Source organism: Citrobacter sp. TBCS-14, assembly GCF_005280805.1.
GTDB lineage: Bacteria > Pseudomonadota > Gammaproteobacteria > Enterobacterales > Enterobacteriaceae > Citrobacter > Citrobacter gillenii.
Genome location: NZ_SZWM01001345.1, coordinates 286,917 through 343,341, shown reverse-complemented (window position 1 = coordinate 343,341; position 56,425 = coordinate 286,917). Strand labels below are relative to the sequence as shown.

The following is a 56,425-nucleotide window of genomic DNA, read 5'->3' as shown; positions in this document are numbered from 1 at the left end:
TAATCCTGTAAACGTCCCTGGTTACCGGTGGCAAAATATTGATTATTTGGCAGCCGCTGTGCCATCCACTGGTGACCGCTACCGGTTTCCAGATACCAGATTTCTTTATCATCCACGACGGCAACGCCGAAACCTTCACCTGCGCCGACGGTTTCAACGATATGCCCCAGCAGGGCCACCGCGTCACGTGCGGTTTTGCTCTGTGACAGTAAGATGTCCGGGATATCGTCTTCGGTGATCCCTTTATCCTCAACGTACGGGTCAACGGCCAGCGCCTTCGGTGAAGCAAAAATAGATTCTGTCCCGCTGACGCCAACGCCCAGTTCGTTAAAACCGGTGGCTCCGTGTAGCTGGGTTTTCCAGTTAGGCACTGTAGTGTAACGCAGAGAGTTTTTCGGCAGCGGCCAGGTAAAATCATTCGCACCATTATGTGCTTTGGTGCTGTATACCCCGGTCTGGTTCTGTTTCGCCGGATGAATCAAAAAATGCTGTGCTTTCAGCGCGTCGCTGTCTGCGCTACGGGCCACCAACATTGAGCCGTCCGCCGAGGCTTCATTGCCGACCAGCAGGGTCGTACACGCAAAACCGGATGAAACAACCGCCAGGTTTACTGAAAGTGCAATCAGGCACTTTTTAAAACTAAACATTATGTATCCCTCATAAGTACGCCATAAGTACATCGGAAACACACCGTTTCCTTAATGCGATCACGCCTGTACTGTCAGGCATGGCTCGCCAGAGAGATAAACGCCCCTGCCCACGTTATCTCCGCATATCCATCCGTCGGTTAAAGTCTTCTGGACGCTCTAACACGTCCATTTCGCTTGATTTTTACGCAGTGGATATCGAGGTATTCAGGATGCTTCCTGATTCGGGGAGAAGAATAGCAATGGCTTATTACTGGATTCAGTGACCCATGTCGCGTAAGTCAATGATGATAAATGTGAATGCTGGATTTAAGTGAAATTACGATATTATCTTTTGCGGCAATACAGTGAGGGAACATTCGACGTCGCAAAAATCCACGCGCCTTTATACTCCTCCATAACCAGGCTCAGGCCTCGCCCGCTCTGGCGATAAAACCCTGGCAATGTGCTGTTAATATCATCTTCATCCGCTGTATCGGCGAAAGTTTTGACCACCTGCATCGTCTGCAGCACGCGGGCATCGCGCTGTTGGGTGTAGCTAAAATAAATGTTCCTGCTGACGTCCGTGGTGTGATGTCCATACAGCCTGCCGTTAATGGTCGCCAGCCCTTCATGCTGGTACATCCGGTACGACACCGTGCCGGTAAAGCGTTTGTCACCAATATTCCACTCTACGTTGCCGACGCAATTCAGTGGTTGTTCGGCATATCGCGAATGCCATAGCCAGGCACCTGAACCGAGAACCGTCGCCAGCCCAATACTGACCAGAATAATCGTGCAGGTTTTTTTCATTGCGCACGCGTCCAGTAATAATGGCTGGTACAAAACGCAGAAGCATCCGTTCGTGCGTCTTTATCACAGACAAAGGCGACCACTCTCTCGGCTTTGCGGTAACCGGCAAGGAACACATAATGGTTTTTTTCACAGAGAGAGGGATGCGATTGCATCAAATTGAAATAACCGTCCAGATTGTGTTCATTCGGTGAATAATAAATTTTGCAGTTTTGATTTGAGGGAATTCGCATGGAAATAGAGACGAAGGCGTTAAATGGCATCGCCGGGCGTTTCTGATACCACACCAGCCAGATAACCAGGGTAGCAATAAGCACGCTGAGGGTAAAAAGAATCCCCCATCGAGGGACCGGCGTTGTTTGTTTCGGTGAGGGAACTATTGTTGCGGGTGTTGTGTTTTCTTCAATCACTGGCGGCAAGGAAACATCACTTTGTGTGTGCGTTATGACTTCTACCTGCGTATTTTCCGTTAATCTCAGCCCTCGGCGAGAAATAGTTTTTACCGTGTCACGAGGCAACCCTACTTCCTCCAGCGCTTTACGCAGCGTCAGGATTGCCTGATAAAAGGTATTGGTCGTGGTGACATTATTGCGCTCCCCCCAACCCACTTTTAGCAGCGTGTTCTGAGAAACGATGTCATTTGGGTGCGTAATTAAATACAAAAAGCAGAGTGAGGCTGGCAGTTGCAGTTGAATCGACCGCCCGGTCTGCTGGTTAACCAGACTTCTGTTATCAGGATTAAATTCGACCAACTGATTGATAAGGTACAATGCCCGGCCCTCAGTAACAAAGACGTATCACGGAGTGCCGTTGACACCCCCTTTAATTCTACATACAAATCGCAAAGACGCCTCGGTCTTTGCACATCATCAGTGATAAAGTTCTTAGGTGACGAAATAAAATCATTAAAATACAAACGGATAGCATAGATAAATCTTAGGTGAGAATGAACTAAGGTTAAGTAATGAGAATTCATTACAGATTTATCAGAATTACCATTATATTTATTCACCACGCCGCCAGAGTGATTAAATTATCGGATTAATGTTACTGATAATTATCTCCTGTGTCGGTTTTTTAGCAAATAGTGCTATGTGAGTATTTATCCTGGTGCCGTGATTTATGTGCAAAATTCCTAATGTTATGGTTATTTGTCTGAGAAAAGATACGCATATACTGATTGGTATCAGGTTATTTACCATCCGTATTAATTTGCTGATAAGACTTTATAACATTTTTAATGACTGAATTTAATTGACTAACGGGGCGCGCGTAGCGTGTCGATTGACACATTTATTTACCAGTGAAATATTGAAGGAAAAAATTACAGGAGTTGTTTTTGATGAAGAGAAAACCGCCACCAAATGTTCGTTGCATAAGTTGTGAATTATCCTGCTCTTTATTTCCGCAGCCTGCGGTACGCGCACAGTATTGTCACCGTGCTACTTTTGCTATCTGGCCTGAGGGGAATCGTTTTTTGAAAGCAGGGATCGTTGAAAAACTTCTGCTTAATAATCAAAATCATTTGTCCCGGGGCTTTATTTTTGTCGACTTTTCGTTCCCGAATCTGCGCTTGTTCGCCGATCCGCAGTGGGTTGACCGTTTAGCTCGTAGCGGGATGCGTATTGTCCTGCTCTCTGACCGGAATCTGACACCGTTAGCCAATTACTGGTTGTCGAAAAGCAGTTATATACAAGGCATTATTTATTCTGACGATGACGATATTGTTCAGCATCAGAAGATTCACCGACTGTTCACAGGTCACCTGGCTAACAGCAAGCGTGGACGATCATTAAACTACACGGAAATGATATTGTTGAAGCGTTTTATGTCAGGGAAAAGTATTCAGCAAATCACCGTCACAGATAATATCGATATTAAGAAAATTTACGTCTATAAACTTCGGCTTGAAGAAAAGCTGGGACATAGTATTCATAAAATAATCTCGAATATTTTATAACTGTTTTTCATTTTTATTATTTCCACATTATTACGATGTGGTGGACTCTCTACGCCTAAATGTAGGAGGCAATTATGCCCAATCCTAAGTATTACTCACGTCTAGCCATAGCGGTGTCTGCCGCATTAGCTTCTATGGTATTTTCATCCCACGCGGCATGGGTGGATGTCGACAGTCTTCCCTCCAGCGGGCTGGTGAGCAGTTTGCCCCCGGAATTGCAGGCGTTAATTCCTGCTCAGGCGAATGCTCATTTCGCGAAAACCAGCGCGATGCCGAATTATGTTTATCAATGGAATGCGGGCACGATTCCCGTTTATGGCCACGGGGTGACGCTTAATGGACCTGGCGCAGAAGCCTTTGAACACTCCCTTACCGTTATTCAGAACAGCAACACGGGAAGCCCAGGGGTTATTTTCGGTGATGACCTGACGATTCGTACTCAGTCAAAGAATGCCGCTAACAACGGTAAAGATGTTGACGGTATCCGCACGCATGGGGCTAATACGCCGGATAACCCGGTCTTTATCATCACCGGGGATCGCACCAGTATTTATGTGGACGGTCAGGATGGTGACGGTATTAACGCTGGTTACAACTCCTTTAGCCAAGGTTGGAAAGGATCGGCCAGCATTTACGTCGGTGACGATCTGTATATTCAAACCACCGGTTACCAGGGGCGTGGTATCACTGCAAACGCAATGAAAGACGCTACGGAGGCCAAAAATACGATTGTCGTTGGCGACCGGGCACACATTGTGACGACCGGCGACGGCTCTGAAGGTCTTCGCACCGGGCGGAGTGGTTCCTCGATCCTGCTTGGCAATGACGCTACCATCGAGACGTCGGGTGCTTCCTCAACGGGGATTTATGCCGCCTCATCGTCCAAAACGGAACTGGGCAATAACGCCACGATTACGGTGAACGGTATCAGTGCACATGCGGTCTACTCCACGAACGCGACCGTGAACCTGGGCGACAAAGCGACCATTAGCGTGAACAGTGCTGGAAAAGCGACTTCATACAGCAAAGCCCCACGCGGTCTGTTTGCGCTTTCACACGGTGCGATAAACCTCGCCGGTGGTGCAGCCATTACCATGGCGGGCGATCACAGCAACGAAAGCTATGCCATCAGCACTGAAACGGGCGGTATCGTCGACGGCTCGGCGGGCGGTCGCTTCCTCATCGACGGTGATTTGCACGCCGCCAGCGGCACTGCGGCGATCAGCACGCTGGCGCAGCAAAACAGTACGATTAAGCTCAACATGACCGATAACTCGTTGTGGAATGGGGCGTCATATATCACCAGTGCCACGGCAGGGACGGGGGTTATCTCGCTGCAAATGCGCGATGCGACGTGGAATATGACCCACAGCTCAACGCTCACCGACCTGACGTTAAACAGCGGGGCAGTCGTTAACTTTGGCCACGGTGGCGACGAAGCGTGGCAGACGCTGACCATCAATGAGGATTTCACCGGCAACGGCGGCAAACTGGTTTTTAACACCGTGCTTCATGATGACGCCTCCGAAACCGATAAGCTGAAGGTACTTGGCAATACGGCGGGTAACACGTTCGTGGTGGTGAACAACATCGGCGGAACCGGGGCGCAAACCGTAGAAGGAATTGAAATCATTGAAGTGGCGGGCAATTCCGACGGTACCTTTGAAAAAGCGGGCCGTATTGTTGCCGGTGCGTATGATTACAACGTGGTACAGAAGGACAACAACTGGTATCTGACCAGTTTTATTCCGGTCACTCCACCTGGTCCGGTTGACCCCGATCCTGTCGACCCAACTGACCCTGAGCCGGTTGATCCAGACCCCATTGATCCCGTGGACCCCGTGATCCCTGAGCCAGAAGAGCCTGTTGTGCCGCCGGTAACTGAACAGCAGTACCGCCCGGAAGCGGGCAGCTATCTGGCTAACAACTTTGCCGCCAATACCTTGTTTATGACCCGACTGCACGATCGTCTGGGGGAAACGCAGTACACCGATATGCTGACGGGCGAGAAAAAAGTCACCAGCCTGTGGATGCGCAACGTCGGCGGCCATACCCGCTTTAAAGATGGCAGCGGGCAGTTGAAAACTCAAAGCAACAGCTATGTATTGCAGTTAGGCGGCGACCTGGCTCAGTGGAGTAGCGACGGTCTCGATCGCTGGCACATCGGCGCGATGGCAGGCTACGCCAACAGCCAGAACCGCACGCAGTCCAGTCTGACCGGTTACGCATCACGCGGTCAGGTTACCGGTTACAGCGTGGGTCTGTACGGTACCTGGTACGCGAATGACGCCGACAAGACCGGTACTTATGTGGATAGCTGGGTGCTGTACAACTGGTTTGATAACAAGGTGATGGGCCAGGAGCAGGCGGCGGAGAAGTATAAATCCAGCGGGGTAACCACCTCGGTGGAAGCCGGTTACAGCTTCAAACTGGGTGAAAGCGAGCGCAACAGCTACTGGCTGCAACCGAAAGCGCAGGTGGTGTGGATGGACGTGCAGGCCGACGATCACCGCGAAGCGAACGGCACCCGCGTGAAGGATGATACCGCAGGCAACCTGATGACCCGCCTGGGCGTGAAGGCCTTCATCAATGGCCACAACGCCATCGACGACGGTAAATCTCGCGAGTTCCAGCCGTTTGTCGAAGCCAACTGGATCCACAATACGCAGACCGCCCGCGTGAAAATGGACGATGTCAGCAACGACATGCGCGGCACAAAAAACATCGCCGAACTGAAAGTCGGCGTCGAAGGCCAAATCACTCCGCGTCTCAACGTGTGGAGCAACGTGGCTCAACAGGTCGGCGACAAAGGCTACAGCGATACCCGCGGTATGCTGGGTGTGAAATACAACTTCTGATATAAGTGAGTAATGGAAAAGCCGCTGATTAATGGGTCAGCGGCTTTATTTTTTTGGAAGCGGTATGTCGGATAAATGACATTCGTCAATAAGGCTCAGTCATAAAGCCATTTACCCGCTTTTGCTGACTCAGCCAGCATGCGGAGTGTTAATGGCTGTGGCTCATCGTCATCTCTGCTACAGGTAAAAATTGCATAAAGTATGAATGTCTCATTAGGCCAATATTTATAAAAATCGAAATTGGTGCAATCAACATTGAAAGTTGCAAAGTAAGCATCCATGATGTCTGCGCCCGTTTCACTGGCCCACACATAATCTCCCGTTGAAAGACTGGTATCGAGGGTGACTGGCCAACGCTTTTTAAATAATAAGCTGGGTTTATTAAATGTCTCATCGTACCAGGCGATGACATCATTATCACTTACCATAGCTTATCTTTACCTCTGGCTATGGTGTTGTATTTAATTGTGGCTTTGTATGAAATCGCACTCACGTCATAAGCCATTATGATAATCCCCAATATTGGAATCCATCTTCCAACAAAAGCGCCCAGATTTGTTACATATGCAAATTTTAATCGTCTTATACTTCCTGTAGTTAGGGTGGGTAAGCGTCTGGTTTCTATATTTAACCAGTGTCGTAGCTGAGAGCTCAGAGGTGATGTCCCTGCTGTTGCCCCTATCGGCTTACCTCTGGTTGCGATCGTAGGTTGACCAAGTAAAATTAGACCCAAGGTCATGTAATCATTTACGCCAAATTGTTCACTGGTTTCATCAAGGAAAATCCAGAAAAGAAGTTCTCCTGCTGAAAGATTAGCAAACCCTCTGTAGAAATATGTACCGTTAAGCTCTTCGATAGTGTCCATATGATTTCACTTATTCGGTTATGCGTTCATTCCAGGCATCCGAATACTGGATATTACCATCGAGATAATGCCAAGTGATTTTATCGTAACGCAGCTGTACTTGTTCTCTATGACCAACATTGATGACAGTTTTAGTGTCATGCATCATCGGTATTACGGATACAACTTTAACCCCTTCGAGGAGCATGTTGTAGTACTCTACTTCCTGACCTGCATTATTGATCTCGTACCACCTAAATTCTGCCGATTGCAAGCTTTGCCCTGTGGCAACGGCTTTAAAAAGATAAGGTGAAGCGCTATCGAATTCCTTCTCAAAAATCAGTGCGCCGTGCACACGTGTGCCAGTAAGCTTTCCTGTATTGCCATCCGTGGGGATGTAAAGGTTATGGCTAAACGATATCACCTCGATTGAGCGTTCGCGATTGGTTACATCAACAGATCCCTTTATAAGTGAGCCACCATCGTCTTTGAGCCAGAGATAAGCAGGAATTGCCATTTTAATAATCCATTTTGTTGAGAAAATAATATATGAGGCTTTTTACGGTTGGTTTGCAATAGTGAAGGTATTAATAATAGAGAAAAATAAATAAATTATTCTACGGCTGAATTTAAAATACTTATATATAAGTGGGGTGATTGGTTATGGAAGAATAATTGATTTTGAAAGTAGACCGGATAAGCGTCAGCGCCATCCGGCAAATAAGGTGGTGAGCTACAAACGTTGTCCCAGATGTTTTGTTGGTACTCGGCTTTGGTGTAAGACTGCCAATACAACAATATTTGTGTCTTGTGCACTATAGTAAATCGTATGGCTAACATAAGGAAAGCTGTAAACATCTTCACCAAAATCATCAATGCGATGTTGCCCCATGCCTGGCATTTCAGCTAATTGGGAGAGAACGACCTGTAATTTCCTAAGATAATCCCTAGACTGTTTAGCGCCCCAATTTCTTGATGTGTAATCACGGATTTCAATAATATCGCGCTGTGCTTCCCCAGTAAGTTTGTAACTCACTTTTTATCCTTTGTGTTGATCCATCAACTCATCAAAAAAAGCATCGCCGTCGACAGTATTGCCCGAATGAATATCGTTCTGAGCACGCTGAATTTTGGCCTTCAGTAACTGGAGCTTCATGGCTTCCATTTGTTCATAGTCCTCAATGGAAACGACGACTGCAACAGGCTTACCGTTACGGTTAATTTGCACAGGTTCTCGCTGTGCTTTAAGCAGCATATCGCCAAATTGTGTTTTGGCTTCATTTGCCGTAAGAGTATGCATATTGTCACCATTTCGCATGAATCGTTCGATTCGTTCATTATAGTCGATATCTTTCTGGTGGTCACTATGAAGAGGGGGCCAGAAAAGTAGGCCGGATAAGCGATAGCGCCATCCGGCACCTGGTGAACCTGTAAGTATGGCTTACAGGTTCAGCCGTACTTCACTGGAGAGTCGCCAGCGTACTCTCAATTCTTGCCAGCTTCTGCTGTACCTCTTTCAACTCATCCTGCAGCCGTTGCTCCTGCTCGCCATAGACCATCAGGACGATACAACCGTTCATCACTTTTACGGTAATCTGTTGTCCGGTATCAAACCCAGCCGTGCCTAACCACTTGCCGGGAAGGATAATTTTGGGCGTGGATATGTCGAAAACATTCGGGCGATATCCCACAATTAACGAACGCTCGGCTCCGGATTGGTCAGTGTCTGGGGTAGAATGCGAATCAGCCATAATCAACTCCTTGATAGTTGGTGAGGTTAGCACTCGTCAGGTACTGCGAATACCGGGTGGGAGCATTTATAGATCAGGTCGCCAAAGGAAAAGTACGTACCTGGTTGGTGATGTCTTGCTCTTATAGGTACGTACATGTCAACGGTTAAACGCGACCCAAACCAGTCCAAATCCGGAAAAGCACCGACCTTCCAGATTCGTATTACGCCTGAGTTAAAGGCGCAGTTCGAGGCAGCTGCAAAGGCAGAGGGGATGAGCTTGGGGAATTGGCTCAAAACCTTGGGGAGAAAGGAGTTGGTAAGGCTGCAGATTGAGCCTCAAGATAAATAGTGGGCCGATTAATTATCCTGCCTTCCTGGGATATTTATGATCTCCATTTTTAAGGCATCTTCTCCTGAAAATATTGCAGCTAAACCCTTCCTGATTTTTAATTGGTCGTTCTCTATTGCCCCATGAGCCACAGGGGAATATATGGCTGTTTGTAACTGCACTCGCTCAAAATTATAGCCAATATCTTTTGCGATCTCTGACAATAAGTCCAAGAAAAGATTGTTGCTTATTTGGTTCCATATGGTTCCTAAGGCGTTGTCGTTATCAGGGTATGATGTATTCAAATGTGCAAAATAAAGCTTCCAGGAAGATAATACATCACTTTCAGAAGCGCTTCTTCTGGCCTTTGCTCTTCTTATTTTTCCATAAAATGCTAAGTCGATCATATTTAATGCACGAACATGTTCGTTAGATAGTCGAGCATTCGGAGATCTGGTTGCCATGAGTTGTTTGAATATATCAATCTTTAATGATTTTATTTGTGAATGTTTTTCAATGAATTTTTGAGTTTGAATAGCTATTAATGGGCTAATCAAAGTGGCAGTAATGGCTATAATGGTAAGTGCAGTACTCATATATGATTCTCGTTATCAATAATTGAATTTAAACATTTGAACGAGGATCATAAATGAATTCGTGTACTGAGGAGATATGACAAATGGCTGGGATAAGAAAAGCATTTTGGCGGAAGATCACAGGAGTCAAAAAACACGCGTAACGTCATGTTTTTATTGCTTTAAAAATATATAACACATCAATAATATACACATCGCTATACACATGAGCGGATGTGCTCATTTTTCGCACAACCTCAAACTACGAAAAAAACTTTTTTTACGGAAAACTGTTCACACTGTTCACTCGCCATTATTTGTCTTTAATTTCAACGTGATACGCGGTGAATAGTCCGTGAACAGTGAACACTTTACTGTTCACTTTCCGGGATTTCAGGTAAAAAAAGACCGGCTGATGCCGGTCCGGGTAGGTTATGTCGCGGTGGTTTCATCGCACCGGGGCAGCCAGTCGGCGTTGCTTTCTTCCCTGAGCGCAAGGTTCGTCTGTATCCCCTGATTTGTTCGCCGCCTGGCGTAATTCAGCCCGTACTCTTTCAGCATCGATGACAGCCCTTTGCCGAACATGGTCAGGCTGAGTGTATTCTTGTAGCCGTGTGCCTCCATGTACACCAGATAGGCGTGATACAGATACAGGCGCGGCTGTCGCGGAATGATATTCGCATTCCCCATATACATACCGTCAGGCTCGGGCAGTGCCTCCAGATAGCCACAAAAATCAAACGTCGGATCGGCATCGCGCTTGATGCTGAGTGCCTCGTCGGAGTTCTGCTGCGACTGGAGCAGTGTGCGCGCGGTCATCGGGTCGCTGAACGTCTGCATAAGCTGGCGCACGATGACGGCCAGCTCCCGGGCGATTTTATCTTTCAGCTTCGGGTCACGCTCTTCCGGGGCAATCTGTTCCGGGAAGTGCATAATCACCCGGCGACGCGACACCCCGCCGCTGCGGTCGGTGAAACGCATCGGATTGTTGTTTACGGCCAGTATCACCGCCGGAATATGGGTGGAGTACGCATCGCGGTATTTCGGGTCGACGGAGACCGCATCCCCGCCGGTGATGGCCTTGAGTCCTGCCCCGTCACCGCTCCATTTCTCCTGGTCAGGCAGACGTATCAGCGAGAAACCAATCAGCGCCGCGCGCTCGCGGGGGGATTCCAGCGTTTCGATAGTCGCCGACGTGGCGTTATCTTCCCCGGCGAGCATGGTCGCTATTTCGGCCAGAATACTTTTCCCGCTGCCGCCGGGACCGGTCACTTCGAGGAAGAGCTGCCAGTCGTAGCGGTTCGCCAGCACCATAAACAGCGCAGCCAGAATCACGTCACGTTTATCGGCACGCGAACCGGCGGCGCGGTCGAGCCAGCGCCAGAAATTCGGCGCGTGCGTCTCCAGCGTTTCCCCCTCCACCGGCGGGGTGAAATCCACGTCGCACAGGGTGCGCAGCCAGTGCGATTTGCTGTGCGGGCTGAATATACCGGTACTGGTATCAAGCACGCCGTTGCGAAAGCCAATCAGCCGCCGTGCCGGGGCGTCCTGCTGCGGAATAATCAGTTTCAGGGTGTCGACCACCGAGGCAATTTTCCCCGATGAGAACGGGGCGCGCAGACGCTGGAACAGCCCGGCCACGTCGCGTGCAAAGTCCGATGGCGGAATGATTTTCCATATGCCCGCCTCATAGCGGGACAGGAGCTGCCCGTTCGCATCCACCGCCAGCGCTTCGCCGTAATGCTCATGCACCCGCATGGCTTTCTCACTGGTGCTCATGGCGGTAAATTCCGCCTCGCTCATGGTAGAGAAAGGGCTGTCAGCCGGTGGCCGGATGGCGTCATACATGGCTTTACGCGTGGCCTCCCCGCCGTGCTGTGTATACGCATCATTCCAGTCACCGAACACCGGCGGCAGGGCGACCACGCCCTCACAGGCTTCTGCGGCCGCAGAAGCTTTGGTCTGGCCGTCGCCGCTGAGGTCACGGTCGGCGGCCAGCACAATCCGGCAGGCCGGGTATGTGTGACGGGCAAGGCTCGCCAGAGAAAGGAGGTTCACCGACGACAGCGCCACCATGACGGTTTCGCCGGTCAGGTGATGCACGGTGAGCGCGGTCGCGTAGCCCTCCGCTATCCACAGCCGCTTTCCCGCCTCTTTTTTCCCGTCGAGAATATGACACGCCCCTTTGACCTGACCGCCTTTCAGGGTGCGTTTGAGGCCGTCAGCGTTAATGAGCTGGACGTTAACCAGTGCGCCGCTATCATCATAAAGCGGGACAACCACATCCCCGGCGCGGTACGTCACACCGCCGGTTTTGTGCAGGGCGGTGAGCGTCAGGCATTCCCGGCCGGGGAAGCCCTTGCGGGTGAGGTAGGCGTTGCCGGTGACCGGTCGGGCTTTCTCCGTCAGTTTTACGGCCAGCGCGGCCGCCGCTTTGCGGTCTGCCTCTGTTTCAGCGTCTGCGGCCGCAGTCACCGCCGGGGAAACCGGCGGCAGGTTGCCGGTCACGGCGTTCACCTTCCCGGCGGCCTCTGACGGGGTCACGCCGAACACTTTTTCTACCAGCTTAAGCCCGTCACCCGCGCCGCACTGATTGCAGAACCACGTCCCGCGTCCCTCTTTATCATCAAAGCGAAAGCGGTCGGAGCCGCCACACACCGGACAGGCCTGATGGCGGTTTTTGATGACCGTTACACCCAGCGCCGGGAGAATGCGCGGCCAGTGGCCGCACGCCTGTTTTACGGTGTCCGTTACGTTCATTTTCATCGTTATTTTCTCCCTCAGTGCAGTACCGGTGCGGTGATATGGCGGGCGCAGAGTTCATCCATCACGGCCAGCCCGAGAAAGGACAGCGACGGGGCGGCCTTGAGTGGTCCGGCTTCCATTAAATCTTCGAGCAGGGCACAGGCAATCTGGCGGCCTTTTTCCTCGCCGTGCTGGCGCAGATAGAAGCCCTCCAGCTCGGTCGCAATGGCGCTTTCCAGCGTACTGAGCGTGAGCTGCGGGTAGCGGTGCTGACGTTCGCACAGGGTCAGCCAGGCACAGGCGACCGCCCGGCGATAGAGCGCGGCGCGTAAGACGGGCGTTAATGGCTTTTTCATACACTGCCCTCCCCGGTCAGCCAGCGCTGATTGCAGCGGTCGACCACGCCGTCGAGCCGGGCAGTCATGAGGTAAATCACCGAGGTTAGCTGTAGCTGCTGCGCCGGATTGTGGCGCACGGTGGTGCAGTCCTGCACCTGCATCAGGTCGCCGACAAGCTGGCCGACGTTGCGAAGATGTTCGAGACATTCAAGGTCTGCCCGGCTGATAGTGGGCTGGTTTATATTCTGCGGCCGTTCCGTACTGTTAACAGGCATTATTTCGTCTCCTGAGGACGTGCGTATCCCTGCGCAGATACGCACATTTTATTTTTGGGTGTCGTTTTTAATTACAGATAATGGCGGTAGCTGTTATCCGGTTTTATTTCCGTTTCCGGCCTGAAATTATTCCGCCATTTATGCGCCACCGGCGCCGGGCGTTTAACCGGGGGAATATCATCAGGATAGTTATCGATATTCCGCGCCCGGTATTGCTGTAATGCCGGGTCGGCCGCTATTTCGCGTAATACGGCATGGCGGTTTTCAGGGTTGCGCTTAAATACATCGGGATGCGCACAGGTAAAGTCCCGCAAAAAACGACTGAGCGGAATTTCTGCCATACGGCCACCGGCAATAATACGAATGAGGATGGTGTAGGTGCGCCGGTAAGGGTTCCAGACCAGCCCCGGACAGCGGTACGGCATATCCCACGGAATACCGTCGGCCAGCACGCCTGACACCACCACATCAGGAAATCCTGTACAGCGATATATTTCGCCCGGCTGAGGGAAATCAAACATGGTGCTCCCCTCCGTTTCCCGACGTCGTGGCGAGAAAGTCACGGCACAGGCCTTTGGCTTTCAGCTCTTCCAGGACGTAGCTGACGTCCTCATGGATATAACTAAAAATCTGCGGCAGGTATAGCTGGTGTAAACCGTTCAGCTCACGGCGCAGCAAATCTCCACCGATGAACTGCGAGACGGCGCTGGCGCGATTGAGTTTATGGTACGCCTCTATGCTGAGGTGTTCCTTCATGGGGTTAAGGTCATCACGACGCGCTGAGACGGTCTGAGGGGTGTTTTTATTAGGCATGTGACACCTCCACAACCGGCAGACGGGCGGCAAGGGAAAGCACATATTCCCGGACAAGGGTGCGGCGGGCGGCCAGCTCGTCACCGGCCACGGTGCGGAGCATACAGATACGGGGCTTACGGTCTGCGCGACGGACGGCGGCAAACACAAAGACAAACTGCGGGTGAGACGGAGTGAGGGTCGTAGCCATAAGGCAACCTCCTTCGAGTAGCAAATTATTGCTATCGCCGGAGTTTCCACGCTCAGTGGCGATAGCCCAGACGGGGGTGGAAATACCGGCCTCGAAGAATACCGGCCAGCCCGAGGGCTGCCCCGCCTGAGCTACCATTGACATGACAGCATGATATGCGATTGCGGACAGGAGACACAAAGTGACGTCTGCACGACGATCCGCACACCACGCCATTATCTGGCGCTCTGTGGCGTTAGTTGCGACACAAAAAAAGACGCATGGCGCGTCTGGTGTCGCCTTCGAGTTGCTCGGGTTTCCACGCCCGGCTGTCGATTTTGCGACAGCGACAAAACTGTACCAGGAAACACACAACGGATGCAAGCCAGAAAAAGGGGCTTTGTGAAATCGGCTCTGATTCATGCGTCGTATTTCCGGTTGCGGTGCGCGACACGTTCTGCCATCCACGCTGTGATTTCAGACTGCAGCCAGGCGACATTTTTACCCCCGAGGGAAACCTGCGCCGGGAAAGCATTGCGGGCAATTAAATCGTAGAGCGTGGAGCGGGACAGACCGCACTGATGAATGACTTCCGGGAGACGTAAAAAACGTTCCTGAGCCGGGGCTGAAACCGGCATCAGGTGCGCGGTTGTGGGGGACGATGGTACTGATGAAACTGTGTGCATAACGCTACCTCGTTAATATCCGCAGAGATCCGGACGTGTCCGTCCGGTATCAGGTAGCGCTCTATTTTGTGAATATTTTTTCTCAATGCAACAGGGGGAAATTGTACAAAGCACGGGACAACGGGTGCTGTTTTTTTACTCATGACCATTTAAAGGTGCTGGAAGCAGTTATAAGGCGCTGGAGATTTCAAAAGTGAAATGCAAATTGATTAAATCACCCTAACAGCATGAATTAATAGGATATACCGCATAAAATTTACATTCGGGATGTTCAGACCAGTGAACACTAGTGAACAGTTGGTGAACACTTCTCTCTCAACTGTTCACTCTTTAATTTATTGTTTTACTTATATTTTTATACTGAGTGAACAGTAGTGAATAGTTATATGTAAAAAAACAAACAGAGAGAGGGGGTTTCCTGCGACCTTTCTCTGGCCAGCCGGGTTTTTAAGTCCTGTTTGTGCCATGTCTGCTACAACGGCAATGAATCGAGTTGTTGTCTGAGGGACGGCAGAATGGCGTCAGGTTGAAAACACAGAGAGAACCCGACGATGAAACCAGATTTGTTTACCGCGGTAATGAAAACCATCGGCAGCACGCAGGATGAGAACATCCGCACGGCCATTGACAGCGCACTGGACAGCCTTAACGAGAAAGCAAACCAGAACGCAGAGGCCACGATAAATAATGCGCTTGAGGCATTCAGCAAGGCCAAATCCGCGCACACGGAAAACATGCTGAAACTGAATGATATTGATGCGGCCATTACCCGCAGTGAGAAAGAGCGTCAGAACGCCCTGAATGAAAGTGCCGAAGCCGAACAGAACTGGCGTACCCGTTTTCGCGAACTGCGCGGCATGATGACCCCGGAACTGAAAGCCGAACACAGTCAGCGAGTGGCCGGTCGGGAGCTGGCGGAGGAATTCACCGCCCTGATTGATGAACTCAACGATGATAAGGCCAGTACCATGCTGTCCGCCTGTACATCAGGAGATAAGTACGTCGGCACGCATTTTACGGTGTTCTCTGCCTACTCCCGGAATGAGTGGGCGACCGTGATGAAAGACATCCCTCCCTCACTGGTGCGCGCATTTGCGTTACGTCTGCGTGAACTCGAAATGAAGGGGGAAGAACACCCTCACAACGTTCTCATTCAGGAGCTGGGGGAGAATGTACTGGCGCAAAGCAGGTACTACACATTCAACATGGCGCAGGAGCCGGTAATTTCAAAAATTGGGCTTCACCGTCCGGCACTCACCGGCGTGGACATGAAACTCTATAAAAGCCCTGTTCTCAGAATGGCGCGGGCTAAGGAGCTGGTACAGAAGAAAAAATCGCGGGGGGTTAAGCCATGATGCGCTGCCCGTACTGCAAACAGGCTGCCCATGTCCGTACCAGTCGTTACCTGTCGGATAACGTCAAACAGAGCTACCTCCAGTGCGTGAATGTCTTTTGCTCCGCAACCTTTCGCACCACCGAGTCTATCGACGAGGTAATACGGCCACCGGCAGAAGAAAAGCCCGAACCGCCGCAGACAGTACCAGAAACACCGCCCCGAATTCTGGACTGCGCCCGCTCATCGCTGCGCCACTGATTCAGGAGAAAAGACAATGGCACGAGCACTACTGGAACAGGCCTTTGAAACCTGTCAGAAGAATAAATCGGACTGGATGAGCAGCAAGTCAGCACTGGCGCGGGCTGAAATGGCGCTGAAAGAGCTGGAGCTGACCTGCACCCGTTATGAACCGGAGGCAGCACAGGCGCTGCGGGATGATATTGACCTGAAAAAATGGGCGGTAAATCAGTCGGCCGGGCAGTACATCCGGTCACATGAGGCCGTGCAGCGTATCAGTATCCGGCGTCAGCTCCACGCTTTTATGCAGGTAAGCGGCGACGCGCTGGCCGCCGCACTGGCACCGGAATTACTGCATCTCAGCGAACAACCTGACATCGTCAGAGAACGGGCTCTCGACCGGGCGGCCGCCAGTGTTCGCGAAGCGCTGTCCGTTCATGTAACCCGCGGAGGAAATATTGATTACGCAGAGGAAGATCGCGACATTCTGACAACCATCGGTTTCCGGCCTGACAGAGCATCGAGAGACGACAACCGGGCAAAATATACGCCTGAACAGAGTCAGATTTTCATGCGCCGACAGGCCGCGCAGCCCCGCAAAAAATCCGCATAAAACGCCCCGAAAATACCCGTCTTTTTAATAAAAATAGCCATGCATGCCTACGCTGCATGGCTTTGCATGCAAAAACCTGAATTTTCCACACCCTGTCGCACCAGCACTGTCGCGGCCTGAGTCCCTTCATGCACCTGCATTAAAAGCGCCCCGGGAAGCGGGCAGGCGTGGCGGGGAGAGCATTGCGCGCCAGAACTGACTAAAGTAATTGATTCAACGGCCAAAAACGCGTAGAAAAAGGTATGAAAATTTTAACCCCTCTCAGTGCTCCCCTTAAAGGATAAATAAAAAATGAGCATTATTCACGTAAATCAAATTGGAAGCAAAATTAATGCGTTATTCGCTGATAAAATTGATAGCAGTGATCTCAATCCTATAGATAAAGAAATACAAACTAAAATATTAACCCGTTGTCTTTCTGCCTACGCCGTTTATTGTATTGGAGATACATCGATAGATGAAGCTGCGTCAGCAGTTGTTGATGGTGCCGATGATAATGGTATTGATGCAATTCATTATTCTCCTTCAAGTAAAAGAATGATCATTGTTCAATCTAAATGGAAAAAAGATGGAACTGGAGAGCCTGATAACGGTGATTTAAGAAAGTTTAAAGATGGTGTATTGGATCTCATTAATCTTGAACTTGATAAATTTAACAATAAAGTTAATCTTAAAAAGCAGATGATTGAAACTGCTTTAGGTGAATTTGATACGAAGTTCGATCTTGTTTTAATTCATACTGGTTCAAATACTCTAAGTAAACATAACCAGCAAGTAATGGACTCAATACTTAATGAGTTAAACGATGCTGGTGATGGTACTAGTGAGGATGTTGTTAGTTTCCACCATCTAAATCAGGCGATAATACATAGTGGGCTTGCATCTGGTATGGATGGTGAACCAATCGATCTTGAGATTGGTCTCTCTCAATGGGGAAAAATTGAAGAACCACATCAAGGTTTCTTCGGGATTGTAGCTGGCGAAGAAGTTGCAAATTGGTGGATGAAAAAAGGGAAAAGACTATTTGCCAAAAATATTAGACAAATGTTAGGTGCCACTGAAGTAAATGATGAAGTTAAGAGAACAATTGAAGAACAACCTGAGAATTTTTGGTATTACAATAACGGTGTAACAATTGTTGCCGAATCCATAAAGAAATCAATGGTTGGTGGAAATAGTAGAGATATTGGTTCGTTTAAAGCGAATAATATTAGTATTGTTAATGGTGCACAAACTGTAAGCGTAATTGGTAAATATGCGCAGGATGGCGGGGCGAACCTTAATAAATTACGTTTACCTATCCGGTTAATTTCACTAGAAGGAGCGCCTGAGGACTTTGGTGCTAGTGTGACAAAAACCAACAACCGTCAAAATAGGATCGAGAGTAGAGACTTTGTCTCCTTAGATGACGAACAAATACGGTTGAAAAAAGAACTGTCACTGGAAGGTATTGAGTATAATATAGTCAGAAGTGAGAACGTTAAAACTTCTACCGCCATAATTGATTTATCTGAGGCGACCATTGCATTGGCTTGCGCATCTGCGCAAGTTGGTCTGGCAGTTCAGGCAAAAAGAGAAATTGGTCGTTTTTATGACAATCTTAAGAAAGCACCATATAAAACCATTTTCAACCCACAAACTAATGGTATTTACTTGCGGAATACTGTTTTCGCCTTGCGAAAAATAGATGAAATTATTGGCTCAATGATTGCAAATCTACCTAAAAAATCGGGTAAGGAATATGGAGTTCTTGTTCATGGCAATAGAATGTTAGCATTTCTAGTTTTTAGAACACTGGCAATCCAAAAAATTGCAAATAACTTTGATTTTGATATTAATACTATTGACTGGCAGAAAAGCACAGCATGTATGCTTGAGAAGTTAATGTTAGAAATTGAAGAGAACTACAAAGATAAATTCCTTGCTACTTTATTTAAAAACGCAAGTATCTGTAAGGCTATATCTGAGAAAATTTAATCATTTTACACTGTGTTATTAAAAATGCCGCTTATGCGGCATTTGGCTATTTTGAATATTAAACTCGGCCATCTAGTTGAATCAGTTATTACTAATTTTGCAGAGTTTATGTATTTTACCGTATAGTATAATCAAATGGTGATGAGTGTATTAAGTTATTTTTTATAATAATTAACCCTTGTCGCCCCCTAAATGTAAGAGGGCGAAAACTATGTTTAAAAGACGGCACTAATTATCTTTATCTTTATCTTTAATTGTTGAATCTATCTTTCGCCGTTCCATTGTTTTGGATATGTTCATAACTAACACACCTTTATTTTGCCTTGATGATGTCCTAATGCCCATTTTAGTTGCTATTTCTTTTAACTCGGCGAGAGATAAATTACTTAATGATTCACTAGTTTTATCGTCTGGTTTCGAGTTTCCTCCAAAGACATATTGTAGTGAAATGCTGTCTTTTATAGATTTAGATAATCTATTATTTATTTGTGTTTGCGTTTTTGGTTCTTTTTTATTGGTGAGCGATGTTTCGCTGTTGCGTGTTTCTAGCAAATTTAATATATCATCCAGTGCATACTCTACACTTTTGTTTGGATAGTGAGACATTATCTTAGATATATAATCAAATAACGAGATTAACTCATGAGTTTTCATTATACAATCTCCAGCTTTTCGTAAAGCTCTTTAATTACTTTAGTCAAATATTGGCTTTGTTTTTCTGCATTCGGTTTAGAGCGAGGCAAAGAGCTGTGGCTAAAGACAGTCAGGTTATTTTCAGATGCGACAGATATTCCATCCCCATCTGTAACATAATTCTCAAATACCATGTTGGGATGCTGTTTTTTTACATCTTCTATTGTTTCTTCGTGAGTTGATTTTGGCTTCTCGGCATACTCATCTACCATATTAAATATGATTCCAAGCATTTCAGTATCATTAAATTCAATGTTTGAATTTGAATATTGAATCATTCCTCTAAAATTATTATTTAGCTTGTCCATTTCAGATTTTATTAGAGAAATACCTACAGTGGAAAGAAAATCTGGAATTGCAGGTATTAGATATAACTCGCTTGCAAAGAAGGCATTTTGTGTGACGAGATTAATATTTGGTGGACAGTCAAGAATAATATAATCATAGTCAGCTGCAACTTGATCTATGGCCTTTTTAATAATTGCCATTTTATCAAGTTCAAGCTCGGTTTCCTTTTGATGAGATGATGCACTTTTCTTTTCCCTTGCTAACATCATGTCAACAAGAACTAGTTCATGATGAGAGGGTAATAGATCAACGTTGAGCCAAACTTTTCCAGGACTGGCGGTTATGGGGGTTTCTATTATAGCATCACGAGTATTGAATGTTTTACCTTCAAAATAATCATCAAATATGTTTTTTAATGTTGGTTTTTTTTGAGTGTATACGTGTCGTACATATTTTTCTACTCCGAGAGCTAAATATGATAAATTTGATTGAGGGTCTAAATCAATAAGTAATACTTTTGGCCTTTTTTCAGAGCCAAGCATCAGTCCAACGCCAAGATGCAAAGATAATGTAGATTTTCCGACACCACCTTTCCAGTTAATCATGCTTATTATTTTTGCCATGTGAACTCCTTGTTTAAATAAATATTATCACTGTACCATTGCATCATAGCGCTTCTTTTTTCTAAATATTGAGCATGGTTATATGTTCCACGAATACTATTTTTATCTACATGAGCCAACTGCATCTCAATCCATGAGCTATCAAACCCTTGCTCGTGCAGAATTGTCGACATTGTATGCCTAAAACCGTGACCGGTAGCACGTCCTTTGTAACCAAGTAACTCAATCACTTGCGATACGCTTTCTTTCGAGATCGGCTTGCTGCGGTTGTTCCTGCCAATAAAGATGTAAGGGTATAGGCCGGTAATAGGTTTAAGCTGTTTAAAAAGGTCAACTACCTGAGTAGATAAAGGAACAATGTGAGGCCTACGCATTTTCATACGTTCTGCTGGTATCTCCCATATACCTTTTTCGAGATCTACTTCTTCCCACGTAGCAAAGCGCATCTCCTGCGTTCTTACACCAGTCAGCATGACTATCTTCGTAGCATTTTTGGTGATGATGCTACCGGTATACGCTTCGAGATCCCGAATAAAATGAGGCAATTCTTCGGCAGATAGAAATGGATGATGTTTTTGCTTAGGAACGGCCAGAGCGATGGCTAAATCAGGTGCAGGATTGTATTCAGCGCGGCCAGTTATGATTGCATAGCGATAGACCTCGCCGCATCTTTGGCGCACTTTTCTGGTCTTCTCTAGTGCTCCACGCTTCTCTATTCGTCGTAATACTTCAAGCAGTTCTAATGGTTTGATTTCACTGATAGGGCGTTTACCAATGAACGGGAACACATCTTGTTCAAATGTCTTAATGATTTCTTCGCGATAGGCTACTGTCCAGCGGTCAGCTTTATTGGTGTGCCATTCTCGACATATGGCTTCGAATGAGTTCTCTGTTGAGATTTGCTGTGCCAGCTTTTGGGCTTTACGTTCTTCTACTGGGTCTATGCCGTTTGCTACCTGCTTACGAGCTGTATCGCGTTTCTCACGTGCTTCTGCGAGGCTCACAAGGTCGTAGCTGCCAAATGACATTAGCCGTGCTTTACCGGCAAAGCGAAAGCGGAAGCGCCAGCCCTTTGAGCCGTCTGGATTGATGAGTAATGACAGGCCTTGTCCATCGTTCAATGTGTAGGGCTTGTCTTGGGGCTTTGCTCGTTTAATTTGTATGTCTGTAAGTGGCATGTGTATAAGTCAAAAATGTGTATAAAAAATCTATACACATCACTATACATATTTTTCACGGATTCAGGGAGATCTTGTCGGACGGTTACGGATGAGTTATTCACTATCTATAATGAAAATAAAGGATTTTTAGACTTTCTTGGACGGCTGCGGAGGAATTTTGGCGGAAGATCACAGGAGTCGAACCTGCCCGGGACCGCTGGCGGCCCCAACTGGATTTGAAGTCCAGCCACCTCACCGGAGATGACGATCTTCCGCGCCTCGATTGCTACATGGAGGCGGGGCGCATTATAGCTACTTCCTTGGGTTTCCACACCCCCTGACTCACTTTTTTAACTTCCGTTTCGCTATAACATGATCGGTTTCATATAAATCCCCACAAAATCCATAAGTTACAGTGATGTTTATTTTTTGACGCTACCCCGATCACAGAAAACAAGAATCGTAATTTGATAACGAGATATCGGAATACCCATGTCACGCGTGATGATTTACAAAAACTGTAACCGGTACCAGTATGCCTGTGTACGCCTTATGCCCCGTATCTGACCGACGCAATCAACAGGACGTTACGGCGAAAGCATTTCAGAACTAAAGGAACAGACGATGAAAATTAGTGACGGAAACTGGATGACCCAGCCAGGTCTGAATGTAATAAACCCCGTTCAGGTGTTCGATGTTGAACAACAGGGTAATGAGATGGTGGTCTACGTTGCGCCGCGCGACGTGCGTGAGCGAACCTGGCAGTTGGACACCCCGATGTTTACGCTGCGCTTCTTCTCGCCGCAGGAAGGCGTGGTGGGCGTGCGTATGGAGCACTTTCAGGGAGCGCTGGATAACGGCCCGCATTATCCGCTGAACGTGCTGCAGGACGTGAAGGTTGAGATGTGCGATAACGCCGACTTTGCCGAATTGAAGAGCGGTAATTTAAGTGTGCGCGTAACCAAAGGCGAATTCTGGGCCCTCGATTTTTTACGCAACGGGGAGCGCATTACCGGTAGCCAGTTGAAAAATAATGGCTACGTGCAGGATGCTAACAGCGATCGCAACTATATGTTCGAGCGCCTGGATCTGGGCGTCGGCGAAACGGTGTACGGACTTGGCGAACGCTTTACGTCGCTGGTGCGTAATGGTCAGACGGTCGAGACCTGGAACTGCGATGGCGGCACCAGTACCGAGCAGTCTTACAAGAACATCCCGTTCTATGTCACCAATCGTGGTTACGGCGTGCTGGTGAACCATCCGCAGTGTGTGTCGTTTGAAATTGGCTCCGAGAAGGTGTCAAAGGTGCAGTTCAGCGTGGAAAGCGAGTATCTGGAATACTTCGTGATCGACGGCCCGACCCCGAAAGCGGTGCTGGATCGCTATACCCAGTTTACCGGTCGCCCTGCACTGCCGCCTGCGTGGTCGTTCGGTCTGTGGCTCACCACCTCGTTCACCACCAACTACGATGAAGCGACGGTGAACAGCTTTATCGACGGCATGGCCGAGCGCAACCTGCCGCTGCACGTTTTCCATTTCGACTGCTTCTGGATGAAGGCCTTCCAGTGGTGTGATTTTGAGTGGGACCCGGTGACGTTCCCGGACCCGGAAGGCATGCTCCGTCGCCTGAAGGAGAAAGGCCTGAAGGTCTGCGTGTGGATCAACCCGTACATCGGGCAGAAATCGCCGCTGTTCAACGAACTGAAAGAAAAAGGCTATCTGCTTAAGCGGCCGGACGGCTCAGTGTGGCAGTGGGATAAATGGCAGCCGGGGCTGGCGATTTATGACTTTACCAATCCAGAGGCCTGCGAGTGGTATGCCAACAAGCTGAAAGGCCTGGTAGATATCGGCGTGGACTGCTTCAAGACCGATTTTGGCGAGCGTATCCCGACGGATGTGCAGTGGTTTGACGGCGCTGACCCGCAGAAAATGCACAACCATTATGCGTTCATCTACAACGAACTAGTGTGGAACGTGCTGAAAGAGACCGTGGGGGAAGAAGAGGCGGTGCTGTTCGCCCGTTCTGCTTCCGTGGGCGCGCAGCAGTTTCCGGTGCACTGGGGCGGCGACTGCTACGCCAACTACGAATCAATGGCGGAAAGCTTGCGCGGTGGCTTATCCATCGGCTTGTCCGGCTTTGGCTTCTGGAGTCACGACATCGGCGGCTTCGAGAATACCGCCCCGGCGCACGTCTACAAACGCTGGTGTGCGTTTGGGCTGCTCTCCAGCCACAGTCGTCTGCACGGCAGCAAATCCTACCGCGTACCATGGGCGTACGACGACGAATCCTGCGATGTGGTGCGTTACTTCACCGAGCAGAAATGCCGCATGATGCCGTATCTGTATCGCGAAGCTGTGCGCGCCAGCGAGTATGGCACGCCGATGATGCGTGCGATGATGCTCGAATTCCCGGACGATCCGGCGTGTGATTACCTTGACCGTCAGTACATGCTGGGCGACAGCGTGATGGTGGCCCCGGTGTTCTCTGAAGCGGGAGATGTGCAGTTCTACCTACCGGAAGGTCGCTGGACGCACCTGTGGCGTAACGACGAGATTGTGGGCAGTCGCTGGCATAAACAGCAGCATGACTTCCTGAGCCTGCCGGTCTACGTGCGTGACAACACCCTGCTGGCGCTGGGCAGCAATAACCAGAAGCCGGATTACGCCTGGCATGAAGGCACTGCGTTCCAGCTGTTCCATCTGGAGGAGGGGCGTGAAGCCGTCTGTGACGTGCCGGCCGCTGACGGCTCGGTTATCTTCACGCTGAGGGCGAAACGTGTGGATAACACCATCACCGTGACGGGGGAGGGCGAGGCGCGCAACTGGACGCTGTGTCTGCGTAACATCCCGCAAATTGGCGGCGTGAAGGGCGGTTCATCTACAGGGAGCGAGTGGGGTGTGGTGATTGCGGCAGAAGGCAATGCGTTGACCATTACCCTGTAAGTGCATGTGAACGTGGTGCCGGTTCTCTTATCCGGCACCACGGTGTGCGCAACTTCTTGGCTCGGTAGTATTTGCTCTACCGGCGATACCTTACTGCGCAGGCTCGGTCGACATCACTTCGCCGCCCGAAATCTCACCTGCACTCATCGTCTGTGTCACTTGCTGCTTGTCGGCATTCACCGCATGCAGTTGACCGTTCACCGTGGGCTTCAGCGGCGTATCTGCCTGCATAGTGCCGCTGGCAGTCAGTTGGATGTTACCGTCGCCGGAAATCGGCAGCGCAGGCCATCCCCACTGTTGTAGGATAGTCATTGGCACACCGCGCCCGTTCAGGCTGACCTGCGTCTGGCGCTGCGGAAGTTGTGAGATGCTGGCGGTAGCCTCCAGCAACCCTTTCTCGGTATACGCGCTCAGTTCGCTGATATTGATCGTGCTGCTGTTGGCCGTAAGCGTCAGCGAAGGGCGGCGTACGTCGGTGCGGTTAAACGTGGCGGCCGCGGCGTTGAGCGTGGTGCTGCCGCTCCAGATCCCCCACTGGTGATTTTGCACCAGTCCGAGGTTGGTGCCGTAACCGTCCAGCGCGGTGAGCTGCCACGGGAAGGCTGGGTCGATATCAATCACCAGATTGCGGCTGGCGCTGAATTTCTTCAACGTCAGGCTGTCGAGCCAGGTGGGCAAGGGCTTCACCCACAGCGGTTTCCAGTTTTCCGGTAGTGTGTATTCCAGCCCGGCAACTGCGGCATCGTCGAGAACAAGCGCTTTGCTATTGCGCAACCAGTTGCCGGAGGTTCTGACCATACCGCCTTCCCAGCGGGTGGTGAACTGGCGCAGCGCAATGCCCTGCGGCGAGAACTCAGCGTTGAGAATAGGATCGAAGAAGTGCAGCGAGCCGTAGATAAATTCGCTGGCGTTCATCGACAACTTACCTTCCTGGGTTTGCCAGTCGTCCTTACTGAAGGTCATGTTGCGCAAGCTGAGATCGAGATCCGTTACCGCCCAGTCAGGGCCTTGTAGACGGGCATCTGTCACCTCAAGACGACCAATTTGCAGCGAGGGAATGGTGGTGAGCGGCGCAAAAAAGTCGGTCAGCGATTTATCGCTTTGCAACCGAATGTCGTTTAGCCGCAGATTCTCCACCATCCAACTGCCGTCGGGGTTTCGCTGCGCCACGCCGGTCAATGCGCCGCGCGCCACATCGGCGCCAATATTGCTTAACGTGACGCGATCGTTATCGATACTGCCTTCAATCAGCACGTTAGTCGTAGGAACATCGTTCAGCGTTAACGAGCTGGCGCTGAGCTGGATCTGCGCTTTACTGCCGAGTATTTTTCCGGCTTCAGGGCTCCAGGGGATCACGCCGCCGTTCACGCGCTGCGCACTGAGGTTCCACTCGCTTCCGGGGCTGTTGAGTGCCATATCCTGTAGCTGCAGGCGATCGGCCTGGAACGGCAGCGGTGCAGTTTGTGGAGAAAGATTCAGCGTACCGTTTTGCAACAGGATGGTGTCGACGTGCAGCGGGTCGGTGATTTGGCGACTGCTCAGCCCAATATCAACGTTTTTTGCTACCAGGGTGGCAGGCTGGCCATCCCGACCAAAGGTGACGTTCTCCAGCAGAATGTGGGAGGGTGAAGAAAACCGATGATCGATGGCATCAAACGTCAGGTGGTAGCTGCTGTTCTCTGACACCCAGGCGCTGACATGCTCGGCGCCCCAGCGGGTTTGCAGTAGAAAATAGAGACCGAGGATCGCCACTGCAAGGGCGATCAGCACGTAAAGAAGCAGCTTTCCAATAAATTTCATGGTCTTCCATCCCGCAAAGTACACGTAGTCAAGTTATGCACGATTTACGCGCAATCCTCAAGGCGGGAATGGTGAAAGAGCGTAACAGCGGCGTTGATTCTGAATCAACGCCGCATGTCGCTTACTGTTTCTCTGGCGGGAAAACGAGGTTCAGAACGATAGCGGTAATACCGCCTGCGGCAATCCCTGAGGAGAGCAGGTTTTTCACCCAGTCCGGGGCAAACTGCAGGATCAGCGGCTGCTGGGAGACGCCCAGGCCAACGGCCAGCGACAGTGCAATAATCAGAATAGCGCGGCGATTCAGCGGCTCGCGAGAAACAATGCGCACCCCGGAGGCGGCGATGGTACCGAACATCACCAGCGTAGCGCCGCCGAGAACCGGCTCAGGGATGTGCTGTACAAACCCACTGACCGCCGGGAACAGACCCAGCGCGATCAGCATCAGCGCGACTACAAAGCCAACATAGCGGCTGGCTACGCCAGTCAACTGAATCACCCCGTTGTTCTGCCCGAAGCAGGAGTTCGGAAAGGTATTGAACACGGCGGAAACAAACGAGTTCAGGCCATTTGCCAGAACGCCGCCTTTCAGACGCTTCATGTACAGCGGGCCGGAGACCGGTTGTTCGGAGACATCGGAGGTGGCCGTAATATCGCCGATGGTTTCCAGAGAGGTGATCATAAAGACCAGCATCAGTGGCAGCAGTAAGCTCCAGTCGATGCCCAGGCCATAATATAGCGGCGTTGGTACCATGATGAAGTCCTGGCTCACCGGTGCGGTGTTTTGCGGCAACATGTCCATAAACCAGGCCAGCAGATAGCCTGCGGCCATGGCAATCACCAGTGATGCCACGCGCAGGTACGGGTTACGCTGGCGGTTAAGAAGAATAATGAGCGCCAGTACAACGCCGGCCAGCATCAGATTCTTCGGTGCGCCGAAGGTGTTGTCGCTCATTGCGGCATAGCCGCCACCGATTGACGTCAGGCCTACCTGAATCAGCGACAGGCCGATAATCATCACCACCACACCTGAGACCAGCGGGGTAATAATACGGCGCGCCAGATGCAGTACGCGCGAGATAACCATTTCCGTGCAGCTCGCCAGCATCAGCGTACCGAACAGTGCCGCCATCATGGTCGGGACATCTGCACCGCCGGTTTTCAGCGCCGTGCCGCCCATAATCAGCGGTGCTACAAAGTTAAAGCTGGTGCCCTGAATGGATAACAGCCCTGAGCCGACCGGCCCCCAGGCTTTAATCTGAATGATGGAGGCTACGCCGGAAGCGAACAGCGACATACTGATAATGTGTTGAGTATCCTGAGCCGGTAAACCGAGCGCCTGACAGATAAGCAGGGCTGGCGTGATCACCGCGACGAACATCGCCAGCAGGTGCTGGCAGGCGGCAAACAGGGTCTGGGCTAACGGGGGGCGATCTTCAAGACGGTAAATCAGTTCACTGTTGTGAGCCTGCGCAACCGGTTGCGCATTTGTTGGCTCTACGGCGTTAACGGACATCAGAGGCAATCCCATGGTGGAAAAGCGGTGATTTTATCTGACCAGAACAGAAAAGCAAACGTTTGCTAGCAGGTATTCTTAATATTTAAAACCGATGAACTCACCTTTTTATATAACTTTTTGTCATTTTCTGCTTAAAATCCACCCCGAAAACCTAAAAAGACCTAAAAATCGATCTGGAATACATCGTGCGTGATTGTGCTAAACGCACTAATGGAGCTGTCTATGTTTTACCTCGATACGTTATCTACATTGGTTGCGGCAACGCTGGTGTTGCTGCTGGGACGTAAGCTCGTCCAGTCTGTTCCCTTCCTGAAGAAATACACGATACCTGAGCCCGTTGCGGGTGGTTTACTGGTGGCGATCGCACTGCTGGTACTGAAAAAGAGCATGGGCTGGGAAGTTAATTTCGATATGACGCTGCGTGACCCGCTGATGCTGGCGTTCTTTGCCACTATCGGCCTGAACGCCAACATCGCCAGCCTGCGCGCCGGTGGCCGCGTGGTGGGCATTTTTCTGATTGTGGTGGTGGGGTTGCTGTTGATGCAGAACGCCATTGGGATCGGGATGGCGAGCCTGCTGGGTCTTGACCCGTTGATGGGGCTGATTGCCGGTTCGATTACGCTTTCCGGTGGACACGGTACGGGTGCGGCGTGGAGTAAGCTGTTTATTGAGCGCTACGGTTTTACCAATGCCACCGAAGTGGCGATGGCGTGCGCAACATTTGGCCTGGTGCTGGGTGGACTGATTGGCGGCCCGGTCGCGCGCTATCTGGTGAAGCACTCCACTACGCCTGACGGTATGCCGGACGATCAGGCCGTGCCGACTGCGTTTGAAAAACCGGATGTCGGGCGCATCATCACCTCTCTGGTGCTGATTGAAACCATCGCGCTGATCGCTATCTGTCTGACGGTGGGCAAAATCGTTGCGCAATTGCTGGTGGGTACCGTGCTGGAATTGCCGACCTTCGTCTGCGTGCTGTTTGTTGGGGTGATCCTCAGCAATGGCCTGGCGTTAATGGGTTTTTATCGGGTGTTCGAACGCGCGGTTTCCGTGCTGGGCAACGTGAGTCTGTCGCTGTTCCTGGCGATGGCGTTGATGAGCTTGAAGCTGTGGGAACTGGCTTCGCTGGCGCTGCCGATGCTGGCGATTCTGGTGGTGCAGACGATCTTCATGGCGCTGTACGCCATATTTGTCACCTGGCGCATGATGGGCAAGAACTACGATGCCGCTGTGCTGGCAGCCGGGCACTGTGGTTTTGGTCTCGGCGCAACGCCGACGGCGATTGCCAACATGCAGGCGATTACCGAGCGTTTTGGTCCATCGCATACTGCATTTTTAGTCGTGCCGATGGTAGGGGCGTTCTTTATCGACATCGTTAACGCGTTGGTGATTAAGCTGTATTTGCTGTTGCCAATTTTTGCGCAATAAAGGCCGTGCGGCGGTGTGACAACCGCCGCCGCTATTTATCGATTACGCGTTGGAATAGCGTTCGGTTTCCGGCATCCAGCGCTCAATCAGCGCCACCGCCTGTTGTGGGTAACGTTCGTGAATATGACGGGCAATGCGCTGAACTTCCGGAATAATTGCCTGATCGCGTAGTAAATCCGCTACTTTGAATTCCGCCGTCCCCGTCTGACGTGTCCCCAGTAATTCTCCGGGGCCGCGAATCTCCAAATCCTTTTGCGCAATCACAAATCCGTCGTTACTGTCTCGCAGGACCTGCAGGCGTTTCTGCGCGGTTTTTGACAGCGGTGATTTGTAGAGCAGCACGCAGTGGGAGGCCACCGCGCCACGACCGACGCGGCCGCGTAGCTGATGCAGCTGGGCCAGACCTAAACGTTCCGGGTTTTCGATAATCATCAGGCTGGCGTTGGGGACGTCCACGCCGACTTCAATCACCGTGGTGGCGATCAACAGATGCAGTTCTCCCTGCTTGAAGGCAGCCATCACCGACTGCTTCTCGGCGGGCTTCATGCGTCCGTGCACCAGACCAATATTGAGTTCCGGTAGGGCAATTTTCAGCTCTTCCCACGTGGCTTCTGCCGCCTGGGCTTCTAACAATTCAGACTCTTCAATCAGCGTGCAGACCCAGTAAGCCTGACGTCCTTCATGGGTACAGGCGTTGCGCACGCGATCAATAATATCGCTGCGACGGGTATCCGGGATGGCGACCGTGGTGACCGGCGTACGACCCGGCGGGAGTTCGTCTATCACTGAGGTGTCGAGATCGGCGTAGGCGGTCATTGCCAGCGTACGCGGGATCGGCGTGGCAGTCATGATCAGCTGATGCGGATGGAAACCCTGCTGCTGACCTTTTTCCCATAGAGCCAGACGTTGATGAACGCCAAAGCGGTGCTGTTCGTCGATAATCACCAGCGCCAGACCATTGAACTGAACCTGCTCCTGAAAAATGGCGTGTGTACCGACAATCATCTGTACCTGCCCGCTGGCAATGGCTTCCTGTTGGGCAAGACGCGCTTTACCTTTCTGCTTACCGGCCAACCAGCCGACTTCAATGCCAAGTGGTGCAAACCAGCTACGGAAGTTATTCGCATGCTGTTCGGCCAGTAGTTCGGTTGGTGCCATCAGCGCTACCTGCTGACCGTGGGCAATAGCCCGTAGGGCAGCGAGCGCGGCGACCAAGGTTTTACCAGATCCGACATCACCCTGTACCAGGCGCATCATCGGGACATCCAGCGCCATGTCGCGTTCGATCTCAGCGGTCACCCGCGCCTGTGCGGCTGTGGGTTTGAAGGGTAACGCGGCCAGCAGCTGGTTTTTCAGCGTATCGTTGGCACTCAGCGACTGGGCATGAAAACGCTGCGCCCCGGCGCGCAATGCCAGCATACTGAGGTTATGGGCTAAGAGCTCTTCGAGGATCAGGCGCCGCTGCGCCGGATGTTGTCCGGTTTCTAGATCGCTGAGCTGTAAAGATGGCGGTGGACGATGCAGCGTGCGCAGCGCTTCCGGTAGGCTCATCATGCCCTGTAACAGTTCGGGCGGCAGCAGTTCGGCAATGGCGCAGGTATCGAGCAAATCCAGCGCCTGATCGGTAAGTTTACGCAGCGTAGCCTGCTTAACCCCTTCCGTAGTCGGGTAAACTGGTGTGAGCGTTTCCTGCAGTTCCGGGGTGCTGAGATCGCCCTGTACGCGGTATTCCGGGTGGATCATCTCTGCCCCGTATTTCCCGCGCTTGGCTTCACCGTAGGCCAGCACTCGCCGACCTGTCGCCAGGCTATTTTTCATTGCCGCGCTGAAGTTGAAAAAACGCATCGTCAGGATGCCAGAACCGTCGCTTATCTGGCAGGTCATCATTCTCCGACCACCGAAGGTGACAGTGCAGTTCAGCACTTCTCCTTCTACAGTGGCGTAGACGCCCGGCAAAAGCTCGCCAATTGGGTACAGATGCGTGCGGTCTTCATAACGCAGAGGAAGGTGTAACAGGAGATCCTGTACGGTGTGCAGGCCGATTTTAGCCAGTTTACTGCTTTGCGCTGCGCCAACGCCCGTCAGGGAATTAAGTGGAATGGCATCCAGTAAACGGCCTTTCATCGGATTTATCTCGCTGACTGCATAGTGGCCCACCACGCGGCATCGGCTTCAATTTCGCCCTGCGTATTGACGTGGGGGTAAGGGAGACCTTTGCGCTTTGCGACGTTGGCCAGCACCGGATAACCCCCTTCGAAAAGCAGGCGCTGCTGCTCGTCTTCCGGCAGCATGCTGTTATCTCGCTGGTACATGCCGGCGTTTTGCCGCTGGCGCTGTGCTTCATACAGAATGAGTGCGGAGGCAACCGAGACATTCAATGACTGCACCATGCCGGTCATAGGAATGATGATATCCCGATCCGCAAGGTCTAACGCTTCCTGGGTGATGCCGGTTTTTTCCTGACCCATCAGGATGCAGGTGGGGCGCGTGTAATCAATTTCGCGAAAATCGACAGCCTTATCAGAGAGATGCGTCGCCAGAATCTGCATGCCCTGATTTTTTAAATGGGTGACCGCATCGCCAATAGTCGGGTGGGTCTTGACTTGCACCCAGCTGTTACTGCCTGCGGCAGAAGAGAGCATGGTGCGCATGCGGCTACCCGGCCAGACGGCGTGGACTTCGTGCACACCGACCGCATCTGCGGTACGAACGATCGCAGAAACATTATGAGGTTTATGGACCTGCTCCATGCAGACGGTCAGATCGGGCTGACGCCTGGCGAGCATTTCACAAATACGCGCATAACGGTTTGAGTTCATTACACTTCATCCTTCGAACTGCCTCGGCGTTGGCTGCACTCACTTACCCCAGTCACGTACTTCTATACGCTACTGGGGATTCATTCGCTTGCCGCCTTGATGCAATTCGAATGATTTTGTGTAAGCGCTAATTTCTATTACGTGTGACTTTAATAACGTCCGGCATTACGCGGATTTTGCGCATGATATTCGCCAGATGCACGCGATCGCGAGCGGTCAGGCGGATAAAGGCGCTGTAGACGCGACCGTCTTTTTCTTCCGTATTCAGGCTTTGAATATTGGAAGTAGTGGTGTTGATTGCCGCCGTCAGGTTAGCCAAAGCACCCTGGTGGTTAAACATCTCCACCTTGATTTCGGTGATGAATTCCTGCTCCGTTTCTTTGTCCCATTCCACCGCCATAAACTTCTCTGGCTCTTTCTGGTAACCACGGATGTTACGACAGGATTCATGGTGAATGACCAGACCTTTCCCCGGGCTGACGTGGGCGATAATCGGGTCACCTGGGATGGGACGACAGCATTTCGCGAAGGTGATCAGCACACCATCAGCGCCTTTGATCGGCAGATGGCCGTGGCCGGATTGCGCAGGAACATTCGCAGATGCGTCACCCTGCTGGAGGTTCTTCGCTACCACCACGCTCATGGCATTCCCCAGGCCGATTTCCGCGAGCAGATCGTCAAGCGTGGCGAGCTTCATGCGCTCAAGCTCACGCTGGATGCTCTCCTGCGGGATCTCAGCCAGTTTACGGCTGCCGCCTAAGGCATGGTTAAGCAGACGGCGACCCAGGCTAACGGAATCATCGCGCTTGAGGTTTTTCAACAGCTGGCGAATTTTGGCGCGGGCTTTCGAGCTAACGACAAAGTTGAGCCACGCCGCATTCGGACGCGCGCCCGGAGCGGTAATGATCTCAACAGTTTGGCCGCTGGAAAGCGACTGCGAAAGCGGGTAAGGCTGTCTGTCGACGCGTGCACCGACGCAGGCATGACCGATGTCGGTATGCACGGCATAAGCGAAATCGACAGGTGTTGCACCGGCAGGCAGTTCAACAATGCGCCCTTCCGGTGTGAAAACATAAATCTCATCCGGGAAGAGATCAGATTTGACGCTTTCAATAAATTCAAATGAGCTACCGGCACTCTGCTGCAGTTCCAGCAGGCTTTGCATCCAGCGCTGCGCGCGGATTTGCGCTGTGGTGCTGCTTTCACCGCCGTGCTCTTTATATGCCCAGTGCGCAGCAACCCCCATCTCCGCCATTTGGTCCATGTCTTCAGTACGAATTTGTACTTCAACCGGAACCCCGTGTGGACCGATCATCGAGGTGTGCAAAGACTGATATCCGTTCGCTTTCGGAATGGCGATATAGTCTTTCACGCGACCAGGACGGGGTTTGTACAGGCTGTGCATTTGACCAAGTACGCGATAACAGGTGTCGGCGTCGTGGACGATAACGCGAAACGCGTAGATGTCCATGATCGAGTGAAAACGCTGCTCTTTGAGCACCATTTTGCAGTAGATCGAGTACAGGTGTTTCTCGCGACCGCTTACGCGACACGGAATGCCTGCCTCCTGCAAACGCCCTTCGATTTCCGAGAGGATTTTTTGAATCATCTCTTTGCGGTTGCCGCGTGCGGCTTTAACCACTTCTTTAATCACGCGATAGCGGTTCGGGTACAGCGCTTCAAAACCCAACTCTTCCAGCTCGGTTTTAATGTGATGTATACCTAAACGGTGCGCCAGCGGACTGTAGATTTCGAGGGTTTCGCGGGCAATACGGCGACGTTTGTCCGGGCGTAATGAGCCCAGCGTGCGCATATTGTGGGTACGGTCGGCAAGTTTGATGAGAATGACGCGGATATCCTGCACCATCGCCATAATCATCTTGCGAAAGTTTTCGGCCTGCGCCTCTTTCTTATCGCGGAACTTAAGCTTATCAAGCTTCGATACCCCTTCAACCAGTTCTGCAACGCTTTTACCAAAAAGCTGTTCCATGTCCTGGTAGGTAGCGGGGGTATCTTCAATCACGTCATGCAGCAGCGCAGCCATTAGCGTTTCATAGTCGAGTTTCATCTCGGCCAGAATGCAGGCTACTGCTACCGGGTGCGTGATATAGGGTTCACCGCTTGAACGTGTCTGGCCCTCGTGAGCGTCACGTGCAACGAGATACGCCTGCCGAAGACGCTTAATCTGGTCTTCCGGCAGGTAGTTTTGAATCAGTTGATTCAGGCTTTCAAACAGATACAAGGGCGACCCGCTTTGTGATTAACGACGACCTTCAGCAATAGCGGTAACGGCTTGTAATTCAGCGGCTTCCTGCTCTTGCTGTTCCTGGCGCTCACGCACGTCGAGGATCTGGTTGTTGATCAGACCTTCTTCGATTTCGCGCAGCGCGATTACGGTAGTTTTATCGTTTTCTTCTGGTACAAGCGGATCCTTTCCGCCTGTCTGCATCTGACGAGCGCGACGCGCGGCGACCAGTACCAGGTCAAAACGGTTACCAATTTTCTCTACAGCGTCCTGAACAGTTACGCGTGCCATACTTAAAATGCTCCACAGGTGAAGAAATGACTGGGCATGATACTGAATGTGGGTTCAGTCTGCCAACAGTTTGCTGATTAAAGCGTCATGGCGCTGCTTTTGGCGGCTCATGCGCAGACGTTCGGCGCGAATGATCGTTTTCAAATCGCCCAGGGCAGTATCAAAATCATCATTCACAATCAGATAATCATATTCGGCGTAATGGCTCATTTCTGCAACAGCTTGTGCCATACGTTTTGCGATCACTTCTTCGCTATCCTGACCACGCCCACGCAGGCGACGGTCCAGTTCAATCTTAGAAGGCGGCAAAATAAAAATACTGCGTGCATGCGGCATTTTTTCACGAATTTGCTGCGCACCTTGCCAGTCGATATCTAAAAAGACATCTACGCCCGATGCCAGTACTTGCTCAATTGCCTCACGCGAGGTGCCGTAGTAATTGCCGAATACCTCTGCGTGTTCCAGAAACGCATCTCTGCCAATCATGGTCCTGAATTCATCATGGTTCACAAAGAAATAGTGTTCACCATGCACTTCCCCCGGGCGCGGTGCGCGCGTGGTGTGCGAAACAGAAACCTGGGTGTCATACAACGGTTGGGTCTTTAATAAAGCCTGAATCAGGCTGGATTTACCCGCGCCACTGGGGGCAGAAACAATATAAAGCGTGCCTTGAGCCATGAGTATCTTATGTATGTGATTGTCGAAAGAGAGCCTACATACGGGCTTATTATACACGTAGCCGCTATACGACGTAGTCTTTGTCACACTTTTTGCGCAGGATTATTGCGTTTTGCGTATCTTTTTCCTGTTTTATCGCAGAGTTGCTGCAACAAGTAAAAATGACCGGAAAGCACCTTGCAGGATGGCTTTTTACCACTCGGATTCTCTGCCGCTTCGCGCTATACCTGCCGCGTAATACAACCTACAGCGGAGGTAGTGATGGCAATAAGGAAATACATGGTGCTGATTTTGCTGCTAGGGCACTTACCCGTATGGGCTGTGTGCCCGGTCTGGTCGCCAGCCAGGGCTCATGAGGAAATTTCACAGCTACAACAGCAGATAACCCAGTGGGATGCCAGCTACTGGCAGCAGGGCGTCAGTGCTGTAGACGATGGCGTTTATGACCAACTCAATGCGCAATTACGGCAGTGGCAGCGCTGTTTTGATGAGGAGCCTCAAGCCGAGGTGCCTGCCCCACCGATTAGCGGGACGATATCGCATCCCATTCCCCATACCGGTGTCCGTAAACTTGCAGATAAACCCGCGATACAGCAATGGTTACGTAACCGCAGCGATGTATGGGTACAACCGAAGGTCGATGGGGTTGCGGTGACGCTGGTTTATAAGGATGGCAGTCTTGTCAGGGCGATTAGTCGCGGAAATGGACTTAAAGGGGAAGACTGGACTCAGAAGGTTCGTCGGATCCCTTCCATACCGCAGACAACTAAAGGTCTGCTGGCGAACAGCACCTTACAGGGTGAAATATTTCTACAGCAGGAGGGGCATATCCAGCAAAAGAGAGGCGGAATGAACGCCCGCTCGAAGGTGGCAGGAATGCTGATGCGTCAGGATAATTCAGAGTCACTACACTCCCTGGCTGTTTTCATCTGGGCCTGGCCTGATGGCCCAGAGGCGATGCAGGAAAGACTCACGCTGCTCGCTGATGCGGGGTTCGGTTTTACGCAACACTATACTCAGCCCGTGAATAATGCAGATGAGGTGGAGCGCGCCCGTACACATTGGTGGACTTCCACATTGCCTTTCGTGACGGATGGTGTGGTGGTGCGCATGGCAAAAGAGCCGCCAGCACGAAACTGGTTACCCGGACAGGGCGATTGGGTGGTGGCCTGGAAATATTCTCCGGTCGCTCGCGTGTCCGAGGTCATGGATATTCAGTTTTCTGTTGGTAAAAGTGGGAAAATTGCCGTGGTCGCAATACTGGCACCTGTCATGCTGGATGATAAACGGGTGCAGCGTGTCAATGTCGGCTCTGTAAGGCGCTGGAATGAATGGGATATTGCCCCAGGAGATCACCTCCTGATAAGCCTGGCCGGACAGGGCATTCCTCGCATCGATGAAGTTGTCTGGCGCGGCACTCAACGTACTAAACCTACGCCCCCAGAGGGGCACTTCAATTCATTGACCTGTTTTTATGCCACGCCTGAGTGTCAGCAACAGTTTGTTGCTCGACTGGTCTGGCTGAGTGCAAAAGAGGTGCTGGATCTTGAGGGTATCGGCGAGGCGGGGTGGCGGGAACTCCATCAGGCGTATCGCTTTGAACATATCTTTTCCTGGCTGGCATTAACCCCAGAGCAATTACAGTCCGCGCTTGGGGTAAGCAAGGGAGAGAAGCTGTGGCATCAATTCAATCTGTCACGGCAGCGTCCTTTTACTCGCTGGCTAATCGCCATGGGCATACCGTTAACACAGGTAACACTTAACGCCAGTCACGAGAGTTCCTGGCGGCAATTACAGGCGTGCGATGAGAGCCATTGGCGCCAGCTTCCCTCCACGGGGGAGCGTCGTGCCAGGCAGGTGATTCAATGGCGGGATAATCGGCAAGTCAACGCACTAAGTAACTGGTTAGCCGCTCAGCGCGTTACCGGATTTATGCCTTAATGACCTTCATGGTGATAATAGAACACCGGCAGCCCTAGCTTCAGGCGCAGCGCCAATAATCGCGCAGTAAAGCCGAATAGCAGGGTGGAGATAACGACCACATCGTGATTGGAAACATAATGTTGTAGCACGATGTACAGTACGGCAGCGGCAAATGACACCCCGGCATACAGTTCTTTCTGGAACACCAGCGGAATGCGTTTGCAGAACATATCGCGCAATACGCCACCAAAGACACCGGTGGTGACTGCTGCTACAACGGCAATGATTGGTCCATGTCCCATATCAAGTGCAACCTGTGCGCCGATAATCGAGAACACCACCAGGCCTAGTGCATCCAGTACGAGGAAAATCTTGCGCAGGTAGGGCATGACGGGAGCAATAATTGTGGTTAGCACCGCGGCGGTCGCCACAATAATGACGTACTCAGGATGTTTCACCCAGCCGAGAGGATAATGGCCGAGAAGAATATCACGGACGGACCCGCCGCCAATGGCTGTCGCGGTGGCAATAATAATAACGCCAAATGTATCCATGCGACGACGGCCTGCCGCCAGTGCACCCGTCATGGCTTCAGCAGTGATGCCAATTAAGTATAAAACGTGTAACAGCATGTATTCCCCCTGATTTCCTGGGGGCTAAGGTTAGCGATTTGTGCTCGTTGTCACGATTGAGATTTTCTAAGGTGAAGTAGTTTTAATAACTACAGCTAATGCGAATTTACTAAGCATGCCAGATGGTATGCACTTTAAGCTTTATAAACTGAGCATAGATGATGAGAAAATATAATTCGAAGTGGCGATAAAATAAGCGGATAGTTGAAAAGCAGGCGTAGCGCCGCCATTTTATCGACGGGCTACGTGAGGAGATGACCTATTCGATGTTCTGAATCTGCTCGCGCATTTGCTCGATCAATACCTTCAGCTCAATGGCTGAGTTAGTCACTTCGGCATTGATGGATTTAGAGGCGAGGGTGTTCGATTCACGGTTGAATTCCTGCATCATAAAGTCCAGACGACGGCCGACCGCCTCTTTTTTCTTCAGGATGTTGTAGGTTTCTTTAACGTGAGCTTCCAGACGATCTAATTCTTCCGCCACATCGATACGCTGCGCCATCAGCACCAGCTCTTGTTCAAGACGGTTATTTTCCAGCTGAACCTGTGCGTCTTCGAGTTTGGCAACCAGACGTTCACGCTGCCACTGCAGGATTTCCGGCATATGCGCGCGGACTTTCGCCACTTCGGTGCTGACGCCTTCCAGACGTTGTTCGATTAACGCTTTTAGCGCCTGGCCTTCGGTTTCACGTGCGACAATAAAGTCGTCCAGCGTGCCATCGAGCGCGGCAAGGATCTCTGCGGCAATAGCGTCCAGGTCTTGTTCCTGGGCCGCCATGACACCCGGCCAGCGCAGGATATCAACCGGATTAATTTCGCCTTCATCGCTCTGCATCTTGACCCAATTTGCGGCGGTGACGAGCTGTTTAGCGAGTTTTTCATTCAGGAGCAACTCACCTTGCGCGCTGGCATCAGGCTCAAAACGCAGCGTACACTCGATTTTACCGCGTGTCAGACGCGTGCGGATGCGCTCGCGTACAACAGGCTCAAGACTACGGAACTGTTCCGGCAGGCGAAAATAGGTTTCCAGATAACGCTGGTTTACCGAGCGCATTTCCCAGGTAGCGCTACCCCATTCACCCTTGATTTCACGCCGGGCGTAGGCGGTCATGCTGCGGATCATAGACGTTCCTGTTTTTGAAGATGAGATGGGAGGATTATAGCCATCCATGTCTTGTCAGGATAGGAATAACCGTCGGAACTCCGTATAATGCGCAGCCACATTCGTTTCAAGCCGGAGATTTTATCATGCGTCCAGCAGGTCGTAGTGCCAACCAGGTGCGTCCCGTCACCCTGACCCGTAATTATACAAAACACGCTGAAGGCTCCGTGCTGGTCGAATTTGGTGATACCAAAGTACTGTGCACCGCTTCGATTGATGAAGGCGTGCCGCGCTTTCTGAAGGGCCAGGGGCAAGGCTGGATCACCGCAGAATATGGCATGTTACCGCGTGCGACTCATACCCGTAACGCACGTGAAGCGGCGAAAGGTAAGCAGGGCGGCCGTACCATGGAAATTCAGCGTCTGATCGCGCGTGCGCTGCGCGCCGCCGTTGACCTGAAAACGCTTGGCGAATTCACCATCACCCTGGACTGCGACGTGATTCAGGCGGACGGCGGTACCCGTACTGCATCCATTACCGGTGCTTGTGTTGCGCTGGCTGATGCGCTGAACAAACTGGTTGCCAGCGGTAAGCTGAAAACCAACCCAATGAAAGGGATGGTTGCTGCGGTGTCCGTGGGTATTGTGAATGGCGAAGCGCTCTGCGATTTAGAGTACGTTGAAGACTCTGCGGCAGAAACCGACATGAACGTGGTGATGACCGAAGACGGTCGCATTATTGAAGTGCAGGGCACGGCGGAAGGCGAACCGTTCAGCCATGAAGAACTTCTCACCCTACTGGCACTGGCCCGAGGGGGAATTGAATCCATCATAACGACGCAGAAGGCGGCGTTAGAAAATTAATTTTAAAGGCGACTGATGAGTCGCCTTTTTTTTGTCTGTTATAAAGTGAGATGAGGAGCGAATCCATGAAACCGTATCAGCGCCAGTTTATTGAGTTTGCGCTTAGCAAGCAGGTACTAAAGTTCGGCGAGTTTACGCTGAAATCCGGGCGTAAGAGCCCCTATTTCTTCAACGCTGGACTGTTTAATACCGGGCGTGACCTGGCACTGTTAGGCCGTTTTTATGCCGAAGCGCTAGTGGATTCCGGTATTGATTTCGATTTGCTATTTGGCCCGGCGTACAAAGGTATTCCTATTGCCACAACGACCGCCGTTGCGCTGGCAGAACACCACGATAAAGATTTGCCGTACTGCTTTAACCGTAAAGAGGCGAAAACCCACGGCGAAGGCGGTAACCTGGTCGGCAGCGCATTGCAGGGCCGTGTGATGCTGGTGGATGATGTGATCACCGCCGGTACGGCGATTCGTGAGTCGATGGAGATAATCCAGGCGAATGGTGCGATGTTAGCTGGGGTTCTGATTTCTCTCGATCGTCAGGAACGGGGTCGTGGTGAGATTTCCGCTATCCAGGAGGTGGAGCGTGATTATGGGTGCAAGGTCATTTCAATCATTACCCTGAAAGACCTGATTGCGTATCTGGAAGAGAAGCCGGAGATGGCGGAACATCTGGCCGCAGTGCGGGCGTATCGCGAAACGTACGGCGTATAATCAGAACTGCCGGATGGCGCTACGCTTATCCGGCCTACGCACTTTCTGTAGACCCGGTAAGCGTAGTAGCGCCACCGGGCAATCAGCGATTACTGCAATTGTGCGACTATCAGCGGCCAGCGGATGTCAAAATCGTCCGTTGGACGGTATTTAAATTCGCTGCGCACAAAACGAGACAGCATACCTTCACAGAAAGCCAGTAACTGGCTGGCCAGCAGCGTTTCATCCATGGCGTAACCTTCACCTTCACGCATCCGTTTTTCTCGCAGAACCTGGCGCAGCTGGGCCTCGATGCGTTCAAACAACTGATTAATGCGGCCCTGCAGACGATCTTGCTCAAACATCAGTGCGTGACCGGTCAGAATACGCGTCAGGCCTGGGTTACGTTCACCGAACCCTAAAATCAGCAACACGATCAGACGCAGGCGTGCGCCGGTGTCTTTTTCATCTTTCAAAATCAGGTTGATACGGGTAATCAGACTATCTTCGATAAACTCAATCAGGCTATCGAACATGCGGGTCTTGCTGGGAAAATGGCGATACAATGCCGCTTCGGAAACGCCAACAGAGGCTGCCAGTTTTGCTGTCGTAATGCGTTGGCTTCCATCGCTGGATTCCAGCATCAGCGCCAGAGACTGAAGTATTTCTTCGCGACGATTCCTTTTCGCAGTTTGCTTTTCTACCATGTTACAAAATACCCCTGAAAATAAGCACTTGCCAGGCAGGCATCCACACAGCGACCGCAAACGACGGTTTGCGGTATGTTATTGCGTTATTACGCTGTGGGATACTTCTCTACGGGTTACTTGCGCCCGGAATGGCCGAAGCCGCCTTCGCCACGATCGGTGGCTTCAAATTCTTCCACCAGATTAAATTCAGCCTGCACGACCGGCACAAAGACCATCTGTGCAATACGCTCACCCGGCTCGATAGTGAAGCTGCCCTGGCCACGGTTCCAGACAGATACCATCAGTTGGCCCTGATAATCGGAGTCAATCAAGCCGACCAGGTTGCCGAGGACGATACCGTGCTTATGGCCCAACCCGGAGCGTGGAAGCATTACCGCCGCCAGCGAAGGGTCGGCGATATGAATGGCTAACCCGGTTGGCACCAGCGTCGTCGCGCCCGGAGCCAGTTCTACGGCGTCATCAAGACAGGCGCGCAGGTCAAGTCCGGCAGAGCCAGAGGTGGCGTACGTCGGGAGCGGAAATTGTTGCCCTACGCGTGGGTCCAGAATCTTAACGTCGATTTTTTTCATCATAACGGGTCACGATCTCGTCGAGTAATAATTGGCCCAGGAGTTCTTTACGCTCAAGCGGTAAGACTTTATCTCCATCCTGCCAGAAAAGGTGTAATGCGTTGCTGTCGCTGTTAAATCCTTGAGTAGATAGTGAAACATCGTTTGCACAAATCACATCAAGGTTTTTGCGGATACGTTTTTGCCGGGCATATTCTTCCACATTATTTGTTTCGGCGGCAAACCCAACGACAAAAGGACGATTAGCATTGAGTGCGGCAACCCCGGCGATAATATCCGGGTTTTTGACCATTTTTACTGTGAATTCATCACCCTGCGTCGCCTGCTTTTTGATTTTTTCATGGGCTACGGTTTCTGCGCGATAATCAGCGACGGCGGCACAGCCGATAAAAATATGCTGTTGCTGTACGACTGATTGCACGGCAGCTTCCATTTCGAGCGCCGTAACGACATCAATACGCTGCACCAAAGGCGGCGTGGCTAATGACACGGGACCTGACACCAGCGTGACATTAGCGCCGCGCTTTGCTGCCGCAGCGGCGATGGCGAAACCCATCTTTCCGGAACTGTGGTTAGAAATGTAGCGCACCGGATCAAGCGGCTCGCGTGTTGGGCCAGCCGTAATCATGATGTTGAGATGTTGCAGGGAATTGACAGGTGAAAAATGTTCCGCCGCCATATCCACAATGGTTAACGGATCCAGCATACGGCCAGGGCCAACATCGCCACAGGCCTGGCTGCCGCTGTCGGGTCCCCAGATGAGCAAGCCACGTGACGCGAGAACGCCGAGATTGTGCTGTGTTGCGGCGGCTCGGTACATCTGCTGGTTCATGGCCGGTAAGACGGCAACAGGCGCAGGCGTTGCCAGGCAGATCGTTGACACCAGATCGTTGGCCATGCCAGCGGCAACGCGCGCAATCAAATCAGCCGTGGCGGGGGCCAGGATAACTAAATCGGCCCATTTCCCGAGTTCAATATGACCCATCGCAGCTTCTGCTGCGGGGTCAAGCAAGCTGTCGGAAACGGGGTAGCCCGAAACCGCCTGTAAGCTCAGGGGCGTAATAAACGCTTTTGCCGCCTCGGTCATTGCCACGCGGACGTCTGCGCCACGTTCCCGTAAACGGCGTACCAGCTCGGGGGTTTTGTATGCAGCAATACCGCCACTGACACCAATTACGATTTTTTTACCGGCCAGGCTCATCATGATCTTTCCTGTTGGATTTCACCAGAAGGCGGATATTTTATCACAATCCTCAATGCGACGTGCTTTTGCCGGGAAGCACTTTGCGAGGCGTCACGAAGAAGTGAAAACAGGACGTCGCTTCATGGCGGGTGTTATGTAACCATTCGCGGGCTAAGGGAGGAGAAGCATGGAAGAGATGGAATGTTCGATGCCCCGGGAAAAAATGATGGCTCTGGGGGTTGATTCGCTGACGGATGTTGAGCTATTGGCTCTTTTTTTACGTACCGGTTCGCGAGGGAAAGATGTCCTGACGCTGGCAAAAGAGATACTGCAAAATTTTGGTTCTCTGTATGGTCTGTTATCGGCCGATTACATGGATTTCAGCCAGGTTCAGGGTATTGGCGTGGCGAAGTATGCCCAGCTAAAAGGTATTGCCGAATTGGCAAAGCGTTACTACAACGTGCGCGTGATGGAAGAACGTTCGCTACTGAGTCCCGAAATGGCGCGTGAGTTTCTGCAAAGCCAGTTCTCGCAAGAGGAACGAGAGATCTTTCTGGTGATCTTTCTTGATGCTCAGCATCGCGTGATTAAACACAGCACACTTTTTTCTGGCACGCTCAGCCATGTCGAGGTACATCCGCGAGAAATTGTCCGTGAGGCGATAAAAATGAATGCGTCGGCGCTGATCCTTGCGCATAATCACCCTTCGGGGTGTGCAGAGCCGAGTAAAGCAGATAAACTTATCACCGAGCGTGTTGTGAAATGCTGTCAGTTCATGGATGTCCGGGTGCTTGATCATCTAGTAATTGGGCGCGGAGAGTACGTTTCTTTTGCGGAACGCGGTTGGATTTAACGCACTTTACGCGATCCATCGGGATCTTTGTCTGTTCGGGACTTGAGCACATCGCTGACTCAGCGTATACTACGCCACCTTTGAGAATCTCGGGTTTGGCATTTGGGCCTGGCAATCGAGAGTTCGCAAATATACGAAATCATTCATTCGGTATCCAACGTTGATGCAGTATGAAAGATTGAGTGTATTGAACTGCGATAACCGGGCTGAGAAGCCTGACGAGGCGCCAATACCCCATACGAAGCTCGAGCTAATTTGATTTTTGGAGAATAGACATGTCCCGAGTCTGCCAAGTTACTGGCAAGCGTCCGGTGACCGGTAACAACCGTTCCCACGCACTGAACGCGACTAAACGCCGTTTCCTGCCTAACCTGCACTCTCACCGTTTTTGGGTTGAGAGCGAGAAGCGTTTTGTCACCCTGCGTGTATCTGCTAAAGGTATGCGTGTTATTGATAAGAAAGGCATCGAAACAGTTCTGTCTGAACTGCGTGCCCGTGGCGAAAAGTACTAAGTACTAAGAGGAAATAAATCATGGCTAAAGGTATTCGTGAGAAAATCAAGCTGGTTTCTTCTGCTGGTACTGGTCACTTCTACACCACCACGAAGAACAAGCGTACTAAGCCGGAAAAACTGGAACTGAAAAAATTCGATCCAGTTGTCCGTCAGCACGTTTTATACAAAGAAGCGAAAATCAAATAATTTTCACTTTGATGTAAAGAAAAACCCTGCCTCGGCGGGGTTTTTTGTTTTCTGGTCGTCCCCATATTAATGAGACCTGATACACCGCCGGAGATGCTATGCCTGAATTACCTGAAGTCGAAACCAGTCGCCGTGGTATTGAGCCGCATCTCGTTGGGGCAACGATTCTGCACGCCATTGTGCGTAATGGGCGTCTGCGTTGGCCGGTATCAGAAGAAATCTATCGTCTTAGTGATAAGCCTGTGCTTAGCGTACAACGTCGTGCGAAGTATCTGCTTTTAGAGCTAGCGGATGGCTGGATTATCATTCATCTGGGCATGTCAGGCAGTTTACGTATTCTTCCTGAAGAACGCCCGGCAGAAAAACACGACCATGTGGATTTGGTGATGAGCAATGGCAAAGTCCTACGCTATACCGATCCCCGGCGGTTTGGGGCGTGGCTATGGACCAAAGAACTGGCGGGACACAATGTTCTCGCGCATCTTGGCCCGGAGCCGCTGAGCGATGATTTCAACGCCAGTTATCTCCAGCAGAAATGCGCGAAGAAGAAAACGGCGATTAAACCCTGGCTGATGGACAACAAGTTAGTGGTGGGGGTTGGCAACATCTATGCCAGCGAGTCGCTGTTTGCGGCTGGTATCCATCCTGACCGCCTGGCATCGTCGCTGTCGGTATCTGAGTGTGAGCTGTTGGTGCGCGTTATCAAGGCGGTTTTGCTTCGCTCTATCGAGCAAGGGGGAACGACGCTGAAGGATTTTCTGCAAAGTGACGGCAAGCCGGGCTATTTTGCCCAGGAGTTGCAAGTCTATGGGCGAGAAGGTGAGCCTTGCCGTGCATGCGGCGCGCCGATCGTTGCGACAAAACATGCACAGCGAACGACATTCTACTGCCGTCGCTGCCAGAAATAGCGTAGATAACGCCTTTACTTCAGCTTGACCATTAACGCCTGGTGCACGTTCGCCGGTAAAAAGTGGGTCACGTCCCCCTGATGGCGGGCGACTTCTTTAACCAGCGATGATGAGATAAATGACCATTCTTTGGAAGGCATCAAAAAGACGCTTTCCAGCTGCGGCATCAGGTGGCGATTCATGTGCGCCAACTGCATTTCATACTCAAAATCTGCCACGGCACGCAGCCCACGAATCAGAACATTTGCCTGTTTATCGCGGGCGAAGTTTGCCATTAAGTCGCTAAACCCCAGTACTTCGACATTGTCGAGATGCGCCGTTGCCTGCTGTGCCAGCTCAACACGCTCTTCCAGAGTAAACATCGGTTTTTTACTGGGACTTGCGGCAATCGCCAGAATCACGTGATCGAACATGCTTGTTGCACGCGTCACGATATCGATATGGCCGTTAGTAATGGGATCGAAGGTTCCTGGATAAATTGCCCGTTTTTGCATGACAACCCTCAGTGCGTTTTGGGTGGCAGGTAAGGTTCCAGCAGCTGCAGCAGACGCTGTAGCGCGCCCTGGTTTTGATACAGAACTTCAACTGCATGACGACCATAGAAATTACGATAATCTGCATCGGTCAGCAACGACGAGATCTCTTTCACCAACGTGGTGGTATCGGTGACGGTGATCAATCCACTTGCCTGCTCAAGTCGGGCGCAAATATCTTTAAAATTAAAGGTATGTGGTCCCATCAGTACGGGAATCGCATGCGCTGCAGCTTCTAATGGGTTATGACCCCCACGTTCAACCAGTGAGCCGCCGACGAACGCCAGGTCGGCAATGCCGTACAGCAGCATCAGTTCGCCCATCGTATCGCCAATAACCACCTGAGTACCTGAAGACGGGACTTCTCCCGAGGACCGTGTGGTATAGCTTAGCCCAGCCTGGCGTACGAGGTTAATGGCATCCGGAAAACGTTCCGGGTGTCGTGGAACCAGAATCAGTAACAGATTCGGGAACTGATTTAATAATGCCTGATGCGCGGCGACGATAATGCTTTCTTCACCATCGTGTGTGCTGGTAGCAATCCATACCGGGCGATGTGGTGCCCACTGGCGACGTAACGTGATCGCTTTAGCGGCCAACTGCGGGGTGACGGAAATATCAAATTTTAGACTGCCGGTGACGGTCACCTGATTGCTCTTTGCACCAAGCGTAATAAAGCGTGCACCATCTTCTTCATTTTGTGCGGCAATCAACGTAATACGACGTAGTAATCTGCCAACAAATTTACCCAGTTTCGCGTAGCCTGCGGCCGAGCGGGCGGAAAGTCGGGCATTAGCAATGACCAGAGGAATATGACGTTTGTGGAGTGCCGCGATCAGATTTGGCCACAACTCGGTTTCCATGATTAACACCAGTTTGGGGTCAACTTTGTTCAGGAAACGGTTGAGTGCATCGGGTAAATCGTAAGGTAAATAGACGTGTTGAACGTCAGTACCAAATGCAGACTGGACGCGCTCTGAGCCGGTTGGTGTCATGGTGGTAACCGTGATCGGCAGGTCCGGATAACGATGTCGCAGGGCGCGGACTAATGGGATCGCCGCCAGTGTTTCGCCCACGGACACAGAATGCAGCATGATGCCGCCTGGCTTTAGCGGACGACGATAAAACCCGTAGCGTTCACCCCAGCGTTTACGGTAGGCCGGAGCCTTACGACCGCGCACCCAAAGCCGTATCCAGATCAAGGGCTGAATAAGGTAGAAAAGGGCGGTGTAAAGCAATTCGAGCATAATAGTGGCTAACCTAGGGATGTGCTGGGGATTCTATGTATTTAACTGTGGCTTTACCATCATTTTTATCCAGGTTGTACCAAAACGCTTGTGTTGACAAGGCATTGTTATGCCTGGCGGTCGTTTCAAAAAACACCTGCTTCCAATATTAGGGCTTAACTTCTCGTGCGATACGACTTTTACGATGAAATTGAATTTATATTATGTATCTGTTTTTTATATTAAATTTAATTTTTTTGTTCAAAAAACATTCAGTTCGGATTGAGTGATAATCAATGATATACTATTGCGCAATTTCTGGTAGTTTGCGGCCGAAGCATGTGGAGTAATCTTTGGGTAGCGCAAGTAAGGATTACAGTCCCCTTATGTATCTGGCTTGGTATGCCTGGCGACACGATGCGGATATTAATGCATGATCATTGCTTTTTGTTTGTACAAGTATTTTCCTTATGGTGGATTGCAGCGTGATTTTCTGCGGGTTGCGCAGACGGTTGCTGCACGGGGACATCATGTTCAGGTCTTTACCCAACAATGGCAGGGGGAGCGCCCTGAAGGCTTGGAAATTATACTCGTTCCAGTTACATCCAGAACAAATCATGGGAAAAATGAGCAATATCATCAATGGGTTCAACAGTATTTTAGCCAACATCCTGTTGATCGTGTTGTTGGTTTTAATAAAATGCCTGGGCTGGATGTGTATTATGCAGCCGATGTCTGTTATGCCGAAAAAGTTGCCCGTGAAAAAGGTTTTTTTTACAAGCTGACGCGGCGTTATCGCCATTATGCCTCGTTTGAAAAGGCGGTATTTCAGCAAGGTTCTCATACCACATTACTGATGTTAACCAACAAACAAATTGGCGATTTTAAACGTCATTATCATACCGAGAATCCACGTTTTCGTATTTTACCACCGGGTATTTACCCTGACCGAAAGTACAGCCAGCAGCCTGAAAACAGTAGACAGATTGTCAGGGAAAAAAATGATATTGGTCTCGATCAGTTCTTCCTTCTGCAGGTAGGTTCAGATTTCAAGCGTAAAGGTGTGCTGCGTACATTGCAGGCTCTGGCGTCTTTGCCTGAACCTCTACGCCAGCGTACGCGGTTGATGGTCGTCGGTCAGGATAAAGCAGATCGTTACCGTGCTCAGGCTCGCCAATTGGGTATTGAAAAACAAGTACAGTTTTTCTCGGGGCGGGATGATATCTCCGAATTGATGTCTGCTGCGGATTTGTTACTGCATCCTGCTGTTCAGGAAGCTGCTGGGATTGTCTTATTAGAGGCAGTCGTTGCAGGGTTGCCGGTGTTAACCACGGAGGTATGCGGGTATGCTGACTATATCAATGCTGCCCAATGTGGCGTGGTTATTCCCGAACCGTTTGAGCAGAACAACTTGAATTCAGCACTTTTCGATGCGTTGCAAAACAATGAGCAAAGAAGTCGCTGGGCCGGCAATGCACGGCATTTTGCTGATACAGAAGATCTCTATAGTCTGGCTGACAGGGCTGCAGACATCATTTTAGGCATTGAGAATGATTGAATTAAAAGAACCCTTTGCCACGCAGTGGCAGGGAAAAGATCCGTTTACAGAAGTCGCTAAACTGGATGGTGAGGTTTTTCGTGCGTTGGAAACGCGACGTACTCTACGTTTTGAGATGATGGGGAAAGGATATTTTCTTAAATATCATCATGGAACCACGCTCAAAGAAGTGGTGAAAAACCTGATTTCGTTACGTATGCCAGTGCTGGGGGCCGATCGAGAGTGGTTAGCTATTCATCGTTTGCAAGCGTTGAATGTTGATACCATGACCGGTGTGGCGTTTGGACAGAAAGGACTGAATCCATTAGAGCGTACGTCATTTATTATCACTGAAGATCTCTCTCCTGCTATCAGCCTCGAAGATTTTTGCGCTAGTTGGAGTGTTGAACGCCCTAATTTTGTATTAAAACGGACCATTATCACCCGCGTGGCAGAAATGGTGGGTAAAATGCATCGTGGTGGGGTGAACCATCGTGACTGTTATATCTGTCACTTTTTGCTTCAACAACCTATGCCCTCAAAAATTGAGGATATTAAACTATCGGTGATCGATCTGCATCGTGCGCAAATACGCCAACATGTACCTCGCCGTTGGCGCAATAAAGATTTGATTGGGCTCTATTTCTCATCACTTGAAATCGGGCTGACATCAAGAGATATCTATCGATTTTTACGTGTTTACTTTGCCATGCCGCTACGTGAAATTTTCCGTCAGGAAGTTAAGTTGTTTGAAAAAGCCGTTACGAAAGCGCAAAAAATCAGACAGAGAACAATAAGAAAAGCGCTCTAAAGTACATATTAATTTTGAGGCCATTGCACTATGAACATCGATTTTCAGCAAGTAATTATTCAAAAGCATTTGATTGACAGTTCTACGCACGAAAAGAACAAAAAACTAAATATTGCGTATGGTGTTGATCGTAATTTTTTATTTGGTTCTGGCATCTCGATGACCTCAGTGCTGGTAAATAACCCTGATATTGATATCCACTTCTATATAGCAACAGACTATGTCGATGATGACTATCTGGAAAGTGTAAAACGACTGACGCAGATGTACAGTACTACGGTGACGGTTCTGGTTTTCGATAATACTGCATTTCGAAAATTACCGAGCACTAAAGCCTGGACCTATGCAATGTATTATCGCTACTTTGCATTTGAGTATTTAAGCACTGAACTTAGTTCAGTGCTGTACCTTGATGCCGATGTGGTTTGCAAAGGTTCTTTGCGAGAACTTACTGAAATTAATTTTTGTGGGGAATATGCCGCTGTAATCAATGATATTGATGAAGTGCGTATTAAATCCGGTACCAGACTTGGTATTCCTGAGTTGAGTAATGGATATTTTAATTCTGGCGTGGTGTTTGCCAACTTGGTCGTCTGGCGAGAGCAACAACTACTAACTAAAGCCTTTTCTATTTTAGAAAAGCGCCAAAAGGAGCTTCTTTATTTTGATCAAGATGTTCTTAATATATTATTTGTCGGTAATGTGATTTTCCTGAGAAGAGACTTTAACTGTATTTATGGTGTTGATCAGGAACTGAAAAATAAGAATGATGAGATTTACAAAAATTATATCACTGATGATACAGTGTTAATTCATTATGTCGGCGTAACAAAACCATGGCATATATGGGCTAAATATCCAGTAGCTAAATTTTTTATTGAAGCATATCAGAAATCCGCATGGGCGGAAAAATCTTTATTGAATGCAAATACGGCGAAGTTATATAAACGTAAATCGAGGCATGAAAAAGTGCAGCGAAAATATATTCGATCGGTACTTAGCCATGTTATGTATATAAAGAGTAAAATACAAAGCTCTAAAATACACTGATATTAAAATTAGCAACTTGTGATAGTAAAACTAAATGGGTGTAGCGAATGAAATTTGATTGTCATCAGTCTATAAAGAAAATACTTGATTTTAATCAAGTGCCGACCGAACAAAATGCACAACTCAACATTGCTTGGGGAGTGGATAAGAATTTTATGTTTGGTGCTGCGATCTCGATGACATCAGTACTGTTACATAATAAAGGGTTAAATATACATTTTCACCTTTTTACCGATTATTTGGATGAAGACTATCAGCAAAGAATTGCAAAGTTAGCAGAGCGATATTCTGCGAATATCTCGATTTATGTCATGGATTCTGATGGCCTAAAAATATTACCGAGCGGTCATGCCTGGTCGCATGCAATGTATTTTAGATTCATAGCTTTTGAGTATCTTGGTGAAAAGATAGATTCGATTTTATACATTGATGCTGATGTTATGTGTAAAGGTTCACTCCTTGAATTGACTCAAATTAATATTAGTAATCATGTTGCCGCTGTAGTGAAAGATGTTGATGACAGTCCTGCCAGAGATATCGAGAAAAACAGTGAGTATTTTAATTCAGGCGTTATTTATGCAAATCTAAGAAAGTGGAAAGAGCAGGATTTTATTAATGCAGCGTTTGATATCCTCTTAGATAAGAGCAAGAAACTTTCTTTCCCTGATCAAGATGTTCTAAATATTATTTTTTTGGATAAAGTGATATTTTTACCGAGAAAATTCAATGCTATTTATGGTATTAAACAAGAATTAAAGAGTAAGAATTTGTCACTGTATAAAGAATATATTACGCAAGATACCATTCTTATTCATTATGTTGGTGTCACAAAACCATGGAATTCCTGGGCTAACTACCCTTCTGCAGTGTACTTTGTTGAGGCATGGAAAGCCTCCCCTTGGGCGGATGTTCCCTTGCTGCCAGCCAGAACGCCAAAACAGTATAAAAAGAAATCACGGCATGAAAGGCTACAAGGAAAATATTTCGCTTCAATAATTAGCTATATCGGCTATTTACGTGCAAAGTTACAAAGTAAGTAAAAAAACTCCCGAAAGGGAGTTTTTTATTTAGCGCAGTTTTGTCTTGAGATATTTCATATACCATTTGATCGAAGCGCAGTAATTTCCCCTTTTGGCTTCCTGACGCGAGTAAACCCGATAATCAGTAGGCCTCATTCGCGGGGCATAAGAGCGCATTTCTGTGTTCTGCCATGGTGTGAAATGATGGTAGAAAAGATACAGCTGCTGTGAAAGCCCTGTGTGTTCTTTATACCATGGCTTTCTTCCACCGGTGAAATGGATAATGCGTGGCAGGTTATCTTTTTGATAGAAGAAGCTATCTTTCTGTTGATCGTTAAACCAGTTAAACAAAAAATTCCATCGATTATCAATAAATTTGACGTTGCCATCCATTGCAATATTTAGAGCATCTTGATCAAAGTAAGGTAGATATTTTCCCTGTTCAAATAGTACAGTATTTGCTTTGTTTTCGATGTCGAATTTAATCCAATTCGCGATATTAATATACAAAAAACCGGCATTGAAGTAATGACCTGTACTGAGACCTAGGCGTTTGGCATTTTTTGTATCATGGATATCGAGCGAGTCGTGGCTGGCTGCGCAAATGACGTTACTGATATCAATACTGTTAATATCATTGAGTTTATCAAAACACAGAGTGTCGGCATCTAAATAGATAAAGTGCTCAACTTTATCTTTCAGTAAGCGCGGAACGGCAAGGCGCATATAAGTTGAACGGTTCAGGTGTTTGATTGCAAAGTCATTGTTATATTTTTCAATCTCTTCTTTATCAATATTGATAACCTGAATTTTATCACTGGTGGAGCGTAGCTTATCAATCTCTTCATCAGTGACGTCATAGACAAAAACGAAAAATGACAGGTCTTGTCCTGGGTTGTTCATTATGACGGACATAATGGACACTGCTACATATTCCAGATAGTTGGCATCTGTACAGTAAGCAATATTAATAACGTTATTTTTGTTGTCCATTTATGCTTTCTCATTGCCTTTATTATTGCCACTATCATGAAGTACCATATCGATAGCGTCAATCACAGCTTGTTCTGGTACCCATGTTAAATATTTTTTTGACCTGTCGAGTTCATCTCTGGAAGGCATTGGATGGTAATCGCCAGCCCAAATCAACACGGCTTTATCTGACCATGGTCTCCATTGCTGATAATTGGTAGCGCCAAACAGGCAGACCTGTGGTGTTCCTAACGCTGCCGCCATATGCATAGGCGCAGAATCGACCCCGATGTAAAGAACTGCATGGTCGATCAACGCAGCCAATTGCAGGAAGGTTGTTTTACCTGCCAGTGTCAGGTCAGGTGACGATTGACACTGTTCAGCAATACGCTGGACTTGCTGTTGCTCACTAAACGCTGGCCCACAGGTAAGGTAAACATGCAGGCCACGCTGATGCAGATAGTCAATCACATGGGCAAATTTATCATCATCCCAACATTTAAATTCTTGTCTGGCAGTAGGTTGAATAACGACATATTCTTGTGAAGGGAGTGCCGGAAGTTGGGAAACCAAATATTGGTAATCATCCTGGCGATAGTGCAGTGACATCTCTTTTTTCAGATCTGCTTCGCTAAACCCAATACCCTTTAGAATGGATAGATTTTGTTCAACTATGTGCGTACCGGTCAGCGGTGTAACACGTGAAAAAAGGTTGTTCCATTGTTTCTTATCACGTTTAAATGCAATTGAGGGGCGACGTAAGGAGGCAACAAGAGCGCCAATCGGCCATTGCTCGGTAAGGTTAACGATTAGGTCGTAGTGATTTTTTTTGAGCTGTTGACGCACTGAAAGATAATTTTTTACTGTATCTAAAATGCCTTTCTTTTTCTCAATGAGATAAAAATCATTGATACTATCATTTGCTGCCAAAATTGATTTTGTATCCTTATAAAGAAGCAGGTCGATTTTAGCATAAGGATAACGAGCCTGAATGCTGGCAATGACAGGTGTTGTTAACAGAACATCACCATAAAATTTTAGCTTGCAAATAAGAACGCGGTCGATTTTATCAAACATGTTAAAATCCCTTTCGAAACAATAAATTTTTGCAAGCGGACAGCATTTTATATCTAATTTCAGAAATTGAGCGATCGATATGAGGATATTTCATCTTAAGGATAATTTTGTTCTTAACGATTTTCTTATCGCAACACGCAAGCGCATTCTGAATGTCATTTAACATACTTTCATTATAACGATAGTAGCCTTTCTTTTTACGTAAAAGTTTGCGGCCTTCCAGAAAACAATTGATGATCATTAAAGTGGCGACGGTACGTTTCTCGTTATTTTCATTTACATAGTTATACATTTTTCGCATAGCAAAGAAGATACTGTCCGCATCGCTATCAATAATATTTTCGGTAATGCTTTTTTCATTTACCCGATAGTAATATAGTTTATTCTCAATCTTTAATATGCAATGACACTTAAAGTATTGAAAGGGGCAGAAAATCATGTCTTCATATCGACGATTTTCTTCGAATCGATCGTTGCCAATGACGTCGCGGTGAAAAATTTTTGTCATGAGATGCCATTGCCCGGCTCGAAAAGTTGGCAATAGGGGGGCGTAGTTATCACCGGCCAAAATGATTTCGTGTTGGGCTAAAGCATGCTTTGTACCAGATTTATTCTGATACAGATTGTTGATATCCCTGGTTAAGTTGAATTCCACGATATCATATTTTTCCTCTTTCAGTTTAGGGAGGAGAATAGTGAAGTAATCCTTACAGATAATATCATCGCTGTCGATAAAACCAATATACTTTCCCGTTGCATGGGCAAGCCCAACGTTACGAGTGATTGCAACGCCTTGATTTTTTTGGTTTATATATTTAACGTTGTCGCAACTATGCTCACGATAAAATGCCTTGATGCGCTCTTCCGTTAAATCTGTTGAGCCATCATTAACAATTATTACTTCCACTTCGTCAGTAATGCTCTGATGGATAGACCCCAGCGTAGCTGTGATGAAATCAGCATTGTTGTATGTAGGTATAATAATGCTCAACAAATAACCTGAAGTGTTAATCATGGCATCGTTCCCTCGTTGGATCTGGCACCAGCATTGCTACTACACATAATGCTAATATGCTGCTCAAGGCTTCACCTTTGGCATATAATAATAAATCACTCAAGCCATAGATAGCTATAGCACCTGAGATAACGAATAGCAGGGTACTACGTTGCCAGTAAGCCCTTAAGAACATGGCAGTATAGAGCAAGAGTAGCACAATCACCCCAAGGATGCCCTTCAGCGAAAAGGTATCAACGATTTCGTTATGCAGATGGACGTTAAGGAACTCAAGCGCCCCTTGCAGAGAGGTATCTTGCACAGTAAGACGCTGAATTTCTGCACCACGTTGTTCAAGTGACTGCCCCCAGAGATGTACTTTCCCTGCCTCAATACCTGCTCGTTGCATTGCAAGTCGCGCGCCAATAGAGGTATTACTATTGTTCTGGCTGTAGGAATGCAAATCGACCATCATGTTCTGGTAACGATTTTCAATAATTGATTTAAGCGGAATTGACGCTACCCCTACCAGTATCACGAAGCCCAATAATGCTTTGAACAACATGATACGGTTGTGACGATGGTGCATGAGAAACAGGCTGATACTCAGGATCGGGTATACCAAAATAGCCGCCCGAGTTTGCGTGGTAATAATAACCGCCAGCGATATTAAGAAATGTAACAGATACAGTGAAACGGTATGTTTTATACGCAGGTTGATAATGGCCTGAGATGCCAATAAGCCAATCAATGTCAGCGCATAAGCGGTACCAGTCTGGTGCTCAAAGCCGAGAGCAACACGATAATCCAAAGGATTAGGGGCACCGGCTAGCTGGTAGCCTGCAAAAAGATACAGGCCAATTGCCGTAACAATAACCCAGATGCTGGTGACACGGGTTTTGGTTTCGCTGGGTGCTCGCGAGGTTAACGCGGTGAGAACCAGTGCGGCAAAGATCATGACTTTACCCCCGTTCTGATACGAACGGTAGGCGCCGGTAAAGGCAGATCCGGGTTGCTTAAAGATGTCCACCCAGATAATTTGCACTAAGCCAAAAAGCAACAGCATAAAAGGCAAGATCAGATTTTTTTTGTTGCCGAGCACATACTTTATATTTTTGCCAATCAACGGCAGAGACAGGGCCGCACAGGCAATAAATACCTTCAGTGCCTCATCGGGATTGACCAGCACCATCGCAAGGGTGACAAGGATCCCCGTGTAAAATAGCTGATATAGAAAATTAAATGGGTTGTTTTTTGTATTATCGATAAAGCGAGAAAACATGTTTTGGCAAAGCATGGTTCATCTCTTAAAGTTAAAGCAAATTAATATCAAGCAATGATGCGTTGATGCTGCTGGCATCGAGATCCTGTAAATTACCGGATTGACTCTGCTGTGCGTATTGATTCTTCCCATACCCACCAATCAGCCCAGGGTCTGTTGGGCCATACAGGGTAATGTTCGGGCGATCCAGCGCTGCGGTTAAATGGCTGAGCCCTGTATCCACCGACACGACAAACTTTGCCCCCGCTAACACACTTGCGATCTCTTCCAGACTCATCCGCGGCAGGACATCGACGTAGTTAAAACCATCAGCCAGCCTTTTGGCGCGCGCTTCTTCATGAGGGGCACCCCAGGGCAGCTTAATGCGTATTCCGGCGTTATGTAAC

At 49.5% G+C, this 56,425-nt stretch carries 59 protein-coding genes and 1 tRNA gene (2 of these 60 only partly in view); 20 read left to right on the top strand and 40 right to left on the bottom strand.

All coding sequences use genetic code 11. The features are described from left to right. From FDX22_RS29400 to FDX22_RS29390, 3 genes are all read right to left on the bottom strand, one after another. Positions 1-647: the beginning of a C69 family dipeptidase gene (locus tag FDX22_RS29400; RefSeq protein ID WP_146718185.1), read on the bottom strand. Its footprint begins 850 nt before the window's first position; only the first 647 of its 1,497 coding nucleotides appear in the window; it begins with the start codon at positions 645-647; its stop codon lies beyond the left edge, outside the window. A 327-nt stretch (positions 648-974) separates the two neighbouring features. After that, positions 975-1,439, bottom strand: coding sequence for a hypothetical protein (locus FDX22_RS29395; RefSeq protein WP_146718184.1), 465 nt, complete (start codon positions 1,437-1,439; stop codon positions 975-977). Further along, positions 1,436-2,209 carry a winged helix-turn-helix domain-containing protein gene (locus tag FDX22_RS29390; protein ID WP_135911201.1) on the bottom strand — a complete coding sequence of 258 codons (774 nt, stop codon included), beginning with the start codon at positions 2,207-2,209 and terminating at the stop codon, positions 1,436-1,438. Before FDX22_RS29390 ends, FDX22_RS29395 begins: the two co-directional genes overlap by 4 nt. Positions 2,210-2,781: 572 nt before the next feature. Between FDX22_RS29390 and FDX22_RS29385 the strand changes: the two genes are divergently transcribed. Then, positions 2,782-3,399, top strand: a complete 618-nt coding sequence (locus FDX22_RS29385) for a helix-turn-helix transcriptional regulator (RefSeq protein WP_115257147.1) — start codon at positions 2,782-2,784, stop codon at positions 3,397-3,399. Positions 3,400-3,473: 74 nt separating this feature from the next. After that, positions 3,474-6,257: an intestinal colonization autotransporter adhesin MisL gene (gene misL / locus FDX22_RS29380; RefSeq protein WP_146718183.1), complete on the top strand. Its 2,784-nt coding sequence runs from the start codon at positions 3,474-3,476 to the stop codon at positions 6,255-6,257. A 95-nt stretch (positions 6,258-6,352) separates the two neighbouring features. On the opposite strand, the gene FDX22_RS29375 is transcribed toward misL, so the two are convergent. The 6 genes from FDX22_RS29375 to FDX22_RS29350 all read right to left on the bottom strand — a co-directional run bounded on the left by FDX22_RS29375 (position 6,353) and on the right by FDX22_RS29350 (position 8,852). After that, the gene (locus FDX22_RS29375; RefSeq protein WP_146718182.1) at positions 6,353-6,685 is read right to left on the bottom strand and encodes a DUF1493 family protein; all 333 of its coding nucleotides are present in this window, start codon (positions 6,683-6,685) and stop codon (positions 6,353-6,355) included. Continuing rightward, positions 6,679-7,122 (bottom strand): STM2901 family protein, encoded by a 444-nt coding sequence (locus FDX22_RS29370; RefSeq protein WP_146718181.1) that lies wholly within the window; start codon positions 7,120-7,122, stop codon positions 6,679-6,681. Before FDX22_RS29370 ends, FDX22_RS29375 begins: the two co-directional genes overlap by 7 nt. A gap of 10 nt (positions 7,123-7,132) precedes the next feature. After that, the gene (locus tag FDX22_RS29365; protein ID WP_146718180.1) at positions 7,133-7,618 is read right to left on the bottom strand and encodes a type VI secretion system tube protein TssD; all 486 of its coding nucleotides are present in this window, start codon (positions 7,616-7,618) and stop codon (positions 7,133-7,135) included. A gap of 216 nt (positions 7,619-7,834) precedes the next feature. Beyond that, positions 7,835-8,137 carry a type II toxin-antitoxin system RelE/ParE family toxin gene (locus tag FDX22_RS29360; protein ID WP_115257152.1) on the bottom strand — a complete coding sequence of 101 codons (303 nt, stop codon included), beginning with the start codon at positions 8,135-8,137 and terminating at the stop codon, positions 7,835-7,837. A gap of 3 nt (positions 8,138-8,140) precedes the next feature. Continuing rightward, entirely contained in the window at positions 8,141-8,401 is a 261-nt protein-coding gene (locus tag FDX22_RS29355; protein ID WP_117342569.1) for a type II toxin-antitoxin system Phd/YefM family antitoxin, read from the bottom strand. 160 nt (positions 8,402-8,561) lie between these two features. Then, a complete protein-coding gene (locus tag FDX22_RS29350) occupies positions 8,562-8,852 on the bottom strand; it encodes a SymE family type I addiction module toxin (protein ID WP_146718179.1) in 291 nt (96 codons plus the stop codon). A 135-nt stretch (positions 8,853-8,987) separates the two neighbouring features. Between FDX22_RS29350 and FDX22_RS29345 the strand changes: the two genes are divergently transcribed. Then, a complete protein-coding gene (locus tag FDX22_RS29345; RefSeq protein WP_146718178.1) occupies positions 8,988-9,182 on the top strand; it encodes a toxin-antitoxin system HicB family antitoxin in 195 nt (64 codons plus the stop codon). 8 nt (positions 9,183-9,190) lie between these two features. Here the strand turns inward: FDX22_RS29345 and FDX22_RS29340 are convergent, their stop codons facing one another. From FDX22_RS29340 to FDX22_RS29305, 8 genes are all read right to left on the bottom strand, one after another. Continuing rightward, positions 9,191-9,757, bottom strand: a complete 567-nt coding sequence (locus FDX22_RS29340) for a DUF6680 family protein (protein ID WP_146718177.1) — start codon at positions 9,755-9,757, stop codon at positions 9,191-9,193. Between the two features lie 411 nt (positions 9,758-10,168). Beyond that, positions 10,169-12,502 (bottom strand): primase-helicase zinc-binding domain-containing protein, encoded by a 2,334-nt coding sequence (locus FDX22_RS29335; protein ID WP_146718176.1) that lies wholly within the window; start codon positions 12,500-12,502, stop codon positions 10,169-10,171. A 14-nt stretch (positions 12,503-12,516) separates the two neighbouring features. Then, on the bottom strand, positions 12,517-12,837 hold the full coding sequence (locus FDX22_RS29330; protein ID WP_146718175.1) for a DUF5375 domain-containing protein: 321 nt from the start codon (positions 12,835-12,837) through the stop codon (positions 12,517-12,519). Continuing rightward, a complete protein-coding gene (locus FDX22_RS29325; RefSeq protein ID WP_233620975.1) occupies positions 12,834-13,094 on the bottom strand; it encodes a hypothetical protein in 261 nt (86 codons plus the stop codon). Before FDX22_RS29325 ends, FDX22_RS29330 begins: the two co-directional genes overlap by 4 nt. A gap of 71 nt (positions 13,095-13,165) precedes the next feature. After that, on the bottom strand, positions 13,166-13,615 hold the full coding sequence (locus FDX22_RS29320; RefSeq protein WP_044699580.1) for a hypothetical protein: 450 nt from the start codon (positions 13,613-13,615) through the stop codon (positions 13,166-13,168). After that, entirely contained in the window at positions 13,608-13,907 is a 300-nt protein-coding gene (locus tag FDX22_RS29315) for a Derepression protein (RefSeq protein WP_146718174.1), read from the bottom strand. The genes FDX22_RS29320 and FDX22_RS29315 overlap by 8 nt, the downstream gene beginning before the upstream one ends. Further along, a complete protein-coding gene (locus FDX22_RS29310) occupies positions 13,900-14,499 on the bottom strand; it encodes a host cell division inhibitor Icd-like protein (protein WP_044699577.1) in 600 nt (199 codons plus the stop codon). Before FDX22_RS29310 ends, FDX22_RS29315 begins: the two co-directional genes overlap by 8 nt. Continuing rightward, positions 14,496-14,762 carry an AlpA family transcriptional regulator gene (locus FDX22_RS29305; RefSeq protein WP_016242327.1) on the bottom strand — a complete coding sequence of 89 codons (267 nt, stop codon included), beginning with the start codon at positions 14,760-14,762 and terminating at the stop codon, positions 14,496-14,498. Before FDX22_RS29305 ends, FDX22_RS29310 begins: the two co-directional genes overlap by 4 nt. A 551-nt stretch (positions 14,763-15,313) precedes the next feature. On the opposite strand from FDX22_RS29305, the gene FDX22_RS29300 reads away from it, so the two are divergent. The 4 genes from FDX22_RS29300 to FDX22_RS29285 all read left to right on the top strand — a co-directional run bounded on the left by FDX22_RS29300 (position 15,314) and on the right by FDX22_RS29285 (position 18,925). Then, positions 15,314-16,117, top strand: coding sequence for a capsid protein (locus FDX22_RS29300; RefSeq protein WP_146718173.1), 804 nt, complete (start codon positions 15,314-15,316; stop codon positions 16,115-16,117). Continuing rightward, positions 16,114-16,356 (top strand): ogr/Delta-like zinc finger family protein, encoded by a 243-nt coding sequence (locus tag FDX22_RS29295; RefSeq protein WP_000984214.1) that lies wholly within the window; start codon positions 16,114-16,116, stop codon positions 16,354-16,356. Before FDX22_RS29300 ends, FDX22_RS29295 begins: the two co-directional genes overlap by 4 nt. A 16-nt stretch (positions 16,357-16,372) precedes the next feature. Continuing rightward, positions 16,373-16,948 carry a phage polarity suppression protein gene (locus FDX22_RS29290; RefSeq protein WP_146718172.1) on the top strand — a complete coding sequence of 192 codons (576 nt, stop codon included), beginning with the start codon at positions 16,373-16,375 and terminating at the stop codon, positions 16,946-16,948. Between the two features lie 291 nt (positions 16,949-17,239). Beyond that, complete coding sequence (locus tag FDX22_RS29285; RefSeq protein ID WP_142464174.1) at positions 17,240-18,925, top strand: AIPR family protein; 1,686 nt, start codon at positions 17,240-17,242, stop codon at positions 18,923-18,925. A 228-nt stretch (positions 18,926-19,153) separates the two neighbouring features. Here FDX22_RS29285 and FDX22_RS29280 read toward each other — a convergent pair whose 3' ends face one another. The 4 genes from FDX22_RS29280 to FDX22_RS29265 all read right to left on the bottom strand — a co-directional run bounded on the left by FDX22_RS29280 (position 19,154) and on the right by FDX22_RS29265 (position 21,963). Further along, positions 19,154-19,579 carry a hypothetical protein gene (locus FDX22_RS29280; RefSeq protein WP_146718171.1) on the bottom strand — a complete coding sequence of 142 codons (426 nt, stop codon included), beginning with the start codon at positions 19,577-19,579 and terminating at the stop codon, positions 19,154-19,156. Beyond that, positions 19,579-20,529, bottom strand: a complete 951-nt coding sequence (locus FDX22_RS29275) for a ParA family protein (protein WP_142464172.1) — start codon at positions 20,527-20,529, stop codon at positions 19,579-19,581. Before FDX22_RS29275 ends, FDX22_RS29280 begins: the two co-directional genes overlap by 1 nt. Beyond that, the gene (locus FDX22_RS29270) at positions 20,517-21,707 is read right to left on the bottom strand and encodes an integrase arm-type DNA-binding domain-containing protein (protein WP_142464171.1); all 1,191 of its coding nucleotides are present in this window, start codon (positions 21,705-21,707) and stop codon (positions 20,517-20,519) included. Before FDX22_RS29270 ends, FDX22_RS29275 begins: the two co-directional genes overlap by 13 nt. Before the next feature lie 161 nt (positions 21,708-21,868). Then, positions 21,869-21,963: transfer RNA gene (locus tag FDX22_RS29265), tRNA-Sec, on the bottom strand. A 350-nt stretch (positions 21,964-22,313) separates the two neighbouring features. Here FDX22_RS29265 and yicI point away from each other — a divergent pair. Further along, complete coding sequence (gene yicI / locus FDX22_RS29260; protein ID WP_146718170.1) at positions 22,314-24,632, top strand: alpha-xylosidase; 2,319 nt, start codon at positions 22,314-22,316, stop codon at positions 24,630-24,632. Between the two features lie 90 nt (positions 24,633-24,722). Here the strand turns inward: yicI and FDX22_RS29255 are convergent, their stop codons facing one another. Next, the gene (locus FDX22_RS29255; RefSeq protein WP_146718169.1) at positions 24,723-26,432 is read right to left on the bottom strand and encodes an AsmA family protein; all 1,710 of its coding nucleotides are present in this window, start codon (positions 26,430-26,432) and stop codon (positions 24,723-24,725) included. 121 nt (positions 26,433-26,553) lie between these two features. Beyond that, on the bottom strand, positions 26,554-27,945 hold the full coding sequence (xanP, locus tag FDX22_RS29250) for a xanthine/proton symporter XanP (RefSeq protein WP_096759062.1): 1,392 nt from the start codon (positions 27,943-27,945) through the stop codon (positions 26,554-26,556). Between the two features lie 225 nt (positions 27,946-28,170). Here xanP and gltS point away from each other — a divergent pair, with 225 nt between their 5' ends. After that, positions 28,171-29,376, top strand: a complete 1,206-nt coding sequence (gene gltS, locus FDX22_RS29245; RefSeq protein ID WP_096759063.1) for a sodium/glutamate symporter — start codon at positions 28,171-28,173, stop codon at positions 29,374-29,376. A gap of 42 nt (positions 29,377-29,418) precedes the next feature. Here gltS and recG read toward each other — a convergent pair whose 3' ends face one another. The 5 genes from recG to gmk form a co-directional block, all read right to left on the bottom strand. Then, a complete protein-coding gene (gene recG, locus FDX22_RS29240) occupies positions 29,419-31,500 on the bottom strand; it encodes an ATP-dependent DNA helicase RecG (protein WP_115257159.1) in 2,082 nt (693 codons plus the stop codon). Between the two features lie 5 nt (positions 31,501-31,505). Continuing rightward, positions 31,506-32,195 carry a tRNA (guanosine(18)-2'-O)-methyltransferase TrmH gene (gene trmH / locus FDX22_RS29235; protein WP_096759065.1) on the bottom strand — a complete coding sequence of 230 codons (690 nt, stop codon included), beginning with the start codon at positions 32,193-32,195 and terminating at the stop codon, positions 31,506-31,508. Positions 32,196-32,322: 127 nt separating this feature from the next. Next, a complete protein-coding gene (gene spoT, locus FDX22_RS29230; protein ID WP_096759066.1) occupies positions 32,323-34,437 on the bottom strand; it encodes a bifunctional GTP diphosphokinase/guanosine-3',5'-bis pyrophosphate 3'-pyrophosphohydrolase in 2,115 nt (704 codons plus the stop codon). Between the two features lie 18 nt (positions 34,438-34,455). Continuing rightward, positions 34,456-34,731, bottom strand: a complete 276-nt coding sequence (gene rpoZ, locus FDX22_RS29225; protein WP_002442542.1) for a DNA-directed RNA polymerase subunit omega — start codon at positions 34,729-34,731, stop codon at positions 34,456-34,458. A 54-nt stretch (positions 34,732-34,785) separates the two neighbouring features. Then, on the bottom strand, positions 34,786-35,409 hold the full coding sequence (gene gmk / locus FDX22_RS29220; RefSeq protein WP_005122601.1) for a guanylate kinase: 624 nt from the start codon (positions 35,407-35,409) through the stop codon (positions 34,786-34,788). Positions 35,410-35,670: 261 nt separating this feature from the next. Here gmk and ligB point away from each other — a divergent pair, with 261 nt between their 5' ends. Next, positions 35,671-37,350, top strand: a complete 1,680-nt coding sequence (ligB, locus tag FDX22_RS29215) for an NAD-dependent DNA ligase LigB (protein WP_146718168.1) — start codon at positions 35,671-35,673, stop codon at positions 37,348-37,350. On the opposite strand, the gene FDX22_RS29210 is transcribed toward ligB, so the two are convergent. Both FDX22_RS29210 and FDX22_RS29205 read right to left on the bottom strand, forming a co-directional pair. After that, positions 37,347-37,964 (bottom strand): trimeric intracellular cation channel family protein, encoded by a 618-nt coding sequence (locus FDX22_RS29210; RefSeq protein ID WP_096759068.1) that lies wholly within the window; start codon positions 37,962-37,964, stop codon positions 37,347-37,349. The genes ligB and FDX22_RS29210 overlap by 4 nt on opposite strands. Before the next feature lie 259 nt (positions 37,965-38,223). Beyond that, positions 38,224-39,087 carry a YicC/YloC family endoribonuclease gene (locus tag FDX22_RS29205; protein ID WP_096759071.1) on the bottom strand — a complete coding sequence of 288 codons (864 nt, stop codon included), beginning with the start codon at positions 39,085-39,087 and terminating at the stop codon, positions 38,224-38,226. Positions 39,088-39,212: 125 nt separating this feature from the next. On the opposite strand from FDX22_RS29205, the gene rph reads away from it, so the two are divergent. Next, on the top strand, positions 39,213-39,929 hold the full coding sequence (rph, locus tag FDX22_RS29200) for a ribonuclease PH (protein ID WP_115257161.1): 717 nt from the start codon (positions 39,213-39,215) through the stop codon (positions 39,927-39,929). A 65-nt stretch (positions 39,930-39,994) separates the two neighbouring features. After that, positions 39,995-40,636 carry an orotate phosphoribosyltransferase gene (gene pyrE, locus FDX22_RS29195; RefSeq protein ID WP_115257162.1) on the top strand — a complete coding sequence of 214 codons (642 nt, stop codon included), beginning with the start codon at positions 39,995-39,997 and terminating at the stop codon, positions 40,634-40,636. Positions 40,637-40,725: 89 nt separating this feature from the next. Here the strand turns inward: pyrE and slmA are convergent, their stop codons facing one another. The 3 genes from slmA to coaBC form a co-directional block, all read right to left on the bottom strand. Continuing rightward, positions 40,726-41,322: a nucleoid occlusion factor SlmA gene (gene slmA, locus FDX22_RS29190; RefSeq protein ID WP_096759074.1), complete on the bottom strand. Its 597-nt coding sequence runs from the start codon at positions 41,320-41,322 to the stop codon at positions 40,726-40,728. A gap of 116 nt (positions 41,323-41,438) precedes the next feature. Beyond that, positions 41,439-41,897: a dUTP diphosphatase gene (gene dut, locus FDX22_RS29185; RefSeq protein WP_186805491.1), complete on the bottom strand. Its 459-nt coding sequence runs from the start codon at positions 41,895-41,897 to the stop codon at positions 41,439-41,441. Continuing rightward, positions 41,875-43,095: a bifunctional phosphopantothenoylcysteine decarboxylase/phosphopantothenate--cysteine ligase CoaBC gene (gene coaBC, locus FDX22_RS29180; protein WP_115259885.1), complete on the bottom strand. Its 1,221-nt coding sequence runs from the start codon at positions 43,093-43,095 to the stop codon at positions 41,875-41,877. Before coaBC ends, dut begins: the two co-directional genes overlap by 23 nt. A gap of 169 nt (positions 43,096-43,264) precedes the next feature. Here coaBC and radC point away from each other — a divergent pair, with 169 nt between their 5' ends. The 4 genes from radC (at position 43,265) to mutM (ending at position 45,538) form a co-directional block, all read left to right on the top strand. Then, positions 43,265-43,930 (top strand): DNA repair protein RadC, encoded by a 666-nt coding sequence (radC, locus tag FDX22_RS29175; protein ID WP_096759076.1) that lies wholly within the window; start codon positions 43,265-43,267, stop codon positions 43,928-43,930. 275 nt (positions 43,931-44,205) lie between these two features. Then, positions 44,206-44,442 carry a 50S ribosomal protein L28 gene (gene rpmB, locus FDX22_RS29170; protein ID WP_003024071.1) on the top strand — a complete coding sequence of 79 codons (237 nt, stop codon included), beginning with the start codon at positions 44,206-44,208 and terminating at the stop codon, positions 44,440-44,442. Positions 44,443-44,462: 20 nt separating this feature from the next. Continuing rightward, positions 44,463-44,630, top strand: a complete 168-nt coding sequence (rpmG, locus tag FDX22_RS29165; RefSeq protein WP_003024094.1) for a 50S ribosomal protein L33 — start codon at positions 44,463-44,465, stop codon at positions 44,628-44,630. Positions 44,631-44,728: 98 nt separating this feature from the next. Beyond that, positions 44,729-45,538, top strand: a complete 810-nt coding sequence (gene mutM / locus FDX22_RS29160; RefSeq protein WP_115257164.1) for a bifunctional DNA-formamidopyrimidine glycosylase/DNA-(apurinic or apyrimidinic site) lyase — start codon at positions 44,729-44,731, stop codon at positions 45,536-45,538. Positions 45,539-45,552: 14 nt separating this feature from the next. Here the strand turns inward: mutM and coaD are convergent, their stop codons facing one another. Together coaD and waaA are read right to left on the bottom strand one after the other, a co-directional pair. After that, entirely contained in the window at positions 45,553-46,032 is a 480-nt protein-coding gene (gene coaD / locus FDX22_RS29155) for a pantetheine-phosphate adenylyltransferase (RefSeq protein WP_115257165.1), read from the bottom strand. A gap of 8 nt (positions 46,033-46,040) precedes the next feature. Beyond that, on the bottom strand, positions 46,041-47,318 hold the full coding sequence (waaA, locus tag FDX22_RS29150; RefSeq protein ID WP_115257166.1) for a lipid IV(A) 3-deoxy-D-manno-octulosonic acid transferase: 1,278 nt from the start codon (positions 47,316-47,318) through the stop codon (positions 46,041-46,043). Positions 47,319-47,730: 412 nt separating this feature from the next. Here waaA and FDX22_RS29145 point away from each other — a divergent pair, with 412 nt between their 5' ends. From FDX22_RS29145 to FDX22_RS29130, 4 genes are read left to right on the top strand one after another with little or no spacing between them, the layout of a single operon-like run. Further along, entirely contained in the window at positions 47,731-48,855 is a 1,125-nt protein-coding gene (locus FDX22_RS29145; RefSeq protein ID WP_135911216.1) for a glycosyltransferase family 4 protein, read from the top strand. Continuing rightward, a complete protein-coding gene (gene rfaP, locus FDX22_RS29140; protein WP_146718167.1) occupies positions 48,848-49,645 on the top strand; it encodes a lipopolysaccharide core heptose(I) kinase RfaP in 798 nt (265 codons plus the stop codon). The genes FDX22_RS29145 and rfaP overlap by 8 nt, the downstream gene beginning before the upstream one ends. 30 nt (positions 49,646-49,675) lie before the next feature. Next, complete coding sequence (locus FDX22_RS29135; protein ID WP_146718166.1) at positions 49,676-50,695, top strand: glycosyltransferase; 1,020 nt, start codon at positions 49,676-49,678, stop codon at positions 50,693-50,695. A gap of 47 nt (positions 50,696-50,742) precedes the next feature. Beyond that, entirely contained in the window at positions 50,743-51,735 is a 993-nt protein-coding gene (locus FDX22_RS29130; protein ID WP_146718165.1) for a glycosyltransferase, read from the top strand. A 27-nt stretch (positions 51,736-51,762) separates the two neighbouring features. Here FDX22_RS29130 and FDX22_RS29125 read toward each other — a convergent pair whose 3' ends face one another. The 5 genes in view from FDX22_RS29125 to rfaC are tightly spaced (at most 16 nt apart) and all read right to left on the bottom strand, a layout consistent with a single transcriptional unit that may run on beyond the window. Next, positions 51,763-52,707 carry a glycosyltransferase family 8 protein gene (locus FDX22_RS29125; RefSeq protein ID WP_146718164.1) on the bottom strand — a complete coding sequence of 315 codons (945 nt, stop codon included), beginning with the start codon at positions 52,705-52,707 and terminating at the stop codon, positions 51,763-51,765. Further along, positions 52,708-53,763, bottom strand: coding sequence for a lipopolysaccharide core heptosyltransferase RfaQ (gene rfaQ, locus FDX22_RS29120; RefSeq protein ID WP_146718163.1), 1,056 nt, complete (start codon positions 53,761-53,763; stop codon positions 52,708-52,710). Between the two features lies 1 nt (position 53,764). Continuing rightward, a complete protein-coding gene (locus FDX22_RS29115) occupies positions 53,765-54,778 on the bottom strand; it encodes a glycosyltransferase family A protein (protein WP_146718162.1) in 1,014 nt (337 codons plus the stop codon). Continuing rightward, positions 54,771-56,054 carry an O-antigen ligase gene (locus tag FDX22_RS29110; RefSeq protein WP_181624867.1) on the bottom strand — a complete coding sequence of 428 codons (1,284 nt, stop codon included), beginning with the start codon at positions 56,052-56,054 and terminating at the stop codon, positions 54,771-54,773. The genes FDX22_RS29115 and FDX22_RS29110 overlap by 8 nt, the downstream gene beginning before the upstream one ends. Positions 56,055-56,070: 16 nt before the next feature. After that, positions 56,071-56,425, bottom strand: partial view of a lipopolysaccharide heptosyltransferase RfaC gene (gene rfaC, locus FDX22_RS29105; RefSeq protein ID WP_146718161.1) — the 3' portion only. It continues 614 nt past the right edge of the window; the window shows 355 of its 969 coding nt (coding positions 615-969); its start codon lies beyond the right edge, outside the window; its stop codon occupies positions 56,071-56,073.

Coding starts and splice junctions, on each gene's coding strand:
- FDX22_RS29395 (WP_146718184.1), bottom strand. CDS start 1,439: ATGAAAAAAACCTGCACGATTATTCTGGTCAGTATTGGGCTGGCGACG.
- FDX22_RS29385 (WP_115257147.1), top strand. CDS start 2,782: ATGAAGAGAAAACCGCCACCAAATGTTCGTTGCATAAGTTGTGAATTA.
- misL (WP_146718183.1), top strand. CDS start 3,474: ATGCCCAATCCTAAGTATTACTCACGTCTAGCCATAGCGGTGTCTGCC.
- FDX22_RS29375 (WP_146718182.1), bottom strand. CDS start 6,685: ATGGTAAGTGATAATGATGTCATCGCCTGGTACGATGAGACATTTAAT.
- FDX22_RS29370 (WP_146718181.1), bottom strand. CDS start 7,122: ATGGACACTATCGAAGAGCTTAACGGTACATATTTCTACAGAGGGTTT.
- FDX22_RS29365 (WP_146718180.1), bottom strand. CDS start 7,618: ATGGCAATTCCTGCTTATCTCTGGCTCAAAGACGATGGTGGCTCACTT.
- FDX22_RS29355 (WP_117342569.1), bottom strand. CDS start 8,401: ATGCATACTCTTACGGCAAATGAAGCCAAAACACAATTTGGCGATATG.
- FDX22_RS29350 (WP_146718179.1), bottom strand. CDS start 8,852: ATGGCTGATTCGCATTCTACCCCAGACACTGACCAATCCGGAGCCGAG.
- FDX22_RS29345 (WP_146718178.1), top strand. CDS start 8,988: ATGTCAACGGTTAAACGCGACCCAAACCAGTCCAAATCCGGAAAAGCA.
- FDX22_RS29340 (WP_146718177.1), bottom strand. CDS start 9,757: ATGAGTACTGCACTTACCATTATAGCCATTACTGCCACTTTGATTAGC.
- FDX22_RS29335 (WP_146718176.1), bottom strand. CDS start 12,502: ATGAAAATGAACGTAACGGACACCGTAAAACAGGCGTGCGGCCACTGG.
- FDX22_RS29330 (WP_146718175.1), bottom strand. CDS start 12,837: ATGAAAAAGCCATTAACGCCCGTCTTACGCGCCGCGCTCTATCGCCGG.
- FDX22_RS29325 (WP_233620975.1), bottom strand. CDS start 13,094: ATGCCTGTTAACAGTACGGAACGGCCGCAGAATATAAACCAGCCCACT.
- FDX22_RS29320 (WP_044699580.1), bottom strand. CDS start 13,615: ATGTTTGATTTCCCTCAGCCGGGCGAAATATATCGCTGTACAGGATTT.
- FDX22_RS29315 (WP_146718174.1), bottom strand. CDS start 13,907: ATGCCTAATAAAAACACCCCTCAGACCGTCTCAGCGCGTCGTGATGAC.
- FDX22_RS29310 (WP_044699577.1), bottom strand. CDS start 14,499: ATGAATCAGAGCCGATTTCACAAAGCCCCTTTTTCTGGCTTGCATCCG.
- FDX22_RS29305 (WP_016242327.1), bottom strand. CDS start 14,762: ATGCACACAGTTTCATCAGTACCATCGTCCCCCACAACCGCGCACCTG.
- FDX22_RS29300 (WP_146718173.1), top strand. CDS start 15,314: ATGAAACCAGATTTGTTTACCGCGGTAATGAAAACCATCGGCAGCACG.
- FDX22_RS29295 (WP_000984214.1), top strand. CDS start 16,114: ATGATGCGCTGCCCGTACTGCAAACAGGCTGCCCATGTCCGTACCAGT.
- FDX22_RS29290 (WP_146718172.1), top strand. CDS start 16,373: ATGGCACGAGCACTACTGGAACAGGCCTTTGAAACCTGTCAGAAGAAT.
- FDX22_RS29285 (WP_142464174.1), top strand. CDS start 17,240: ATGAGCATTATTCACGTAAATCAAATTGGAAGCAAAATTAATGCGTTA.
- FDX22_RS29280 (WP_146718171.1), bottom strand. CDS start 19,579: ATGAAAACTCATGAGTTAATCTCGTTATTTGATTATATATCTAAGATA.
- FDX22_RS29275 (WP_142464172.1), bottom strand. CDS start 20,529: ATGGCAAAAATAATAAGCATGATTAACTGGAAAGGTGGTGTCGGAAAA.
- FDX22_RS29270 (WP_142464171.1), bottom strand. CDS start 21,707: ATGCCACTTACAGACATACAAATTAAACGAGCAAAGCCCCAAGACAAG.
- yicI (WP_146718170.1), top strand. CDS start 22,314: ATGAAAATTAGTGACGGAAACTGGATGACCCAGCCAGGTCTGAATGTA.
- FDX22_RS29255 (WP_146718169.1), bottom strand. CDS start 26,432: ATGAAATTTATTGGAAAGCTGCTTCTTTACGTGCTGATCGCCCTTGCA.
- xanP (WP_096759062.1), bottom strand. CDS start 27,945: ATGTCCGTTAACGCCGTAGAGCCAACAAATGCGCAACCGGTTGCGCAG.
- gltS (WP_096759063.1), top strand. CDS start 28,171: ATGTTTTACCTCGATACGTTATCTACATTGGTTGCGGCAACGCTGGTG.
- recG (WP_115257159.1), bottom strand. CDS start 31,500: ATGAAAGGCCGTTTACTGGATGCCATTCCACTTAATTCCCTGACGGGC.
- trmH (WP_096759065.1), bottom strand. CDS start 32,195: ATGAACTCAAACCGTTATGCGCGTATTTGTGAAATGCTCGCCAGGCGT.
- rpoZ (WP_002442542.1), bottom strand. CDS start 34,731: ATGGCACGCGTAACTGTTCAGGACGCTGTAGAGAAAATTGGTAACCGT.
- gmk (WP_005122601.1), bottom strand. CDS start 35,409: ATGGCTCAAGGCACGCTTTATATTGTTTCTGCCCCCAGTGGCGCGGGT.
- ligB (WP_146718168.1), top strand. CDS start 35,671: ATGGCAATAAGGAAATACATGGTGCTGATTTTGCTGCTAGGGCACTTA.
- FDX22_RS29210 (WP_096759068.1), bottom strand. CDS start 37,964: ATGCTGTTACACGTTTTATACTTAATTGGCATCACTGCTGAAGCCATG.
- FDX22_RS29205 (WP_096759071.1), bottom strand. CDS start 39,087: ATGATCCGCAGCATGACCGCCTACGCCCGGCGTGAAATCAAGGGTGAA.
- rph (WP_115257161.1), top strand. CDS start 39,213: ATGCGTCCAGCAGGTCGTAGTGCCAACCAGGTGCGTCCCGTCACCCTG.
- pyrE (WP_115257162.1), top strand. CDS start 39,995: ATGAAACCGTATCAGCGCCAGTTTATTGAGTTTGCGCTTAGCAAGCAG.
- slmA (WP_096759074.1), bottom strand. CDS start 41,322: ATGGTAGAAAAGCAAACTGCGAAAAGGAATCGTCGCGAAGAAATACTT.
- dut (WP_186805491.1), bottom strand. CDS start 41,897: ATGATGAAAAAAATCGACGTTAAGATTCTGGACCCACGCGTAGGGCAA.
- coaBC (WP_115259885.1), bottom strand. CDS start 43,095: ATGAGCCTGGCCGGTAAAAAAATCGTAATTGGTGTCAGTGGCGGTATT.
- radC (WP_096759076.1), top strand. CDS start 43,265: ATGGAAGAGATGGAATGTTCGATGCCCCGGGAAAAAATGATGGCTCTG.
- rpmB (WP_003024071.1), top strand. CDS start 44,206: ATGTCCCGAGTCTGCCAAGTTACTGGCAAGCGTCCGGTGACCGGTAAC.
- rpmG (WP_003024094.1), top strand. CDS start 44,463: ATGGCTAAAGGTATTCGTGAGAAAATCAAGCTGGTTTCTTCTGCTGGT.
- mutM (WP_115257164.1), top strand. CDS start 44,729: ATGCCTGAATTACCTGAAGTCGAAACCAGTCGCCGTGGTATTGAGCCG.
- coaD (WP_115257165.1), bottom strand. CDS start 46,032: ATGCAAAAACGGGCAATTTATCCAGGAACCTTCGATCCCATTACTAAC.
- waaA (WP_115257166.1), bottom strand. CDS start 47,318: ATGCTCGAATTGCTTTACACCGCCCTTTTCTACCTTATTCAGCCCTTG.
- FDX22_RS29145 (WP_135911216.1), top strand. CDS start 47,731: ATGATCATTGCTTTTTGTTTGTACAAGTATTTTCCTTATGGTGGATTG.
- rfaP (WP_146718167.1), top strand. CDS start 48,848: ATGATTGAATTAAAAGAACCCTTTGCCACGCAGTGGCAGGGAAAAGAT.
- FDX22_RS29135 (WP_146718166.1), top strand. CDS start 49,676: ATGAACATCGATTTTCAGCAAGTAATTATTCAAAAGCATTTGATTGAC.
- FDX22_RS29130 (WP_146718165.1), top strand. CDS start 50,743: ATGAAATTTGATTGTCATCAGTCTATAAAGAAAATACTTGATTTTAAT.
- FDX22_RS29125 (WP_146718164.1), bottom strand. CDS start 52,707: ATGGACAACAAAAATAACGTTATTAATATTGCTTACTGTACAGATGCC.
- rfaQ (WP_146718163.1), bottom strand. CDS start 53,763: ATGTTTGATAAAATCGACCGCGTTCTTATTTGCAAGCTAAAATTTTAT.
- FDX22_RS29115 (WP_146718162.1), bottom strand. CDS start 54,778: ATGATTAACACTTCAGGTTATTTGTTGAGCATTATTATACCTACATAC.
- FDX22_RS29110 (WP_181624867.1), bottom strand. CDS start 56,054: ATGCTTTGCCAAAACATGTTTTCTCGCTTTATCGATAATACAAAAAAC.